This window comes from Pseudomonas sp. HT11 (assembly GCF_044875395.1).
Lineage (GTDB): Bacteria > Pseudomonadota > Gammaproteobacteria > Pseudomonadales > Pseudomonadaceae > Aquipseudomonas.
Genome location: NZ_CP173217.1, coordinates 3,603,549 through 3,658,424, shown reverse-complemented (window position 1 = coordinate 3,658,424; position 54,876 = coordinate 3,603,549). Strand labels below are relative to the sequence as shown.

Below are 54,876 nucleotides of genomic sequence, written 5' to 3'. Positions count from 1 at the left end.
CGCGGCGCAGATCGTCACGCCGGCGTTCGTTTCGCTGCTGTGTATTTGCATCGTATTTGTGCCGATGTTCTTCCTCGACGGCGTGGCGCGCTTCCTGTTTGTACCGATGGCTGAGGCGGTGATTTTCGCCATGATTGCCTCGTTCATCCTGTCACGTACGCTGGTACCGACACTCGCCAACTACCTGCTCAAGCCGCATGTGCACGGTGAGGACGGGCACGCGCCGTCGCGCAATCCGCTGGTGAATTTCCAACGTGGTTTCGAGCGGCGTTTTGAAGGGTTTCGCGAGCGCTACCACAGCGTGTTGGACAGTGCCTTGCACCATCGCCGCACGGTGGTGATCGGCCTGCTGGCGTTTGTTGCGGTGTCGTTTGCGCTGGTGCCGTTCCTGGGCCGCAACTTCTTCCCCGAGGTCGATTCCGGCTTGATCCTGCTGCACGTGCGTGCCCCGGTGGGCACGCGGGTGGAAAGCAACGCGCACTTGATCGCCGACATCGAGAACGCGATCCGGCGCAAAGTCCCGGCCAATGAGCTCAAGGCGTTGGTCGACAACATCGGCCTGTCCATCAGCGGCATCAACGTGGTGTACAACAACACCGGCACCGTGGGCTCCCAGGACAGCGACATTCAGATCAGCCTCAATGAAGGCCACCGCCCGACCGCAGAATACATGCGCATATTGCGCGAAACCCTGCCACGCGAGTTCCCCAGTGCGGTGTTCTCGTTCCCGGCGTCGGACATCGTCGGGCAGATCCTCAACTTCGGCTCGTCGGCGCCGATTGACCTGCAAATCACCGGCAATAACCTGGCGGGCAACTTCACGTACGCCAGCGCGTTGCTGCGTGATATTCGTCGGGTGCCGGGCGTGGTCGATGCGCGCATCCAGCAGTCGCGGCAATTGCCGACGTTCAATATCGACGTGGACCGCACCCGCGCGCAATTGGTCGGCTTGACCGAGCGCGACGTGACCAACAGCCTGGTAGTCAACCTCGCCGGTTCCAGCCAGGTGGCGCCGACCTTTTGGTTGAACCCGGCCAACGGCATTTCCTACCCGATCGTGATGCAAACCCCGCAGTACAGCCTTGAAAGCCTGGCGGCGTTGCACAACCTGCCGTTGAGTGGCGGCAGCGGGGCGGCCACCGACCAGACGTTGGGCGGCCTGGCGAATATCCAGCGCAGCCACAGTAATTCGGTGTTCACCCAATCGGATATCCAGCCGGTGGTCGAAGTGCTGACCGCGATTCAGGACCGCGACCTCGGTGGCGTTGCCGCCGATATCCAGAAGATCATCGCCGCCCACGCCGGTGAAGTACCGACCGGCTCCAAGGTCATCCTGCAAGGCCAGGTACAGACCATGAACGCGGCGTTCAGTGGCTTGCTGTTCGGCCTGCTCGGCGCGGTGGTGCTGATCTACTTGCTGATCGTGGTCAACTTCCAATCCTGGGCCGACCCGTTTGTGATCATCACCGCGTTGCCGGCGGCGCTGGCGGGCATCGTGTGGATGCTGTTTATCACGCACACGCCGCTGTCGGTGCCGGCGCTGACCGGGGCGATCATGTGCATGGGCGTGGCCACTGCCAACGCCATTTTGGTGGTGAGCTTCTGTCGCGAACGCCTGGCGGTGCACGGCGATGCGGTGCAGGCCGCGCTCGAAGCCGGCTTCACCCGGCTGCGGCCGGTGTTGATGACGGCCATTTCGATGATCATCGGCATGGCGCCCATGGCCTTGGGCCTGGGCGAGGGCGGCGAGCAGAACGCGCCACTGGGCCGCGCGGTGATCGGCGGCCTGGCGTTTGCCACCGTCGCCACGTTGATTCTGGTTCCGTTGATTTTCAGTCTTGTCCACGGGCGTCGCCAGCACGCCACGCGTGCGACCACCGTTACCCAAGGGGTTTGACATGTCCGTTTCCGTTTCTAAATCCAAGTCTTCCCGTGGCCTGCTGTGGCTGATCGTGGGTGCGGCAGTGGTGGTTGTCATCGTCGGTGTCGGCATCGGCGTGCGCGCCAGTGAATCGCGCGACCTCAAGACCTGGACCGACGCCCAGTCGTTGCCCAGCGTCAACCTGATCAAGCCGGTGGTGCAAGCCCAGGGCCCGGTGCTCAATCTGCCGGGGCGGATGGAGGCGTATTCACGCGCGTCGATTTTCGCCCGGGTCAACGGCTACCTGAAATCCTGGAATGTCGACATCGGCACCCGCGTCAAAGCCGGGCAAGTGTTGGCTGAAATCGACACCCCGGAACTCGACCAGCAACTGCTGCAGGCCCGTGCCACATTGGCCTCGGCCCAAGCCGATGAGCACCTCGCCGAAACAACCGCCAAACGCTGGCAGGCCATGCTGGCGAACGACTCGGTGTCGCGCCAGGACGTGGATGAACGCACCGGCGACCTGACCGCCAAGCAAGCCAAAGTGGCGGCGGCCAAGGCCAATGTTGACCAGCTGGTCGCAACCAAGGGCTTCCAGCATCTGGTCGCGCCGTTTGCCGGTGTGGTCACCGCGCGCAGCACTGACGTAGGTGCGTTGATCAGCGCGGGCGGGACCGCCGGCAAAGAGCTGTTTGCGGTGGCCGATGTCAGCCGTCTGCGCGTGTATGTGCAGGTGCCGCAAACCTTCTCGCCACAGATTCGCGAAGGCACCACTGCGCGCCTCAGCGTGCCGGAGTACCGCGGCGAAACCTTCACCGGCAAAGTGATTGCCACCGCCGACGCGGTCAACGCCGCCTCCGGCAGCACGCTCGTGCAATTGCTGGTGGACAACCCCGGTGGCCGCTTGCTGCCCGGCGGCTACACCAGCGTGCAGTTTGACCTGCCGGTGCAGGCCGACGTCATCCGCGTGCCGTCCAGCGCCTTGGTGTTCGATGACAAGGGCATGCGCGTCGCGACCCTGGACGCCAACAACCATGTGCACTTCAAGACCGTCAGCATCGCTCGCGACTTTGGTGACAGCGTCGAAATCGCCAGCGGCCTGCAAGCCGCCGACCGCGTGATCGACACGCCGCCCGATGGCCTGGCTGATGATGATTCGGTGCAACTGGCGGTCGCTGCCACTGAGGTCAAACCCCATGGCTAAGCGCAATGTGCTGGGCTTGATCGCCACGCTGAGCCTGGGCGCCTGCTCGTTGGCGCCACCGCTGAACGTGCCGCAAACACCGATGGCCGCGCAGTTTCACACCCAAGGGCCCTGGACGGTCGGCACGCCGAACGATCAGGCCAACCGGGATGGCTGGTGGCGCGTGTACAACGACCCGCAGCTGGATGCGATGCAGCAGCAGTTGTTGAAAAACAACGCCGACCTGAGCGCCGCGCTCGCGCATTACCAGCAGTCTCAAGGGTTCCTGGCCCAGGACCGTTCGGGGCTGTTCCCGAAGATCTCGGCCATTGGCAACGGCCAGCGCATTCGCCAGTCAGACACCAAGCCGTTGCGCTCGGCCACTTCACCGGATGTCTACAACTCCGCGACCCTGGGCCTGGAAGTCGACTATGAAGTCGACCTGTGGGGCCGCGTGCGCGACACCGTGGCCGCCGGCACCAGCGACTCTGATGCGGCCAAGGCAGACCTGGCGTCGGTACGCCTGAGCCTGCAGGCGCAACTGGCCGACAGCTACATCCGCCTGCGCGGTATCGATTGGCAGAACCAGTTGCTGGCGCAGACGCGCGACGCTTACGCCAAGGCCCTTGGCCTGACCGAAGGTTTGCATGGCGGCGGTATCGTCTCCGGCCTGGACGTGGCACGGGCGCGTACGCAGTTGTCGACGGTTAAATCACAGCTCAGCCAGAGCCAGGTGCAACGGGCGCTGCTGGAGCATTCGATAGCGGCGATGCTCGGTGAGTCGGCTTCCACTTATAGCGTCGCCGTGAACGTGGCGCCGATTGCCTTGCCTAATGTGCCGACCGGCGTGCCTTCCAGCCTGTTGCAGCGTCGGCCGGATATTGCGGCTGCCGAGCGTCGTATTGCTGCGGCCAATGCGCGGATTGGCGTCGCCAAGGCGGCGTGGTTCCCGCAGATCACGCTGAGCGCCCAAGGCGGTTATCAGAGTGACGAGTTTGCCCGCTTGCTCAGCGCGCCCAACCTGTTCTGGGCCATCGGCCCATCACTGGTGGGCACCCTGTTTGACGGCGGCGCGCGTCAGGCCCAGGTGGACATCGCCAAGGCCGCCACTGATGAAGCGGCGGCCAAATACCGTGGCGTGGTGTTGGGTGCGTTCGAGCAGGTGGAGGACAACCTGTCGCAAATCGCCGGCCTGGGCGCTGCGCTGGATGATCAGCGCGATGCGGCGGCTGCGGCGCAATACGCTGAAGACCTGTCCACCTCGCGTTATCGCCAGGGCGCCGTGGCATACCTGGATGTGGTGACTGCGCAAGTGGCGGCGCTGGAGGCCAAGCGCAGCGTGTTGCAATTGCAAACTCAGCAATTGAGCGCCAATGTGGGCCTGATCAAGGCGCTGGGCGGCGGATGGAACGTGGCTCAATTGGCTGCGTCGACCCCTGATGAAACCAAGGAGAAGTGAGCATGACCGAGTACGTACCCCCGAAAGTCTGGACCTGGGACACTGAAAGCGGCGGCACCTTTGCCAGTATCAACCGGCCTATCGCCGGTGCGACCCACGAGCAGGAATTGCCGGTTGGCAAGCACCCGTTGCAGCTGTATTCGCTGGCCACGCCCAATGGCCAGAAGGTCACGATCCTGCTGGAAGAGCTGTTGGCCCTGGGGCACGCCGGCGCGGAATACGACGCCTGGCTGATCAAGATCGGTGACGGTGATCAGTTTGGCAGCGGGTTTGTGGCGGTGAACCCGAATTCGAAGATCCCGGCGTTGCTGGACCGCAGTGGGGATACGCCGATTCGGGTGTTCGAATCGGGGGCGATTTTGCAGTACCTGGCGCAGAAGTTCGGGGCGTTCTTTCCCACTGAGCCGGCGGCGCGTGCGGAGTGTTTGTCGTGGTTGTTCTGGCAGATGGGCAGTGCGCCGTACCTGGGCGGCGGGTTTGGGCATTTTTATGCGTACGCGCCGAGCAAGATGGAGTACCCGATCAATCGGTTTGCCATGGAGACCAAACGCCAGCTGGATGTGCTGGATCAGCGGTTGGCGGTGAGTGAGTACATTGCCGGGGATGAGTACACCATTGCGGATATTGCGATCTGGCCTTGGTATGGCGGGTTGGTCAAAGGCCGGTTGTATGGGGCTTCGGCGCAGTTTTTGTCGGTGCATGAGTACAAGCATGTGCTGCGTTGGGCGGACGCGATTGAGGCGCGGCCGGCGGTGCAGCGGGGGCGCAGGGTGAATCGGGTTTCTGGGGAGGTTTCGGAGCAGTTGCGTGAGCGGCATGATGCGAGTGATTTGGACTGACTTTTTTTTGGGTGGGGGAGTACATATCCGTTGCTGCGGTCACGGCCACTTAGGGTTCCGCTCTTACAGCGGGTCACTTTTGGCAAACGCCCTGTACGGACCGGACACATGGTTGACGGGTGTGCGGGGACATGGTGGACACTTTTGGCGAGCCAACTTCGCCGGAAAGCCATCATGCCCTGGGACACGAGAGATACCATGAGCCTGAAAGAAGAGTTCATTGCCTTAGCACGGCAACCCGGCAGCAATAAACGAGAGCTGTGTCGACGGTTCGGCATCAGTCCGCAAACGGCCTATAAGTGGTTGAAACGCTATGAAATGCATGGGCAGTCTGGGCTGCAAGAGAAATCCCGAAAACCTGCGACTAGCCCAAAGCTAACCGCGCCAGCTTTGGAGGCGCAGGTCATAGCGCTTAGGCAAGCACATCCCGCTTGGGGCGGACGCACAATCAGCAGCCTTTTGAAAAAGCAGATTGCTCCTAGCACCGTCACCAATGTTTTGCACCGATGCGGGCTGATTCAGCTTGTTCAGAAGGAACAAGAAGCAAAGCTGAGATTTGAACACGATGCACCTAACGATCTTTGGCAGATGGATTTCAAAGGGCACTTCCCGACACAAGAAGGCCGATGCCATCCCCTGACGTTGTTGGACGATCACTCACGATTCAATTTGGCGATTCAAGCTTGTGATAACGAGCGTGGAATCACGGTGAAGGAAAAGATGATCGAGGTATTTCAGCGCTTTGGGTTACCGGCTCGCATCAACGTTGACAATGGACCACCATGGGGCTCGCCACGCAACCCTGGGGAAATCACAGAACTAAGTATCTGGTTGATTCGCTTGGGGATCAGGATCAGCTTCAGTCGTCCTTACCACCCTCAAACCAATGGAAAGATTGAACGTTTTCATCGTTCACTCAAAGCGGAGGTGCTTGATGGGCGTCAATTCTCTACGATCAAGGATGCTCAAACAGCGTTTGATCAATGGCGTGAGGTCTATAACTTAAAACGCCCTCACCAAGCACTGGATTACAAGGTGCCTATGGACCGGTACCGAGCAAGCCCTTGGGCTTATCCGCAGCAGCTATCGGAATTTGAATATGGGCCGGATGATGTGCTGGCCAAGGTTTATCACAGCCGATTTCGCTTTCAGAAACGTTATTTCAGCATCGCCAAGGGGCTGGTTGGGCAGCACATCGCAGTTCGACCCAACCCTGAAAGTGACGGGCTCTTTGACGTCTACTTCTGCCACCACTTCCTACGAACGATCGACATGAGCAAACCTGACTATGGTTCATAATGTGTCAACCATGTCCCCGCACATGTGTCCACCATGTGTCCGGTCCGTACAGCAAACGCCCCAAAAGTAACCAAAAGGTCTTTGCCCCACCACTCGGCACCTCGCCTGGGCTCGGTGTGCCCTCACTCCGGCTTGAATCCGTGGGCCGCCGCGACGGGCCATCCATGGCCCAACGCGGCTAACCCGGCGTCCTGCCGGGTTACCCACGGATTCAAGCCTGCGTTCGGCCAGCGTGGTTGACGGGGCCTGTCAGATCAAGAGCAAGATCAAAAGCAGAGCACGGCGGCCTAGTAGCCGACCTGAGTGGTAGAAGCAAAAGCACAACCACACACCTCTATCTGATGCACAGAGCTCCAAATGTGGGAGCGGGCTTGCTCGCGAATGCTGTGTGTCTGTGACACATAAGCTGACTGACCCACCGCCTTCGCGAGCAAGCCCGCTCCCACAATTTGACTGAGTTCAGCCTCCACCACCGCACTGCTTTGCTTTTCTGTGGGAGCTGGCTTGCCTGCGATGCAGACACCTCGGTGTATCAGTGACACACAGTTGATGCCATCGCAGGCAAGCCAGCTCCCACATTTGATTGAGTTCAGCTTCCAGAATCAGGTCGGCTGTCAGGCCGCCTCGGTTTTGCTTCTACCACTAAGGTCGGCTACTAGGCCGCCGTGCTTTGCTTTTGATTTTGATCTTAGGCGGCCCACGCTCCAAAGCCTGCGTGAGGGCACACCGAGCCCAAGCGAGGTGCCAAGTGGTGTGGCAAGAGCCTTTTGGTTACTTTTGGGCCGGCCGCCAGCCTGGGGCTTGGCTCCGCACGGTTTAACTCAAAAAGCCGGTGCTCACCGCCACGATCAGGAAAATCCCCAGCAGCGCGCGGTAGATCACGAACGGCCAGGTGGAGAACCGCTCCAGAAACTTCATCAGGCCCCAGATGGCAAAGAACGCCGAGACGCTGGCGACCACCAGCCCGAAGATCAAGTGCGACCAGGCGTGGGCAGGCATGTCGGCGTGCAGCAGCACCCACAGTTCTTTCAAGCCGGCGAGGGCGATGGCCGGCAGGCCCAGCAGGAAGGAAAAGCGCGCAGCTTCTTCACGCTTGAAGTTCAGGAACAGCGCGGCGGTGAGTGTCGAACCGGAGCGCGACACCCCAGGAATCAGCGCGCCAATCTGCGCGATACCGACAATCAGCGCATCGCGCAGGCGCATTTCGCTCATCTCACGGGTGTGGCGCGCGCGCACTTCGGCCACTGCCAGCAATACCGCCATCACCACGCAGGCAATCCCGATCACCATCAGGCCGCGTAACGGCGAGTTGCAGGTATTCAGGGTCGAAGACAGCGCCAGGCCGGCAATCCCAATCGGGATAGTGGCCAACACAATCGCCACGGCCAGTTTGAACCACCGGTCGTTGTAGTCGCCCCGGCGCACCGCACTGAGGCTGCCGGTGGTCACCTGGCGCACGTCACGCCAGAAATAACTGACCACCGCCGCCAGCGCCGCCAACTGCATGGCAGCGGAAAACGCCGAACCCGGGTCTTGCCAGCCGAGCAGGGCGGGCACCACTCGCATGTGGGCTGTGGACGACACCGGCAACAGCTCGGTAATGCCCTGGATGACGCCCAGGATGAAGATCTGCAGGTAGTCCAGAGAGGCAAAGCCCACATCCAGGCCGGCGGAACAGACGTTTGTCACAATACGTGTCCTTGAAAAAAGGGGCTTTAGAAGAAGCAGTAGGCGAAGTTTATTCTAAATGTTTCAGGATATTGGACGCGGAGTAGCAAATCCGCAATCGGTTCAGCAAACAGAAAGGTTATGCAATGTATTGGCGTGTGTATCACTTTTGTGAACAATGGGGTTTTGCGTATTTTCACCGAGAGCCCAATGCCTGAAACCACCGTCGAATTGATCCAGACCGGCCCCGATGCGTCTGAGCTGATCCGTAATCTTTACCAGTACTATGCCTATGAGTCGTCAGACTGGGAGCAGGAAGATGTGGAGTCGGATGGCCGTTTCTATATCCATGACGAGCACCTGACCCGCTACTGGCAAGACCCGCAATGGAGCGCCAACCTGCTGCTGGTGGATGGCTACATCGCCGGCTTCCTGCTGATCGAAGGCAGCGAGCTGCCGGGCATCGACGCACTGGAACTGGCCGACCTGTTCATCCTCAAGCGCTATCGCCGCAAAGGCATTGGCCGCGCTATCGCCACCCAAGTGCTGCGCAGTGGCGAGACCAATTGGCTGGTGCGGTTCTACGATCAGGATGAAGTGTCCCAGGCGTTCTGGCGCGCGGTGCTCGATGACCTGCCGCGCCCGGTGCAGCTGCTTGAGCTGGATGACGATCCGCAGTTGGTCAGTTATTTGATTACGCGGGCCGCGCTGCATTAAACACGATGTTGAACTTAGCCGGGCACGGCCGCACTTGGACTCGTCGGCCGGTTTCGCCCTGAATGGCACAGGCCAAGGCCGTGGCATCTACTCTATTCGCAGCGCGTTTTGCCTGAATATCCGAAGGGCACGGTGACCCGCCGTGGCCTGGGTACGGGTAAAACAACCCAACAGCCAAAACCCTTATCACTGCCGCTAGGCTCCCGCGTTGAACAACACTTGCTGCATCGCCTGCGGCGGTTGCCCGAACGCGCGCAGAAACGCCTGGCGCATGCGCTCGCGGTCACCGAAGCCGGTTTCGCGGGCCACCACTTCGACCGGGTGACGACTGGTTTCCATCATCGCCCGGGCAGCTTCCACCCGCAGCGACTCGATGGCCTTGGCCGGCGTCTGCCCGGTTTCTTCGCGGAACACCCGGCTGAATTGGCGCGGGCTCAGCCGAGCCACCTCGGCCAGGGCTTCCACCGACAGGTCGTGGGTCAGGTTTTCGCGGGCATAGGCCAGGGCCAGTTGCACGCGGTCGGACTTGGGGTCCAGTTCCAGTAACGCCGACAATTGCGATTGCTCACTGCCGCGGCGCTGGGCAATCACCAGCTTGCGGGCGATGCGTCGGGCGAGGTCGCTGCCCAGGTCGGCTTCCACCATGGCCAATGCCAGGTCCACCCCGGCGCTCATGCCGGCGCCGGTCCAGACCTGACCGTCAACCACGAACAGTTTGTCTTCTTCGAGCTGAATATCCGGGTAGCGCTTGCGAAATGCCGGCGCGTGAATCCAGTGGGTGGTGGTGCGCTTGCCTTCAAGCAAACCGGCTTCGGCCAGCACGAAAATGCCCATGCACAGCGAGGCCACGCGACGCGACTGCGCAGAGGCGGCTTTGACCACTTCCAGCAGGTTGGCCTCGGGCAGGCGAAATTCCAGGTAGCCGCTGACGATCAGCGTGTCATAACCCTGTGGCCGAATCGGGCTGGTATTCACCGAAAAACCCTGGGAGGTCATGACGGCGCCGCCGCTCTCCGAGACCAGATGAAACTCATAAGCCGGTTCACCGCGCAGCAGGTTCGCGCACTCGAACACCGAACCCAGGCTGAGGCTCAGGGACTGGAAATTCGGGTAAACCATCAGCGCAACGCTGTGCATCGTCATTCTCCAAGGGGCGTGGGAGAGGGGATTGTCGACGGGTGCCAGGCAAACGGCAACCGACTTTGTGCCATGTCCGAAATCCTTGCGGATATGACATTGTTGAAGTTTTTCTCGACGCCTAACATCCCCTCAACGAACTAGACGACTGGTCTAATCGGGACGGGATGAATGATGACTAACGCGACTAACAGTACAAGGCAGACCATTCTGGATACGGCGCAATTGATTGTGAGCCGCAAAGGATTTTCTGCCGTGGGGTTGAACGAAATACTTCAAGCCGCCGATGTACCCAAGGGGTCGTTTTATCACTACTTCCATTCCAAAGATGCATTCGGCGTGGTCTTGCTCGACACCTATTTCGACCAATACCTCAAAGGCATGGAGCAACTGTTCCAGCAACCCGGACTGTCCTGGGCCGCCAGGTTGATGCGCTATTGGCACACCTGGATCGACAACCAGACCGGCTGCACCGACGCGGGCAAATGCCTTGCCGTCAAACTCGGTGCCGAGGTGTCAGACCTTTCAGAGCCAATGCGTTTGTCCCTGCAGCGCGGCACCACACGCACCATCGCCTTGCTGGCCGAGGCCTTGCAGCACGGCATCCAGGACGGCTCGCTGGCGGTTCAGCAACACCCCGAAAGCCTGGCTCGGCGCTTGTACGCGCTGTGGTTGGGGACCAGCGTCATGAGCAAGATCACCCGAACATCCGCGCCTTTTGACGAGGCGCTGCTGCTGACCCGACAGTTATTGGGTTGCCCTGAACTGCTGATGCATACACCTACTGAAACCATCGATCGAGGCACTGGAAAATGAAAGTATTAATGGTACTGACCTCTCACGACCAGCTTGGCAATACCGGTCGTAAAACCGGCTTCTGGCTCGAAGAATTTGCGGCGCCCTATTACACCTTCAAAGACGCGGGTGCCGAACTGGTGCTGGCATCCCCGGCCGGCGGCCAGCCACCGCTGGACCCGGTCAGCGATCAGCCGGATGCACAGACCGAGCAAACCCGTCGCTTTGCTGGCGACCCGGCGGCCCAACAGGCCCTGGCCAGCACGGTCAAGCTGGACACGGTCAACGCCGACGACTTCGACACCGTGTTCTACCCAGGCGGCCATGGCCCGCTGTGGGACTTGGCCGAATCGCAAACCTCGATCGCATTGATTGAGGCCTTTGAGCGTGCCGGCAAGCCGATTGGTTTTGTCTGCCATGCGCCGGGCGCTCTGCGTCATGTCAAGGCCGTGAATGGCGAGCCGCTGGTCAAGGGCCGTCGTGTTACCGGCTTCTCCAACGCTGAAGAAGCTGCGGTTGGCCTGACCGATGTGGTGCCGTTCCTGATTGAAGATGATTTCAAGGCGCTCGGCGGCCACTATGAAAAGGGCGCTGATTGGCAGTCCTTTGTGCTCGAAGACGGCTTGCTGGTGACCGGGCAGAACCCTGCCAGTTCCAGTGCTGTGGCCAAGGCCCTGCTCACACTCACCGCCTGAATTAACCACACGCGTTATTGATTGGCGGCTCCTTGGAGCCGCCAATGCTTTTGCTCGCCCTGAATTTGGAAATTTCACATGACTCATCATTTAAATACCCCGGTAAAACTGGGCCATCACACACTCAATAACCGTGTTGTCTTGCCGCCTCTGACGCGTCAACGCAGCGCGCAACCCGGCGATATCGCCACCGACCTGATGGCCGAGTATTACCGCCAGCGCGCCACGGCCGGTTTCATGGTCAGCGAAGGCACGCAGATCGAACCGCGCGGCCAGGGTTACGCCTGGACGCCGGGTATCTACAGCCCGGCGCAGATCGACGGCTGGCGCAAAGTCACCGACGCCGTGCATGCCGAAGGCGGCGTGATCTTCGCCCAGCTGTGGCATGTGGGGCGCGTGTCCCATAACGCGCTGCAACCGGAGGGCGCCGCACCGGTCGCGCCGTCGGCCATTGCGGCGGAGCAGGCAAAAGCCTTTATCGAAACCGGGCCTGGTGTCGGCGAGCTGATGCAGCCGCCCGTGCCGCGTGCGTTGAGCAGTCTGGAAATTGAAGAACTGGTAGGGCACTACGCGCAGGCGGCGCGCAATGCGTTGGACGCCGGTTTTGATGGGGTGGAAATCCACGCCGCCAATGGTTACCTGGTCAACCAGTTCATCTCCGCCCACGCCAACCAGCGTGATGACGAATACGGCGGCTCGCTGCACAACCGCCTGCGCTTTCTACGCGAGATCGTCGAGGCCGTGACCGCCGTGGTCGGCCCGCAGCGCCTGGGTGTGCGTTTTTCTCCGCTGTTCAGCGGCACGGATCAGGACCGCGTGTACATCGGCCTGGTCGAGGAAGATCCGCATCACACCTACATTGAGGCGATCAAGGTGCTCGAGGCATCGGGCATTGCCTATGTGTCTATCGCCGAGGCTGACTGGGACAACGCTCCCGACCTGCCCGAAACCTTCCGTCAGGCGGTGCGCAGCACGTTCAGCGGGCGCATCATCTACGCCGGTCGCTATACCGCTGAGCGTGGGGCAAAACTGGTGGAGGCGGGGCTGGCAGACTTGATTGCCTTCGGCCGTCCGTTCATTGCCAACCCGGACCTGCCGCAGCGACTGTTCAACGGCTGGCCGCTGAACCCGTTGCGGGCGCAGGGCATGTACGGCGGCTCGGAACAGGGCTATACCGATTACCCGGCGTTCGCCGAGTAACTAGTCGATGCCCCGGCGCAGATCGGTTGTCGGGGCCGTCGAGCAGTGGCGCGGCGGCGAAGGCGGTGGGGCAGGCAACAACATGGTGACCGTGCCGCCGCCATCGCAGCCTCGCTGGGGCTCTACAGCTGCCAGCGTTGATCTTCAGCGGGGCGGATGAGCGTCATTCCACGCGCAACACAATCTTGCCAATGTGATCGCCGCCTTCCATCCGCGCATGGGCCTGGGCGGCGTCGGTGTATTCGTACACCTTGTCGATCATCGGCAGGCAGCGTCCGGCGGACAGCACCGGCCACACGTATTCGCGCAGTTGTTCGGCAATGGCAGCCTTTTCGTCCTTGGTGCGTGCGCGCAGCAAGGAGCCGGTGATCACGGCGCGCTTGCCGAGGATGGTCAGCAGGTCGACGTCATTGGCCTTGCCGCCGCCGAGGAAGCCGAGCATCACCAGGTGCCCGTCCATGGCCAGGGACTTGAGGTTATTGTTCAGGTACGAGGCGCCCATGATGTCGAGGATCACATTCACGCCCTTGTTGTCGGTCTTCTGCGCGATGACCTCGGCGAAGTCCTGCTCGCGGTAGTTGATCGGCTCGGCACCCAGCTTGGCGATCGCCGCACATTTGTCGGCGCTGCCGGCGGTGGCGAACGCCTGGATACCGTATTCGCGGCACAGCATCAACGCGGTGGTACCGATGCCGCTGGTGCCGCCGTGGATCAGCACGCTCTGGCCGGTATGAGCGTCACCCAGGCCAAACAGGTTGGCCCAGACGGTGAAGAAGGTTTCCGGCACGGCGGCGGCTTGAATCCAGTCCATGCCATCCGGAATCGGCAAGGCCTGGCTGGCAGGCACCGCGCAAAATTGTGCATACCCACCGCCGTTGGTCAGGGCACACACTTTGTCACCCCGCGCGTACTCGCTGACACCTTCGCCCAATGCAACCACTTCACCCGCCACTTCCAAGCCTGGAATGGGGCTCATGCCAGGTTTCATCGGGTACTTGCCGGCGCGCTGCAACGCATCCGGGCGGTTGACGCCGGCCGCGTGCACACGAATCAGGATTTCACCGGGCCCCGCCACCGGCACGTCGGCCCGGCGCGGTTGCAGGACCTCGGGGCCGCCAGGGGCGGTGATTTCGATCAGGGTCATTTCTTTTGGCAGTGACATGTGCGATTACCTGCAACGATGAGCGTATGAGTTGGGACCGCGTCGGGCAGTCGCCGGTTCAGCCGCATCATACTCAGGGTCAGCGCGTGTCGAAAAAAAAGCCGGGCAAGCCCGGCAAAATAAGGAGAGGGTGATTCACTCGCTTCAGCGATTGAGGAACGCCAACAAGTCTTCGTTCAACTGCTGGGTATGGGTGGCGGCAAAACCGTGCGGCGCATCCTTGTACACCTTCAGCTGTGCGCCCTTGATCATCTCGGCCGCGACTTTGCCGGTGGTTTCGAACGGTACGACCTGGTCGCCGTCACCGTGGATCACCAGGGTGGGCACCTCGATCTTGGCCATGTCCGGGCGGAAGTCGGTCTCGGAGAACACGGTGACACAATCCACGGTCGATTTAAGCGACGCCAGCAACGCGACCTGCAAGGTCTGCGTCAGCACGCCCTGGGAGACTTTCTGGCCCTTGTTGATGCCATAGAACGAGGCATTGAAGTCGCTGATAAATTGCGCGCGATCCTTCAGCAGCCCGGCCTTGATGCCATCAAACACCGCGGTAGGCACGCCCTGCGGGTAATCCGGTTTTTGGCCGAAGATCGGCGTGACGGCGCCCAGCAGTACGAGGCCGGCCAAACGCGAGTTGCCGTGGCGCGCGATGTAGCGGGCCACATCGCCGCCGCCCATCGAGAAGCCCACCAGGGTCACCTCCTTGAGGTCCAGGTGTTCGATCAGTTGGGCGATATCGTCGGCGAAGGTGTCGTAGTCGTTACCGGTCCACGGTTGGTCCGAGCGGCCAAAACCCCGGCGGTCGAAGGCGATGGTGCGAAAGCCACGGCTGCTCAGGTATTCCATCTGGTATTCCCACATGTCGGCATCCAGTGGCCAGCCGTGGCTGAACAGCACGGGCTTGCCGCTGCCCCAGTCCTTGAAATAGATCTGGGTACCGTCTTTGGCAACGAATGTGCTCATGAAAACTCCTTGGGGTCAGGGGGCAAAAGCTCAGTCTCACTATCGCGTTAAACCGGCCCAGGGGCTTGTACGGATGTGCTCGGTTGAACGCTTGCGCGTCTGCGTTGGTCCACTGACCTCTACCGTCAGTTCAACAGGTGAACCAAATGGCCAAGACTTACAGCTACGCCGCTCGGGATTCCAAGGATGCACTCAAGCCCTTTACCTTCGAGCGCCGCGCGCCGGGGTCGGACGACGTCCAGATCGATATTCTCTATTGCGGCGTGTGCCACTCCGACCTGCACACCGCGCGTAACGAATGGCACAACACCTTGTACCCGTCGGTGCCCGGCCATGAAATCGTCGGCCGCGTCACGGCCGTCGGTGCCAACGTGAAAAAATTCAAGGTCGGTGACCTGGCCGGTGTCGGTTGTATGGTCGACAGTTGCCAGCACTGCGCATCCTGCGCCGAGGGCGAGGAGCAATATTGCGAGAACGGCTTTACCGGCACCTACAATGGCCCGGTGTTCGGCGGCGAAAATACCTTTGGCGGCTACTCGGACAATATCGTGGTCAAGGAGAAGTTCGTGCTGCGCATCTCCCACGATGATTCGAACCTGGCGGCCGTGGCGCCGCTGCTGTGCGCCGGCATCACCACTTACTCGCCGCTGCACCACTGGAAGGTGGGGCCCGGCAAAAAAGTCGGGGTCGTCGGCCTCGGCGGGCTAGGGCATATGGCAGTGAAGATCGCGCATGCCATGGGCGCGCATGTCACGCTGTTCACCACCTCGCCGAACAAGCGCGAAGACGGCCTGCGCCTGGGGGCCGACCAAGTGGTGGTGTCGAAGAACCCGGACGAGATGGCCAAAGTCGTCAACAGCCTGGACTTCATCCTCAACACCGTTGCCGCGCCGCACGACCTCGATGCGTTCCTCAATCTGCTCAAGCGCGATGGCACCATGACGCTGGTCGGCGCACCCGACAGCCCGCATCCGTCGCCGACGGTGTTCAACCTGATCTTCAAACGCCGCAGCCTGGCCGGCTCGTTGATTGGTGGTATCCAGGAAACCCAGGACATGCTGGACTTCTGCGCCAAGCACAAGATTGTCTCGGACATCGAGATGATCGACATCCAGGGCATCAACGAGGCGTACGAGCGGATGCTCAAGGGCGACGTGAAGTATCGCTTCGTGATTGATATGGAGAGCTTGAAGAAGGAAAGTCACGCGGCTTGAAACACGGCAGGCCTACGGTGGGAGCGGGCTTGCTCGCGAAAGCGCATTGACAGTCAACAAAGTCATCGACTGATCCATCGCCTTCGCGGGCAAGCCCGCTCCCACATTTGTTCAGTGCGGGCCGTTAAGCCGACAAGTGCTCGTAGAGAATCGTCGCACCCACCAGCATCAACACCACGCCGCCGACCATTTCGGCGCGCTTGCCCACCACCGTGCCCAGCACCCGACCGAGCATCATGCCGATGGTTACCATGGTCATGGTCGCCAGGCCGATGGCTGCCGACGCCACCAGAATATTCACATCGATAAAGGCCAGGCCCACGCCGACGGCCATCGCATCAATGCTGGTCGCAAAGGCGGTAATGGCCAGGATCATGAAGGAATGCTGGGTCGGCTTTTCCGCCTCCTCATCGTCCGCCTTGAGCCCGTTGTAGATCATGTGCAAGCCCAGTGCGACCAGCAGGGTAAAAGCGATCCAGTGATCCCAGTCCTCCACCCAACGCGTGGCTGCATGGCCGATGGCCCAGCCGATCATCGGCGTGATGGCTTCGATCACACCAAAAATTAGGCCGGCACGCAGTGCTTCGATCAGACGCGGTTTGTGCAGGCTGGAGCCTTTGCCGATGGCCGCCGCGAAGGCGTCCGTGGACATGGCCAGGGCGAGAAAAATCAGGGAAATGGGGTTCACGGTGAGGCTTCCAGTCGGGCTGTATGAGTCAACGACACAACCACACGCCCGACTTTAGGCATGGATGTGTCGCTGGTCTCACCAACCTCAACGGTGTTCGTACCACGGCAGGTTGCCGAATATGTTGATACGAACGCTTCTGAGCGGGTCAGAAGCCGGTTACTCCCCAACGAAGGGGCGCATCATAGACAGCCAAATATGAAAATTCCGTCAACGCCCTTCAAATACCGGTGGGCGGCGCTCCATACGCTCTGGCCGACGTCGGCGCCGAGGATCACCATGCCGACGCGCTGGGCGGCGAGGGCGACCAGGCTTTCGTCCAGGCTGTCGAGCAGTTGCGCGCTCAGGGCATTGCGCTGGCTGGGGTTACCGGCTCTCCAGCAGCGCTTTCAACGCATCGCGGTGCGTTGAAAGCGCTTCATTGTTGGCAAAGCGCGGGTCGTTCGGCAGCTCGGGCAGGTCCAGCAGCACACACAGCTTGCCCCACATGGCCAAGGTGAACGGCGCCAGGTTCAACGGGCCGTCCAGGGTCTGGAACACGCCGTAAGGCGCGATCACCGCGTGGGATCACTTGGGTTTCTGGGTGTCGAGCGCCGTTGCAATCACGCTGCCCATGGGCGTCGGTTTGGGCGACTGACGGTGCAGCACGGCATTCACGGCCCACTCTTCAAGGCGTACGCGGTCACGCTGGAACACCATCATGTGAGTCGAGCCGCCGAACTCGAAGTGACCGATTTCGGTGCCGCGTGTGATCTTCACCGGCTTGCTGCCTTCGTCGACGATAAACCCCGGTTCGATGATGCAGGTCGACACTTCAACCATGCCAATGCAGATCAGCGCCACGTACCCGCAGGTGGGGTGTTCGAAGATGAAAATGGCGCGCGCGGCCACATGGCCCAGGTAGGGTTGCGACTCGGTGCCTTCCCACGTGCCCGGGCCTTCTTTTTGCGCCGGGCGTTGGGCGAAGTAGGTGCCAGGTTGCACCCACGAACGCAGCAGGGTGCCGTCCAGCGGCGCGTTCCAGCGGTGGTAGTGGGTGGCGGAGAGGAAACCCTGATACAGCTGCCCACCTTCAAAGTGCCTGGCCCAGTCACGTTGGCCGGCGAACAAGTCCAGCAGTGAGTAATTGACGTCCTTGATCCAGAAGTCACTTTCGAAGGCGATGTTGTTCTGGTACGCCCACGGCGTGGTTTCGCAGCCGATATCGACCTGCGTCTGCGCGTCGCCCTGGAATGGCCGGGCACCGGGCACGAACTTGCGGATGAAAAACGCGTTCCAGGAGTCGTAGCCGTAGCCGGGCTTTTTCGGGTCGCATTCCACCTGGTCCCATACACCGGCTGCCCAGGCGGCCTTGGAGATCCACGAGCCGGGCTTTTCCGGGTTGTTGATGTCGAGTTTGTCCAGTGACTGCGGGCTTTTGAGGTAGGCGTTCCAGGTGTTGAGCACGTTCTTGAATTGCTCATTGAAGGTGGCGTCATGGAACAGCGCAACACCGGCTTCGGTGGCCATGGAAATCGCCAGGAAGGCATTCATGGGCGTGCCGACCTGGGCGGTGTCGTTGAACGAGGACGAGGTGGTGACAATTTCGTTGAGGATCTCGAAGAAACTGTCGTAGTCCTTGATCCACACGACGTCGCCGTCCTGGGTCTTGATCTGGTCGCGAGTGTGCGGCGCCAGGGTCAGCACGAACGCATTGGACTGCTCGATCAGCGACATGACCCACATGCGGTACACGCTGTGGGTGGTCACCCAGTTTTTGAATTCCACCAGTTGTGGTTGCATCGGCGCGAGGGTGCCGGCCTTTTTCATGCTGTCGATGTAGTCGCGCAGTGGCACCAGGAAGTCGGCGGTGGCCCACACGCGGTTGGGCACCCAGAAGCCCATTTGCACGGGGCCGGCATTGTCCAGGGTGAGCAGGTTTGAACCGCTGCCCTCGACGGGTGGCGGAGTCTTGCGAGGTTGGGTGGCGGGCGAAGAACGATCGGAGTGCGCCATATCATTAGTCCTTTAAACGTAACTGCGTGGGAAAGCTCCTTTTGAGCACTCTCAGCGTAGCTAGCGTGGGACCGGGGTTTGTAATGGTTGGCTATAACCAGGCGCGCCCGCCGACGAAAATCATTTTTGACACCAGCTCCACGATGTTTTTCACCTCAAGTTTCTTCATCAGCCGTGCCCTGTGCACTTCCACCGTACGGTGAGAGATCGCCAGGCGCTGGGCGATCTCCTTGGATTTAAGACCGTTGACGATGTGCATGGCGATTTCCCGCTCTCGCGGCGTCAAGTCGCCGGTGCCTTGGTGCGTGCGGTCCAGGCGCTCGAAGTGCCAGATCATCAGCTTGAACGGGTCTCTGGGCGTGAGGGTGTAGCCGTGGGACTTGGCCCAGAACACCTCGCCGCTTTTGTGCTGCATGAAGCGTTCATCGGAGTAGAAGCCGTTCTCGCTCTCCAGCAGCCAGTCGTGGCTACGCTTGCCGATGGCGTGATAATCGGCCTGGGACGGGTAGATCAGCAGGGTCAGTTGGTTGACCAATTCGTCGCGCGAATAGCCGAACAACTGCAGGAAGGCCTCATTGCAATCGACCATCACGCGGTTGCGCGTGACCAGTTGCGGGGCGGGGGAGAGCTGGAACGCCAGGCGTTCGATATCTTGAAGTTGCTGGGTAAACGCGTTCATTGGGCATCCTGCCTCGTTGCTTTTCTCACCGGGCTACTTATCCATGTAAGTAGTTACACGAATTGGCGAGCGCTCAGCGGTGCGTCATTGTAGGTAAATGTCCGCATCAAAAATAGAAGAAATTGATTATGCCAGCTGATTGCGTCTCCATTGTTGCCGCCGGTCATTCGCGTTTTGGTCGCCTGGAAGGCACCACCCTTGAAGACCTGATCGTGCAGGTTACCCGCGAAGCCCTGGCCGATGCGGCCATTGATGCGTCGCAAATCGATGCGTTGTTCCTGGGGCACTTCAACTCGGGGTTGGTGCCTGACGGGTTTCCCGCCTCCTTGCTGTTGCAGGCCGACCCGGGCCTGCGCTTCAAACCCGCCACGCGGTGTGAAAACGCCTGTGCGTCCGGCTCGGCGGCGATTCAGGCCGGGGTCAATGCGATCCTCTCCGGCAGTGCCGACCTGGTGCTGGTGGTCGGCGCCGAGAAGATGACCCACACGTCCACCGCCGAGGTCACCCAGGCCCTGGCCGGCGCCGGTTATCAGAACGACCCGGCCGAAGCCGGCTTGAGTTTCCCGCAGCTGTTCGGCCGTGCGGCGCGCCAATACACCGAGCGCTACCACTGCCCGCTGGGCTCGATGGCCGCCATCGCCACCAAGAACCACACCAACGCCATGGCCAACCCGCTGGCGCAAATGCACCGGGTGATGGATTTCGAGCACTGCAACAACGTGTCCAAGAGCAACCCGTTTGTGGCCGAGTCACTGCGCCTGACTGATTGCTCGTTGATCAGCGACGGCGCCGCCGCGATCATCCTGGCCTCACCCAAGCGAGCGCGCGCGTTTCGTCGAGACGTGCAGATTCGCGCGATGACCCAGGTCAACGACTGCTTGCCCATTGCCCAGCGCGACATCCTGGCGTTTGAAGGCCCGCAACGGGCCATCCACTCGGCGCTGCGCGGGGCGAATATCACCCTGGCCGACCTGAGTTTCGCCGAGGTGCACGACTGCTTCACCATCGCCGAACTGCTGATCTACGAAGCCATGGGCCTGGCGCCCAAGGGCGAGGGCCATCGCGTGCTCGACAGTGGCGTGGTGCGCGCCGGCGGGCGGCTGCCGGTGAACCTCTCGGGTGGGCTCAAGGCCAAGGGGCATCCGGTGGGTGCCACCGGCGTGTCGATGCACGCCTTGGCGTTCCGCCAATTGACCGGCGAACCGATTGGCCTGGCGGTGCCCAACGCGGAGTTTGGCCTGGTGTTCAACATGGGCGGCATGGCAGTGGCCAACTACGCCTCGGTCCTGCACGCGCGCCGGTACTGACCCATGAACATTGCCAACTGGTTGCACGACACCCAGCGCCGCGACCCGCAGCGACCGGCATTGTTCGAAGGCACGCGGCAAGTGGCCGACTACGCGACCTTTGCTGCGCATGTTCGCCAGCGCGCCGCGCACTTGGTGGACCAGCACGGCGTGGTCGCCGGTGACGCGGTCGCCGTGCTGATGAAGAACAGCTGCGACTACCTGGAAGTGCTCTACGCCATCTGGTGGCTGGGCGCAGTGGCTGTGCCGATCAACGCCAAATTGCACCCGGCTGAGGCGGCGTGGATCGCCGATAACGCCCAGGCGCGCCTGATCTTTACCGACGGCGGCCGGGTATTTTCGGCGTCGCGCGACTTGCCTCAGCACTGCAAGGAACTGGACGGCCACACGCTGCCGCCGACGCGTGGCTGGCCGACCCTGGCGCAGCCGGAGCCCCGCCAGGACCAGGATCTTGCCTGGCTGTTTTACACCTCCGGCACCACCGGGCGCTCCAAGGGCGTGATGCTGTCCCATGGCAACCTGATGGCGATGTCGTTGTGTTACCCCACAGACGTGGATCCGGTCAGCGCCGATGACGCAGTGCTGTATGCCGCGCCAATGTCCCATGGCGCCGGGCTCTACAACTTCATTCATGTGCGCTGCGGCGCGCGGCATGTGGTGCCGGCTTCCCACGGTTTCGACGCCGCCGAGCTGTTTGGCCTGGCGGCCGAGCTGGGCAACGTTTCACTGTTTGCGGCGCCGACCATGGTCAAGCGCATGGTCGAACAGGCGCGGCGCCAGGATTATCGCGGCGAAGGCATCAAAACCATCGTTTACGGTGGCGGCCCGATGTACCTGGCCGATCTGTGTGAGGCCGTCGACACCTTCGGCCCGCGGCTGGTGCAAATCTACGGCCAGGGCGAGAGCCCGATGACCATCAGCGTGCTGCCTCGCGCGCTGATCGCCGACCGCCAACGCGCAGACTGGGCCACGTTGGCCGCCTCGGTCGGCCATGCGCAATCGTGCGTTGAAATCCGCATTCTCGACGCACAGCACCAGCCGGTGCCGACGGGCGAGCGCGGCGAGATCGCCGTGCGCGGTGCCACGGTGATGCAAGGCTACTGGCGCAACCCCGAGGCATCGCGTCAGACCTTGGTCGAGGGCTGGCTGTTGACCGGTGACGTCGGCTTTCTCGACGCGGCGGGTTACCTCACCCTCACGGACCGTTCCAAGGACGTGATCATCAGCGGCGGCAGCAACGTGTACCCGCGTGAAGTCGAGGAAGTGCTGGCGCAACATCCCGAGGTGTTCGAGGTGTGCGTCGTGGGAGAACCGGATGCGCAATGGGGCGAATCGGTGGTGGCGTTTGTGGTGACGCGCAGCGGGCAACCGCTCGATGAAGCCGAGCTGACGGCCTGGTTTGTGGCGCGTATGGCCTCGTTCAAGAAACCCAAGAAGTACCTGTTTCCCGGCGAATTGCCGAAGAACAGTTACGGCAAAATCCTCAAGACCGACTTGCGGCAGTGGCTGAAAGCAGCGAGTATCGCCGCGCTTCCCTAGACCCGTTTTTCATGGACAGAACATCAGACAAGGAGTCCCTTTGATGGGCAATCAAGCGCAAGACACGGTCCGCAAGCGGCGCCGTGCGTTTCTCGGTGCCACTTCCGGTCACTTGATCGAGTGGTACGACTACGGCGTCTACGGCTTTCTCGCCGTGTACATCGGCCAGGCCTTTTTCGTCTCCGATGACCCCACCACCAGCCTGTTGGCCAGCTTCGCGGCGTTTGCCCTGAGCTTTTTCATCCGGCCCCTGGGCGGGCTGTTCTTCGGTCCGCTGGCGGACAAGATCGGCCGCCGCAAAACCCTGATCATGGCGCTGGTGATGATGACCGGTTCCACCGTCATGCTCGGCCTGTTGCCCACTTATGCAACGCTTGGCATTGCTGCGCCGATGCTGCTGATTCTGGTGCGCTGCGTGCAGGGTTTCTCGGCGGGCGGCGAGATCGGCACAGTGACCAGCTTTATCTCCGAATACGCCGGCCCCGGCCGACGCGGCTTTGCCACGTGCTGGCTGATGGTCACCGCCGTGCTCGGCCTGTTGCTGGGCGGCGCCGTGGCCAATGGCATGACCTGGATCCTGGGCGCCGAGGTGATGCAGGAATGGGCCTGGCGCGTGCCGTTCCTGATCGCCGCACCGTTGGGTTTTATCTCCATGTACATCCGCCTCAAGCTGGAAGACAGCCCGGAATTTCTCGCCTTGCAGCGCGCCGGGCAGACTTCCCGTGCACCCTTGCGCGAAGTCTGGCAGTGGAAGCGCGCGATTGCCCTGGTGTTTTTCATCATCACCTTGCACAGCTCGATCTTTTACCTGGTGCTCACCTTCGCCTCGACCTACATGGCCAAGATCCTCAAGTTCGACAGCGGCACCACGCTACTCTATGTGTTCGTCGCGAGTTTCTCGGCCGCGTTCGTGATGCCGTTTGGCGGCGCGTTCACCGATAAATACGGACGTAAGCCGTTTCTGATGGTGATCGGCACCCTGGCCACGCTGGCGATGTTCTGGCTGTTCAAGTCGGCGCCAACCGCCACTGCCGCGTCGTTCTTCGCGCCATTGATGGCGGTGGCGATCCTGTTCGGGCTGTATGCCTCCTCGACCTATGCGCTGATGAGCGAGCTGCTGCCCACGCGCATCCGCTCCACCGGGATTGCCGTGGCGTACAACGTGCCGGTCGCGGTGTTTGGCGGCAGCGCGCCGCTGATCTCCACCTGGCTGATCAAGGTGACGGGCGACATCACTTCACCCTGGTATTTCTACGTGGCAACCGGTGTGGTGTCGTTGATCGCACTGGTGGTGCTGCGCAAGGAAGATTTCGTCGCCAGTGGCAGCCCGATGGTGGCGCCGGCGGGGGCCGTGTTGGCCCCGGCCGCCTGATCGACTGCGTTACCCCGAAAAGCCTGACTGAATGGCTGCAGGAAGCCGGCTGTCGCGTCAACCAGACCAAACAGAACGGCATCGTGCAATTGCTCAGCGCGAGTCAGGGTACCGGCTTTGCCGTGCGCTTCGGCAACCCGGCGCCTGACATTCAGCGCTGCAGCACGCCACGAAACGTTGCACTCAACGCGCGCAACGTTTCGAGCGAGCGCGCATCACTGATCCGGCTATACAGCAGCACTTCACTGACGGGTAATGCGGGCAGGCCGTATTGCTCGCTCACGTCCACCGCCCCGGCCGGGGCCACGCGGTGGGCGAGGGCGGCGACCCCCAATCCGGCGCTCACTGCCGCGCCTACCGCCATCACGCCACCGCCGACAAACACTTCGGTCCAGTCGATACGCGCGGCCTCCAATGCCCTCACCGCCAGGTGCCGAACGCCACAGGGCGCGGCCATGGTCGCCATGCGCAGCGGTGCGCCGGGGCTGTGTTGCCAGTGTGGCGCCGCGAACCAGCCAAAGCGTTCCACGGCCAGCACTTCGCCGTCCTGGCGATCGCCTTCGTTGCGCACGATCACCGCGTCCAGTTCATGGCGATCAAACGCGGCCACCAGGTCGCGGGACGAGGCGATGCGCACCTCAAGAATCACCAGCGGGTCGTAGGCCGCGAGTCGGCTGAGCCAGGTGGGCAAGTCCGGCCCGGCCACGTGGTCGCTGATACCAATCACCAAACGCCGAGGCGCGTGGGCGCCGAGGTCAGCCAGCGCCCGCTCATGGGCATTGAGCAGGGCACGCGCGGCCACGATGAAGCGCTCGCCCTGGGGCGACAGCTGCACATGGCGAGGCGTGCGTACCAACAGGCGATAACCGAGGCGTTCTTCCAGGCGCTTGAGCTTCAGGCTGATGGCGGCCTGGGACGTGTCGAGCGCCTCGGCGGCGCGGGTGAAGCTGGCGAAATCAGCCACCAGCACAAAGGCGTGTACGGTGTCGATATCGAGGGGTTTGAGCGCGTCAGTCATATCCAATCCTTATCGCACTTATATTGGGCCATATCTTGTTGAAATCATCGCCAGTGCGCAAGCTCTGTCCACATCTTGCACAGGAGCTTTGCCATGTTTGCCAAACAGTATTCACACCGCCTGCCTGCCGACTACGACATGGACGTAATACGCCGGCGCGCCGCGCAATTGGGGCCGTTGTGGGAGGACACGCAAGGGTTGCTGTTCAAGGCGTTTATCGCGCAGACGCGTGGGCAGGCGCCGGGCAATGTGTATGCGTCGGTGTACCTGTGGGCCGACCCGTTGCAGGCCGCCGACTTTCTACTCGGCGAGCGTTTTCAGAAAGTGCTCGACAGCTTTGGCCGTCCGCACATCGAAAGCTGGTTGCCGCTGGATGTGCAGCGTGGGCCCGCGCAGCACGCGTTGAGCCTGTACCGAGAGGAGTGGCCGCTGGTGCCGGGGGCGGATCGGGCGGGGATCGTCGCCGAGGAAAAACGGCGCAATCAGCAGTTGGCTGACAGCGGTGACACGTTTGCGGTATGCCTGGCGCTGGATGTGCAGGCGTGGCGGCTGGTGCGCATCACCTTGTCAAGCAAGGCGCTGGATGCGGCGCATCCCGGAACGGGCTATGAGGTGTTGTACCTGGCCCGCCCCGGGAGTCAGTTCAAGGGTTGAAGCGCGCTTTTGGCTGGCTGAGCTTGCGCTCGGCCACCGCGCCAAACACCAGGCCGAGAGTGGTCCACAGCACCACCTGGATACCCAGCGACGTTACGCGGAATTTCCACAGCAGCACGGCCGAAAACGCCTCCGGCACTTCGTTGATCACCGGGAACAGGCTGCCGGCCACCGACACAATCACGATGTACAACGCCACACCCAGGATCGCCCCAGCCCAGACGCCACGGCGGGCAATCAGCTTGCGCGCGGCGTTGATCGCAATCACCGCGGCCGCCACTGACACCAGCAGCATCAGGAAGAACAGCTTGGTGCGCTGCGCGATGGTTTCGGGGTCGCCCACCGAGGGCGGGTTGGCCGGGTACTTGAGCCCTGGCACCAGCGTAATTGCCACAAATGCCGCCAGTGCCAGCAGCGCCGCCAGGCCACGCGGGCCGACCTTGCCGATGCGGCCCAGAGCGTAAGCGAACACCAGGGCGAAGAGGCCGCCCAGTGACACGCTGTACACCACCACGCCGGTGAACAGGCCGAAGGTGCTTTGCACTTCGCGGCTCACCAGTTCCTCTTCCGGCGCATCGCCGTGCATCTGTGCCATGTGATCTTCAAAGGCGATGGCCTTGTCGATCTGCGGTTCACCAAAGGTCTTGGCGAAGCCGAAAGCCAGCACGCCGGCGAGCAAGCCCACCAGCATCCCGCGCAGGAGTAAATGCCCTGTCATGTCGTGTCTCGCTTATCGATTAATGGCAGGGGAAACCCAGCAGGTGGCGGCCGTCGTGCACAAACTCATGCACATACATGCCTTTGAACACCGCGGTGGCGCCTTGCTCTGCGCCGACAAAATAGAGCGCCAGCAGCAACAACAGGCCGCCGAAGATCGCCCAAGGCAGAATGTCGCCCAAGGGCAGGGTGGGTAAATGCACATCAGGATTCGTTGCAGCAGTGTTAGCCATAAAAACCTCCAGGGATGACGCGTCCCGAAACGGATTGCGATTGGGCTGAAACAGGGTCTGGCTTACGGCTAAAAGGCCGAATACAGTGGCGCGACCGCGCCGGATTCGAACCGGCTTCCTCTTTCATGTTCGTTGTAACATGTTGAAACAACTTTGCCAGTCTACGCCGACTGCGCGTCGAAACAGAGTGAATTGTGATGCAGGCCACCCGGTTGACCTTGATATGCCATGCCGTAACGCCGTTGCAAAAGCAGGGGCGGTTTCCCGATGACGAATCGGTAGCGATGCAGTGGCAACCCGCGGCGTTATCCCTGGCGGATCGTTTCAAGAAAAGCCCGCGACTGGTGTGTGGGCCCGAGGCCAGAACCCGGCAAACCGCCGGCTTGTTCGGCGATAACGCGCAGGTCGAAGACGCATTGCGCGACGGTGATTTCGGCGCCTGGAAAGGCCAGGCCATCGCCCAGCTCGACAGCCATGCATTGAGTGACTGGCTGACCAACAGCGCCAGCGCGCCTCACGGCGGTGAGTCGGTGGAGCAGATTTGCGTGCGCGTCGCTGACTGGATGAAAAGTCTCGAAACCCAACCCGGGCATGTGGTGGCTATCACCCACCCGTTTGTGATTCGCGCCGCGATGCTGTACGTGTTGCAGTTCCCTGTCTCGATGTTCTACCTGATTGATGTCGAGCCGCTGTCCGCCACCGAACTGCGCTTTAACAACGTGTGGCGCCTGCGTCTGGAAACTCACGCCTGAGCGCGTGAACATGGCAAAATCCACGCCCCGCAATGAGAGCAACCCATGAAACGCATCCTGATCATCGGCATTGGCGCCGGCAACCCTGACTACATCACGATGCAGGCCGTCAAAGCGCTGAACCGCACCGACGTGTTTTTCCTGATGGACAAGGGCCAGAGCAAAGACAAGCTGATCGACCTGCGCCGCGAGATTTGCGAAACCTACATCACCGAGCCTGGTTACCGTTTCGTCGAGGCCGACTGCCCCGAGCGCGTGCGCGGCGATATCGACTACACCACCGCCGTGCAGGACCTGAATCGCGACAAGCAGCAGACCTTCGAGCACATGATCAATGAGCAGATGGCTGACGGTGAAGTGGGCGCGTTCCTGGCCTGGGGCGACCCTGCGCTGTACGACAGCACCATCCGCATCCTGCAGGCGATCCTGGCCAGTGGCCGCAGCGTATTCGAGTTCGAAGTGATCCCCGGCATCACCAGCGTGCAAGCCCTGGCCGCCCAGCACAAGGTGCCGCTGAACCGCATCGGTCGCTCCATCGAGATCACCACCGGGCGCCGGTTGGCGGCGGGGCAGGCGAGTGATGCGGACACCTTGGTGGTCATGCTCGACGCCGAAGATTCCTACCGCAGCGTGGCCGATCAGGACATGGACATCTACTGGGGCGCCTACCTGGGCACGCCGGACGAAATCCTCATCAGCGGCAAAGTCAGCGAAGTGGCTGAGCAAATCCAACAGGTGCGCAAGGCGGCGCGTCTGGAAAATGGCTGGATCATGGACACTTACTTGTTGCGCAAACCCTGAGGTCACTTTCCTATGCTCAAACTGTTTGCCCTGGCACTGACCCTGATGGCCAGCGCCGCCCACGCCGACTCCACGCTGCACACTGATTTGCCCCTGTCTTATCTGGAACAGACCCAAAGCGATGCGCGCAATCAGCCGTTGGTGATTTTCCTACACGGTTTTGGCAGCAACGAGGAAGACCTGTTTGGCATCAAGGACGCGCTGCCGTCCACCTGGACCTACCTGTCGGCACGTGCGCCGATGCCCGTGGACCCACAGGGTTATCGCTGGTTTACCAAGACGCCGGGTGACGGCGATTACAATGGCGAAACCGCCGACCTGCAACGCAGCGCCGCGCTGATCGAAGACTTTGTGGGCAAGGCCACTGCCAAATACCACACGCAAAGTGATCGGGTATTTCTGGTGGGGTTCAGCCAGGGCGCGATCATGTCGTACGAGGTGGGCTTGCGAAAGCCCGCGTTGGTACGCGGCATCGCGGCCTTGAGTGGCAGTGTATTGCCGGTGCTCAAGGCTGAACTCAAACCCAGCGAATCATTGGGCAAATTGGCGATCTTTATCGGCCACGGCACTCTCGACCAGGCACTGCCGTATGCCTCGGCGACGCAGGCCAATGAGGTACTGGTGGGCCTTGGGTTGATGCCGGAGTTTCACGGGTATCCGGGCATGCCGCATACCGTCAGTGAGACCGAAGTGCAGGACCTTAAGGCCTGGCTGGAGAAAAGCCTGAAGTGAACCGGCGGGTGAGGGTTGCTGGGATGGTTATTTTTCGTTTGGTAGCTTGAGTGCCTGTCCGTTGCTGCACTAATGGCTTTTCTGTGGGAGCGGGCTTGCCCGCGAAGGCGGTGGTTCAGTCAGCTCATGTGTCACTGACCCGGCGCTTTCGCGAGCAAGCCCGCTCCCACAATTTGACCGAGTTCAACTGCCAGCACCGCATTGCTTTGCTTTTCTGTGGGAGCTGGCTTGCCTGCGATGCAGACACCTCGGTCTATCAGTGACACCCAGTTGATGCTATCGCAGGCAAGCCAGCTCCCACATTTGATTGAGTTCAGCTTCCAGAATCAGGTCGGCTGTCAGGCCGCCTCGCTTCCGCTTTTGATCTAACCACTCAGGTCGGCTATTAGGCCGCCGTGCTTTTGATCTTGATCTTAGGCGCCCCGTTAAACCACGCTGGCCGAACGCAGGTAGTACGGAGCGGGTAAACCGGCAGGACGCCGGTTTAGCCGCGACGGGGCAGGGACGGCCCGTCGCGGCGGCCCGCGGAGTAATGCCTGCGTGAGGGCACACCGAGCCTGGGCGAGGTGCCGAGTGGTGGGGCAAGAGCGTTTTGGTTACTTTTGCGCTTTTCAAAAGTGACCCGCTGTAAGAGCGGAACCGATATCAGCCATCACCCATATAACGGATATGTACCCCGTCCCCCCATCACCCGCAAAACCAGACTACTTACCCCCAGTAATCTGCTTCACCAACTCCGCATGCCCCTTCACATCATCCGCCCGCGAAATCGCCTGAATCACCAGCAAGTGATTGCCCGAACCACCCAGGAATGTCGAGTTCAAAGTCTTGCCGCCACCCTGGGTGGCCGTGCTGTCGACCTGACGCAGGCCAAGACCTTTGAAGGTCAGTTTCTTCTCGTTCTGCTTCTTGAAATCAGGCAGGGCAGCGCTCTGGTCCTTGACGAAATCAGCCACGGCGCCATCCAGAAACTGCGGGTCATTGTCTTTAATTGTGGCCCCATCGTTGCGCACCGTTTCAGCCACGATCACCACACTTTTCGTGGTCGAGTTGGCGTACAGCGTGCCTTGGGTGTCGGCGGTGCCGTCCTCAACCTTGCCGGTCGGCAGCGTGTCGGCGACATAGGCCTTGGGCAAGTTGAAGGTGAACTTGCCACCCAGCGTCGAGATGGTTTGTGTAGCAGTTGGCTTGGTTGCTGCGAACACGCCGCCGGCGGTAAGCGCCAGGGCCAGCAGCACGGCGGTCTTGGTGAAAGTGGCCATGAAGCGCTCCAGTTGATGAACGAAATTGCGGCGTATTCTGTCAGAAAACTCGCCAGATCGTTCATCCCTGTCCTCACACTTTGTCGGACTCTTCCTCAAGCCGGTCCATCTCAAACAGCCGCGCCAGCTCCGTACGCGCTTCCTGGGCGGTTTGCATGACCTTGGCGGCATCGTCATATACCGCGTGTTGCGCAGCGAGCACCTGCAGGTCGTGGTTTTTGAAACGGGTGATGCGCGCATCGGCCTGGGCCTGGCTCAACCCGAGACCCACCAGGGTGCGGCGGCTCATTTCCAGGCTGGAGTAAAACGTCTCGCGCACCGGTGACGCGTCCAGGTCGACCAGGCGGTGGACGTGTTGGCGGTTACGTGCACGGGCGATGATTTTCATGTGCGGGTAGAGGTTGCGCACCAGTTCGGCGGTCTTGATGTTGATCTCCGGGTCGTCCATGGCAATCACGAAGAACTCGGCCTGATCGACCTTGGCCGCGTGCAGGATTTCCGGGCGCTGCGGGTCGCCGTAGAACACCGGCATACCGCCGAAACTGCGGGTCAGTTCGATGGTTTCTACCGAGGTGTCGAGGGCGATAAACGAGATGTTTTGCGCACGCAGAATCCGCGCCACGATCTGGCCCATACGGCCCATGCCGGCAATCACCACACGCGGCGCATCGCTTTCGATGGCGCGGTATTCCTCCGGCACTTCCACCGGCTTGACCTTGGGCTTGAACAGCTTTGGGCACACCAACAGCAGCAGCGGCGTCACGGCCATGGACAGCGTGATGGTCAGCACCAGCACATCGTAGAGGTGAGGTTCGAACAGGCTCTGGTCGCGCCCGATCTTGAACACCACAAAGGCAAACTCACCGCCGGCGGCCAGCACCACGCCCAGGCGCAGCGCGCTCTCGCGATTGAGGTCGCCGACCATCCGGCCCACCGCATACAGCAGCGGCAGCTTCAAGCCGATCAACAGCAGCGTCAGGCCGATCACCACCAGCGGCGAACTGAGCAGCAGGCTGAGGTTGGCGCCCATGCCCACACTGATGAAAAACAGGCCGAGCAACAGGCCTTTGAACGGTTCGATCTGCGCTTCGAGTTCGTGGCGGTATTCGGAGTCCGCCAGCAGCAGCCCGGCGAGGAAGGCGCCGAGGGCCATCGACACGCCCACCAGCTCCATCAACCAGGCCGTGCCGATCACCACCAGCAGCGCGGTGGCGGTGGACACTTCGCGCAGGCCGGTCTTGGCGACAATGCGAAACACCGGACGCAGCAGGTAGCGTCCGCCGATGATCACCACGGCGATGCTGCCGAGTATCTGCAACACGTGTTGCAAGCCCTGGGCTTCAGTGGTCGGGTGATCACTGCCGGCCAGCAGGGGCACCATCGCGATCAGTGGGATCGCGGCGATGTCCTGGAACAACAGAATCGCAAACGCCAGGCGCCCGTGCGGCTGATTCAGCTCTTTGCGTTCGGCCAGGCTTTGCAGCCCAAACGCGGTGGAGGACAGCGCCAGGCCCAGGCCCAGCACAATCGCACTGTTCCAGGCTTGGCCAAATAGCCACAACGCCACCACCGCCATCACCAGCCCGGTCAGCAACACTTGGGCCAGGCCAACGCCGAACACCGCCTTGCGCATCACCCATAAACGCTTGGGCGACAGCTCCAGACCGATGATGAACAGCAGCAACACCACGCCCAATTCAGAGAACTGCGCCACGCTTTGCGGGTTGCCGATCAGGCCCAGCACAGAGGGGCCGATGATCACCCCCGCGAACAGATAACCCAGCACTGCGCCCAGTTGCAGACGCTTGGCCAACGGCACGGTCAGCACGGCGGCGAGCAGGAACACCACGGCTGCTTGTAACAGGTTGCCTTCATGGGGCATTGCGAACTCCAGGATCTTTAAAGCCAATCAACAGGGCGCCATTAGAGCGCCTTTTTACATTTTGAAACTTGTATTTTTGATGCGACAGGCAATGGGTGTTGGCCGTAGTCCCGTTCTTACCGGGCGCTTACGAAAGTATTAATACCATTTAATTCAATGACTTTTCTGTAGGGCTACTGCCGTTTCGACAAACTAAATCAGTTGTCACCACGGTCAGGTATTTCGAATTCGATGCGTGTGGGTCAATAGCGTTGGGCTTTTGCGCATTCATGGATGAAGGCTTGGACCACGAAGGAGTTGGACGTGGACAGAAGACTTGCTGCTGCACGCTCTTTGTGGCGAGCGGGCTTGCCCCGCGCTGGGTTGCGCAGCAGCCCCAAAGCCAGCCGCTGCGGTACGTCTGACACACCGCATTTTCCTTGATGGGGCTGCTTCGCAACCCAACGCGGGGCAAGCCCGCTCGCCACGAGGGGGGGCTATCTGGAAATAAGCGCCTGTTCCGCCAGCATCTGCAACAAATGCCGCTGCACGAGCTGCGCAAGGTTCCCGGATATCAGCATCGCCTTGGGGGCTTGCGGTAAAGCCCGACTGCCAAGCCGGCAATAATCACAGCGATCGCGATCAGGTTGGGTAGGGACACGTGCTCGTCCAGCATCAGCACTGAACTGGCAATTCCAAATACCGGAATCAACAGCGACAGCGGCGCCACGGTCGATACGGGGTAGGCCTTGAGCAGGGAGTTCCAACCCCAGTAGGCAAAGTGTGTCGCCAGGTAAACCTGAAACAGGATCGACAACACGACGGTCAGGTCAAGGCGCTCGGGCAGGTGAGCGAAGGCGGCGTTGCCGTGCAGCCACCACGCCATGAGGAACAGTGGGATCGGCGGAAACAGGCTGGCCCATACCATGAACGAAAAGATTTCCTTCACCCCTGATGCCTTGATGATGACGTTGCCGATACTCCATGCCAGGGCACTGAACACAATGAACAAAACCCCGAGTACCGCGTGCTCGCCGGTCTGGCTGGCGATGATTCCCGCCAGGCCGATCAACGCGAGAAAAGCGCCGACCCACTGTGCAGCACGGATTTTTTCCTTGAACAGCAGGTAGCCCCAGCCGAGCGTGAAAAACACGCTGAGTTGAATGATCAGCGAGGCGATCCCCGGGCTGACGCCGATGTGGATGCCGTAGTTGATCACGCCCCACATGCCCAGCCCGAAGATCACGCCGTAAGCGGCCACGTAACGGAATGGGACGACGGGCCGCTTGATAATGAACACCAGCGGCAGGGCGGCCAGGGCAAAGCGGATGCCGGTGAGCGCAAAAGGGTCGATTGAGCGCAGGCCCAGTTTGGTAATGGGAAAATTCAGCCCCCAGACCAAGGTGACCAACAGGGCAAGCGCGAGGTGTTTCTTCTGCATGGACGTTCCTTTGAACAGATTTCTTCAAAGGCGTGAATGCTAGGGCGCAGGGCGATGGCCCGCTTGCTTTGTCAGGTCATCCTTTGACAATATCGGGCCATGCTGCCGACCTTTGATGACAACGACCCCGAAGCGCTGGTCACCCTGCGTGAATACCCCTCTGGCACCGTGTTCACGCGGCATACACACCCGCGCGGGCAATTTGCCTATGCCTCCACCGGTGCGTTGAGGATGTTCACCGACCTCGGCAATTGGGTGGTGCCGCCGCAGCGGGCGATCTGGGTGCCGGGCGGGGTGCCCCATGAAATGCACATGCGCGGCGATGTGGTGATGCTCAATACCTACCTCGATGATCAGGCGGCCGAACGGGCAGGGCTGCGGGATCGTTGTCAGGTATTCGAGGTGTCGCCGTTGCTCAGGCATCTGTTGGAAGCGGCACTGGCTATCGCACCGTCGGCGGCGACCACGGTCCGTCAGCAGTGCGTATTGACGCTGCTGATCGATGAAATAAGCGCCATGCCCGAAGTGCCCCTCAGCGCGCCGTTGCCTGCCGAGCCACGTCTGGCCCAGGCTTGCCAGCGTTTTCTGCAGGCTCCTGCGCAGACCATCTCCCTCGATCAGATGGCCCATTGGTCGAACATGAGCCGACGCACCTTCACCCGCCATTTTCACGAAGGCACCGGCATGACGTTTGTGGCCTGGCGTCAGCAGGTCTGCCTGCTTGAAGCCACTGCGCGGCTCAGTCATGGCGCCTCCATTACCGAGGTGGCGTTGGGGTTGGGTTTCAGCAGTTCCAGCGCCTTTACCGCGGTGTTCCGCCGAAACCTGGGAGAGGCGCCCGCGCGCTACCTGGCCAAATCCAGGGCGGCGTCAGCGTTCTGAAAACGGCACACGTCGGTCAGGATTCACCTTCCCCAGCGTCATGCTTTGTTACTATCGCCGTCCATCGTCACCAGGAGTCACCGGCCCATGCAACACCAGTGGGATGAAATGCACCGCACCCGCAAGCCCACGTTTGTACTGTGCGGCGAGCCTCAGGGGGATGTGCTCAATCTCTACGTTCACGGTTATTCGGCCTTCTTCAACCGCCAGCAACTGGGCAATTTCAAGCAGCAGCTGGCGAGCATCGAAGGCTCGACCAACCTGATGCTGTTCTGGCCGGCGGGGCATTTTCTCGAAAACCTGTTTGCGCCCTTCAAGGATGTGATCACCTCGATGCTCGGCGGTGGCGGCCTGGGTGCAGCGACGGTGGGCGTGGGCAAGGCGATTGCCTATTTCCTCGACCATTACAAAAGTGTCGAGGCGCGTGTCGATGAAGTGGCCAAGACCCTGTTGCCTGAACTGGCCAGTTACCTGCACGCCGAGTCGCTGGAGGTACGGCGCATCAACCTGATCGGGCATTCGCTGGGCGCGCGCATCCTGGTCAAGAGCGTGCTGGCCAGCCCCGAGGTGGCTCGCGAACTGCCGCTGAACAACTTATTGCTGATGGGCGGGGCGATTTGTACGTCGAGCCCGTGGGATGAAGTATCGGCGCCGCTCAAGGGCCGGGTGATCAATTGCCACTCCAGCAAGGACTGGGCGCTGGCCATGAAACCGGACACCGAACGTTGCATTGGCCGTTATGCCATTGAGGTCACGCCGGCGCTCAAGGCCAAGGTCACCAATGTGCACCTGGCGACGTTCGACCATGCCGCCTACTGGCCGCAGCTGAAAACCGTGGTGCAATACACCGACCTGTTGCAGGAACGGCGCGGCATGATCCGCGCCGATCAGCGCAGCACTGAAGTGCGCTTTGCCGAAGAGGACGGGGAACTGTTCCCCGCGTTGGTGCAGGCGCGGCCGGACGAGTTGAAGTTCCTCGCCGAGTTGATGGCGCAAAAACGCAGTGCGTCGATTGATGCCAGCGTGCGCGAACCGCTGAAGCTGGCCATCGAGTTGCAACGCATGGGCGGTGACAGCTTTATGAACGTTGCCCGTGGCCACGGCGTGAGTTACCGCCAGATCGCCGAAGATGTGGCGCAGCGGTTGGGGATCAAGTTCGATGAACCGGTTGAAACCGTGGCACTGGCGGACATCGAGGCGCTGGTTGCTGAGAGGTTGATCGAGCAATACAAGGACAAACTCAGCCGCGCCGACCGCCAAGCCTTCGACGCCGAGCTCAAGGCCGCCGCGCAAAAAGAGCAGGGCGTGTTCAACCGTATCGATATCAGCCGTTCGGCCACCACCGCCTTGAGCGGCACGGCGTTGGCGGGGTTTACCGGTTTTATCGTGCGCCGTGGCGCCGCCTCGGCGATTCCGGTGGTGGGCCAGGCATTGGCGGCGGCAATGTTGCTCGTCACGGGTGTGCGGGCGTTCTCCGGCCCGGCGTACTCGATTACCACCTTGTCGGTGTTGATGATCGGCATGATTCGCCAGCGCATGGAACGCGAGGCGCTGAACCAGGAGCTGGACCTGGTGGTGCAAGTGGTCGACACCTTTGACCTGCCCCGGGAGACGGTGATGCGCACGGTCGTGTCGGACTGATAAGCTGCGGCTCTGACTTGTGTGTTTGCCTGGGATACCGCGTGAAATTCAGCCTGCCGAAAATCGCTACCGCCCCATTCTGCCCGCCGGAAGTGGCCGGCTCCGTCATCGTTGACCCCAAGGCTTCGTTTTTCAAACGGGCGCTGATGTTCGCCGGCCCCGGTCTGCTGATCTCCATTGGCTACATGGACCCCGGCAACTGGGCCACGGCCATCGAGGCCGGTTCACGCTACGGCTACAGCCTGTTATTCGTGGTGCTGTTGGCCAGCCTGGCCGGCATGGCGGTGCAGTGCCTGTGTTCGCGGTTGGGCATCGCCACCGGCAAGGACTTGGCGCAACTGTGCCGTGAGCGCTACAGCAAACGCTCGGCACGCACCCAGTGGCTGCTGGCGGAAATCTCGATCATCGCCACCGACCTTGCCGAAGTGCTTGGCTGCGCCCTGGCGTTTCACTTGCTGCTGGGTGTGTCGCTGACCACCGGTATTGTCATCACCGCCTTCGACACACTGTTGATCCTTGCCCTGCAAAACCGGGGCTTCCGCCGCCTCGAGGCGATCATGCTGGCGTTGGTTGCAACCATCGGCGTGTGCTTCTTTATCGAACTGGTGCTGATCAAACCCTACTGGCCCGACGTACTGAGCGGTTTTACTCCGTCACTGTCGGCCATCAGCGATGCGGCGCCGTTGTACCTGGCCATCGGCATACTCGGCGCCACGGTCATGCCGCATAACCTCTACCTGCACACCTCGATTGTGCAAACCCGCCTGATCGGCAAAGACCTCGCCAGCAAACAGGACGCGGTGAAACTGGCACGCATCGACACCATCGGCTCCCTGGCCCTGGCCTTGCTGGTAAATGCGGCGATCCTGGTGCTGGCCGCCGCCGCGTTCTACAAGACCGGCCACACCGACGTGGTCGAGATCCAGGATGCTTACCACCTGCTTGACCCACTGGTGGGCGGCGCGTTCGCCAGTATCCTGTTTGGTGTCGCGTTGCTGGCCTCCGGGCAAAGCTCGACGTTTACCGGCACGATCGCTGGGCAAGTGATCATGGAGGGTTATCTCAACCTGCGTATCCCTTGCTGGCAGCGACGCCTGATCACCCGTGGCTTGGCACTGATCCCGGCATTTCTCGGGGTATGGCTGATGGGCGACGATGCTATCGGCAAACTGCTGATTCTGAGCCAGGTGGTGCTCAGCCTGCAGTTGCCGTTCGCGCTTTATCCGCTGATTCGCATGACCGATGACAAGCAATTGATGGGGCCGTTTGTTAACAGGCTGCCCACGCGGCTATTGGCGTGGTTTCTGTTTGCGCTGATCAGTGGGGCGAATGCGTGGTTGATTGGGCAGTGGTTGTTTTGATCAGAGTTCTGTTCATAAGCCTGCCTCAAACGCGTTCAGCAACTCGTCAGGCAGTGGCGCATCCAGGTCGTCCGGAATAACCAGTTTCCTCTCATGGAACCGATTCGCTTCCCGTGAAATTGCCCGGCTGGCGCAGGCCGGGCAAGGGCACATCCATCCTCGGTAATAATGATGGTTTGGCCGGTACTGGCTTGATGAAACCGCTTTGAAAGATCGGCGCTGGCCTGGTCCGACGAGACAGGGATTGCGGTGCGCGGTGACTTCATGGTGTCTCTCCTGTACGGAAGTGACCAGAGTCTGGCGCAACATACTGTGCCGGGGAATGGTGGCCCGCAAAAATCAGAACGAGCCTACTTTTTCGCCGAGGAATTTTTACCTCCTAACCCCGAGCCAGCTCACCGATCCCAATACGGCACCGCGCCAAAACACTCGACAAAATAATCAATCACCGTGCGCACCTTCAGCGACAGCCGGCGGCTGCCGGGCCATAACGCCGCAATCTGCTGCGGCTCCAACGTCGTCGCCACGTCGTACTCGGTCAGCACCGCCTGCAAGGTGCCGGCGCGCAAGCCTTCGCCGATCAGCCAGGACGGAAACACCACCAGCCCCAGGCCTTGTTCGGCGGCGTGGGTGAGGGTGTCGGCGTGGTTGCCGGTGATCGGGCCTTTGACGCTGTAGGACGTCCAGTCGCCCTGGTCGCGGCGGAAAAACCAGCGTTGCTGGCCGGTGATGCCCTTGTAGGCCAGGCACTGGTGGTTGACCAGCTCATCGGGGTGGCGCGGTGTGCCATGCCGGGCCAGGTAGGCGGGGCTGGCGGCGATACGAAAGCGCTGCGGCGCAAAGATGCGTGCCTGCATGCCGGAATCGTTGAGCACGCCGATCCGAAACAGCAGGTCGGTGCCGTCTTGCAGCGGGTCGACGTAGGTGTCGGTTTGCTGGATATCCAGTTGCAATTTGGGATAGCGCCGGCACAGCTCGCCCAGCCACGGCGAAAGATGACGCTGGCCGAACACCATCGGCGCGTTGATGCGTACCAGGCCGCTGGGTTCGCTTTCCTGTTCCTGCAACGCTTGGCCGGCGGTTTCCAGTTGTTCCAGCATCAACCGCGCGTGGTGCCCGAGCAGGCGCCCGGCCTCGGTGGGGCTGACGGCACGGGTGTGGCGGTACAGCAACTGTTGGCCGAGTGCCTGCTCCATCAACTGGATCTGCCGGGAAATAGAGGAGGGCGCCAGGCTTTCGCGGCGCGCTACTTCGGAAAAACTGCCGTGGTCCAGCACCGCAACAAACAGGCGCAATGCCTTGAAACTCAATTCATTCAAGCCCTGCATCATGGCCTCCAGGCTGTGCGTAATACGCAAAGGTGTTATCCGCATGCTCCCATTTATCGCACAGCACGGCCACCGGATAATGCGCGCCATGTTCATTTCTTGAAACGCAGGTGATGTATGCAGGCTCGTTCAATCGAGGGTGTGGCCCAGGCCACGCCGAAGAAAAACCTTCTACGGCTGCTGTTATTGCCGCTGGTGATTTTGGCGGGCATGGGCCTGTCGGTGGAGGCTGGGTTGCTCGGGCCGCTGGGCGTACAGGTGGGCCACTTGTGGGCGACCTTGAGCATCTTCGGCGTGGGCACGGCGATCCTGTTTTTGCTGCTGCTGTTCAGCGGCCCGCAGACAGGCCCGGCGCTGACCGACCTGCCACGCTGGCAGTTGATCGGCGGCTTCCTGGGGCCGATGTACGTGGTGGTGCTGACGTTGGCCACGCCGCATATCGGCATTGCCATGACCATGATCGCGATCCTCTCGGGCCAGGTGGGCAAGAGTGTGTTGATCGACCATTTCGGCTGGTTTGGCACGGCGCGCAAGCGGGTCAACGGTGAGCGCTGGATTGCGTTGGCGCTGATTGTGGCGGCACTTGTTCTGATTGCACGAGGGTAAGGCGATGAATCTGATTCTGTTGTTGGTACTGGTGATTGCCGCCGGTGCGGTACTGAGTGTGCAAGCGGCCATCAACGGCCGCCTGGGCCAGGCGGTGGGCGTATTGCGCAGCAGTCTGCTGACCTTTGCGGTGGGCGCAATCACCACGGCGCTGTTGATCTTCTTTTTTGAGCCGGCCCAGTCCGTCAGCCTGCTCGAGGTGCCCAAGTGGCAACTGACCGGCGCGCTGTTCGGTGTGGTGTACATGATGGTAATGGTCGGCGCGGTGCCCATCGTCGGCACGGCGGTGGCGACGGTGGCGGTGATCGTCGGGCAGTTGGGCATGGGCATGCTGATCGACAACTTCGGCTGGCTGGGTAACCCGGCGATCGAACTGTCGGGCAGCCGTATCGTGGCGATGCTCTGTCTGGCGCTGGCGCTGGTATTCATGTACCGCAGCAATACCCGTCAAGCCGATTAATGGGCTGAACCTTGCTGCGTTGCCGGGAGTCATTGCTTAAGGTGTTGCGTTCGCAGCACTTGGACGACCATGAAAAGGAGTCTGACCATGCCAGATGAAACCTGTGCTTGCCCACACTGCAAATGTGTACTGGGCGCCGACGCGGTAATGAAGGACGGTAAAGGCTATTGCTGCCAAGGCTGTGCCGAGCACCATGCCCATGGTGAGCCGTGTATGGCGCCAACGGGCTGTGAGTGCGCCAAGTCGGCTCACGGCTAAGGGTGTCAGCGAGAGGCCGGTGTTACCGGCCTCTTTTTATTGGGGGTTGAGTTCGAACCTGACGCTGTGGTCGGCCATGCGCTGACGACCTTTGACCACCGCACTGATCCGCCGCCCCTCCAGCGCAAACACCATGGTTTGCGCCGCGTGCAGATCCTCCGGCAGCGGCTGGAACACCCGCAACACGGTGCGTTCCGGTGTGCGCTGAACACTCACTTGGCACTCGGCATGCTTGGCCATCGGGCCGAATAATGTGTCCTGAGTGTAGTCAATGCGCGCCTTGCCATTGACCGGTTCTGATCCGTCCATTGTTAGAGCTCCCTACTCTCAATGTGTAAGCAAGTGATCGTTGCGGGCAGTAAAAATTCACTCGGATTGTGGCGCGGCGGTCATTACCATGGCGGCTCACCCTTGATGATGTGTAGCCCATGGCCCTGGCCGCGCCCCCCGACCTCAGTGATCACGCCGTGCCCGTGCAACCCCTGGCGCGCACCTACCCGCGTGGGTTGTATGTAGAACCGCACAGCCACGACTGGGGCCAGTTGCTCTACGCCATGAGCGGCGTGATGTGGGTCGAAACGCCTCGCGAAGCGCTGGTTGTGCCGCCCCAGCGCGCGGTGTGGCTGCCGCCGGGCGTGGAACATGGCATCCGCGTGGTCTCCGACCTGCAGATGCGCAATATCTACCTGCGCCCGGCCTTGGCGGCGACGCTGGACAGCCAGGTGCAGGTGATTGAAGTCGGCGGGCTGTTGCGCGAGCTGATCGTCACCTTGGTCGACCAGGGCGACAACGGCGATACGGCCTACTACGACGCCGTCGTCGGCCTGGCCCTGCTGGAATTGCAGCGGGCCCGTCGTTCGCAGATCCGCATCGCCATGCCGGTGGGCGCCGACCGTCGCTTGATCAACGCCTGCAAGGCGGTGATGGCGGCGCCGTCGCTGGAGATCCCGTTCGAGCAACACGCCGAGGCGGCCGGGGCCAGTGTGCGCACCCTGGCGCGGCTGTTCCAGAACCACCTGGGCATGGGCTTTGCCGAATGGCGCCGCCAGGTGCAACTGGCCACGGCGGTGGCGGAGTTGATCCAGGGCCAGTCGGTGAGTGGCATTGCGCGGTCTTTGGGCTATTCGCCGAGCAGCTTCAGCGACATGTTCCGCCGTGAACTCGGCGTGGCGCCGTCGCACTACGCAGGTTGAGGGGTTGGCCGAAATCCTGAAGCACTTGGCCGATGCTTCAGGCAGGCGCTCACTACACTGAGCGCATCAACCTACAAGGCGCCGCCCCCATGAACTACCTGATTTCCCTCGCCATCGGCCTGTTTGTCGGCGTGATCTACGGCGCCCTGGACTTCCGCTCACCCGCGCCGCCTGCCATTGCCCTGGTGGGCCTGATGGGCATGTTGCTCGGCGAGAAACTCTGGCCCATGGGGCGCGAGTGGGTCAGCGGTTGGTTGTCCTGATTTCCTTTTTCCCTTCGATGGATATTGGCCATGAAAGCACTGCAATTTTCCGCCACCGGCGACCTCGCCGCCCTGGGTTTCGTTGACGTCGCCAAGCCGGTGCCGGCCGCCGGTGAAGTACTGGTCCAGATCAAGGCTGCCGGCCTGAACCCCAGCGATGTTAAAAACGTGCTCGGCCGTTTTCCCTACACCACGGTGCCGCGGATTCCCGGCCGGGATTTTGCCGGAGTTGTGGTCGAGGGGCCGCAGGCACTGGTCGGCCAAGAGGTCTGGGGCACCGGGCGCGACCTGGGCTTTTTCGCCGATGGCTCTCACGCTCAATACCTCACCGTGTCGGCCAAGGGCGTGGCGCATAAGCCGAGCCACTTGAGTTTTGCCCAAGCCGCCAGCCTGGGCGTGCCGTACACCACCGCATGGGATGCGCTGGAGCGTAGCGGTGTGGCCAAAGGCTCGCGGTTGTTGGTGATTGGTGCCAATGGCGCCGTGGGCAGCGCGGCGTTGGCGTTGGCGAAGATCCGGGGGGCGCAGGTACTGGGGGCGGTGCGCAAGGCAGATCAGGTTGAGGTGCTGCAGGCTCAAGGGTTTGACGCGATTACGCTGGGCCAGCCGGAAGAGTTGGGCGCGCAGGTCAACACGGTGTTCAAGAGCGGCGCGGATGTGATCTTCGACACCACCGGTTTCTGGTTGCCGGCGGCTGTCGCTGGTTTGGCGCCGTTCGGCCGTATCGCAATCATCGCCGCGCCGGTGGATGGGCATGTGCAACTGCCGGCCCTGGCGTTGTATCGCAAAGGCGGTTCGGTGGTGGGAATCAACTCATTGCTCTACAACTGCGAGCAGTGCGCGGTGATGCTGGAGCAGTTCGGGCGCTTCTTTGATGAAGGGTCGTTGCCGCTGCCTACCGGCTTGCGCGAAGTGGCGTTGGCGGATGGCGTGCAGTGCTACGAAGAAGTGAACACGGGCAGTGCGGACAAGATCATCTTCCTGCCTTAATGCGCTGATAAAAGGTGGGAGCTGGCTTGCCTGCGATGGCATCAACTGGTTATGGCTGATGTACCGAGTTGTCTGCATCGCAGGCAAGCCAGCTCCCACATTTGACCGAGTACACACATTTACCTGATGTGCTGAGCTCCAAATGTGGGAGCGGGCTTGCTCGCGAATGCGGTGGGCCAGTGACAAATAAGCTGACTGACACACCGCCATCGCGGGCAAGCCCGCTCCCACAGTTTGATCTTCATCAGGCTTTGGGAACGGGTTTGGTTCGGACGTTTCCCACAAGGGTTTCAGGTTGTCGCTCGGAAGGGCGCTGACTAACCTCACTGCCGTCGCTGACCATTCAGCGACCGGATTTGACCGTCCGACTAAACCAGTGCGCTACAGCACCCAAGACCTATATCAGGCGTTTTTTCTACGCTTGATGTATCGTGTCGCGGCAGTTGTGCGCGGGATACCTTCGGGTATGCCGGATCCCTGGTTCCGGTCGGTCAACCCGCGTTCAGCTGCCACCCCACTTCGTTTGACCGCGAGTGATGGCAGCTCCACTACCAGGAGTTCCACCATGATCAAAGACAGCCCAAATCCACCCGGCCAACCCGACTTCGATACCAGCACCCTGCACGAAGTGGCCTACCGCGCGATCAACCACTACCTCAACCCCGCAAAACCCATCCCCGAACCCACCGACGGGCTTTTCACCGTGCGCGCCGACCTGGGCACGGAAACCTTGCTGGTCAATGCTTCCCAGGATTTGGCGTCCATCAGCCAGATTGCCAACCATATGGCGTTTGAAATCGAAGGGTCGCAACGTAATGTCGCGCTGGGCATCTGCCGAATGCTGGAAGGGGTGCAGTTGTTGGTGGATAAGGCGCTGAATGTGGCCCATCCGGCGAGTTAACGATCGCGAGCCTTAACGCAGTCAAAAATGTGGGAGCGGGCTTGCTCGCGAATGCGGTGGGTCAGTCACAGAAAGGTTGACTGGAACACCGCTTTCGCGGGCAAGCCCGCTCCCACAGTTTGATTTGTATCAGGCTTCGGGGACGCCTTTTTCCCAGGCGGACCAGTTTTTCAGGATCGCTTGAACCAGCGGATTGCCGGTGCGATACAGGTTCTCCAACGCCGGCACGAACCCGCCTTGATCGGCGTATTTCAGCAAATTGTCCACTTCGCTGTAGCCAGGGTACGGCCGGTCGAAATCGGACCCGGCACGCACCACCGCCAGGCGCTGGATATCCACCAACCCTTCGCGACTGGCGCGCAGCAGGGCTTCATAGGTGGAGTTGTCTTCCTGCTGGGTGGTGCAGTACTCGCCTTTGTTGTCGGTGAGCAGCTTGGTCCAGACTTCGGCACGCTCGCTCAGGCGGGTGCCGGAGAACCAGGTGTTGCCCGCCAGGGTGTCACACTGGGTGACTTGCGGCGGCTGGTTGGCCGGGGCGGCCGGGTAGTGTTTGCGCCAGGCGCTGGATTCCTTGCTTTCGCTCAGCTCAACCTTGTGCGACAGGGCAAATGCCTTGGCTTGCAGCTTGGGGTTGAGCTCGAACACTTCGGTCTTGTAGTCCAGCGGCGGTTTCTCGTTGGGGCCTTTGGTGTTGATGCCGATGTAACCGGTCGGCCAGTCTTTAGGCGCATCGCGCGAATCGATTTCCCACTGGGTGCCGAACTCCACCAGGTAATGCGCCCAGGCGGCGGTGCCGATGGTGCCGTGCTTGGGGCTGATGCCGGCAATCCCGGCAATCAGGAAATAGCTCTGGCGCAGGTCGAACTTGGGTGACAGGGCCAGGGCAAGGGTCGAGGCGGCAGCGTTGGTCTGGCCCATGCCAGTCACCAACAGGCACACGTCCTGAGTGTTGCAGCGGATCACCGGGTATTCGGCCGAGAGGCCGGGCACGCGCACTTCCTGCTTGAGTTCCAGGCGATCGATCCAGGTTTGCGCCTCGGGGGCGAACATGGTGATCAGCATCACTTTGGGCTTGATCGGCGCGGTGTCCGCGAGCACCACGTGGGGCAACACAGCCAGGCCGACGGCCAGCGAAAGACGGGTTAATGCGTTCATCTAATACTCCTTGATCAGAATTGGTAGCCGACACCGGCGTAGTAGCCCCAGCCATCCGAGCGGGCGCGGAAGTTGCCTTCGCCGAAGTTCAGCTCGCTGCCGTCCTCCCAGTTGCCGCCGTTGTGAAAGTAACGGCCGACCAGGGTGAAACGCAGGTGGGTGAACGAGTACAGCAGCACGTTGGTGGCCACCACGGAATTGGCGGTGCGTGCCGGGTTGTCCTTGTGCAGGTCCGAGCCGAAGTCGTAGTTGGTAAAGCCGATGTAGGTCAGCGACGCGCCGTTGTCGAACTTGCTGATGGGCACGATGTACTTCATTTGCGCGCGGTAGCCGTCCCACTGGTATTCATTGCTCGCCCCATAGTTTTCCCACTGGTAACGCCCATAGAAGTTGGCCGACAGGTTGACCCGCGAGTGCGTGTCGATGTCGGTGCCCAAGCCGCTGTAGAGGGTGTTGGCGCGGTTCGCTTTGTTACTGCCATGGTCGTAGATCCAGTCAAACGCCACGTACCATTCCTTGAACGGCCCGATGGCCAGGCTGCGCCCCGCCAGGTAGTCGATGGAGATGCGCGGCTCGTGCTCCATGAACACCGGCGAGCCATGGTCCCACGCGCCTTTGTCATTACTGTTACCGATACCGAGAATTTTCGGCACGTCGATATAGCCGTACAACTCGAACGGGCCTTTACGACCGAAGTACTCGTATTCCAGGTACACGTCATCTTGCGGCTTGGGGCCGAAGCTGATGTCTTTGCTGCCGATCAGCGTCAGGTCCTGGTTGAACCATTCCGACAGGTACGCGCCTTTTTTCGTTGGGCTGGCTTCCGGAGCCAGGGTTTCGCCCTGTGCTGAATCATCGGCGGGTTTTTCCTGCGCCAAAATGGGTGCGCTGAGTACTCCCGTAACGGCGGCCAGTAGCAAGGAAACACCAAAGGAAGCAGGACGCCTTGAGGTGGGGTGCATTGAAAATCCCTATTCGTACGCGGTTAGACCCGATTCCTCGGGTTAAGGAGAACTTGCCTACCAAGTTCGTTCCGCAAACGTTTGCACAGGCTGTACCAACTTTGCTCAATGGCTTGAATAAAAGGGAAAAAACCGGAATTAATCGACGGTTTGATCAAAAATGACTGGGTGTCATTTTCTCGATGCGGTTAAACAAATGCATCGCCGCCTCCCGCCGATACTCACTCGGCGTCTGGTGCATCTCGATCCGAAAATGCCGGTTGAAGTTGGACAGGTTGGCGTAGCCCACTTCAAAACAGATATCCGCCACCGACATGTCGCTTTGCAGCAACAGCCGGCAGGCGCGCTGCACGCGGAATTTGCGCATCAGGTCGATAAACCCGTGACCGGTGTTGCGCTTGAAGAAGCGCGAGAAGCCCGGCTCGCTCATGTCCAGGCGTTGCGCGATGACGGACAGGCGCAGGTCGCCGGTCAGTTCCGTCATCAGGTAATCGAAGGCTTTGTTGATGCGCTCGGCACTGCGCGCATCCAGGGTGGGAGCGTAGCAGGGGCTGGCCAGCACCTGCACGTTTGGCGTCGGGGCGTTTTTCAGGGTGTCGAGCAGTTGCAGGAACAGGATCAGCCGTTGCAGGCCGTGGGCCTTGCCGATGTCTTCGAGCAAGCGCGCGGCGTGCACGGCGGTGTCGCCGCTGAATTGCAGGCCGCGGCGGGCGTGTTCGAACAGCGGCTGCAAGTCGCCAAGTTCCGGCAGGGTTTTGCGCAGGGCGAGGAGGGCGGCGCCGTCGAACTGCAGCACCACGTCGCGCCCGGTCAGGTATTCGCCGGGGGCCAGCTCGCCGATCCAGTCGTGGGGCAAGTCCGGACCGATCAGCGCGACATGCCCGGCACTGAACGCGCCGATATAGTCGCCGGCCACCAACTTGCCGCTGCCCTGGCGGATCAGGTGAATTTCGAACTCGGGGTGGTGGTTCCAGCGCGCCAGGTCATACGGGTAATCGTGTTCGAACCAGCGGAAGCAGTGGTCCGGCTCAGGCAGGATGACTTCCAGTTCGGCAGGGCGATGCTCGAACAGCTTGGCGCGGTTGATGGGCATGCTGATGCCTCTTTTACATATGGAATCTCTGCAAAATACGCCGGTTGATAACAGGCACGCTACCCCCGGTTTCGCTTGGCACTGATACTTTTTTGATCCGCGAGCCCAGGTTAAAAAAGTATCAGCCGAGCATTCGCCATGCGTTTGTGAGGGCCTGGCCAAGCTGCTGTAATCGGCGCTCTACAAAAAAAACAACAGGTGGAAACCGCCATGTTCAAGCTTCCGCAAGCGCTTTTCCTGCTGTCCGGCCTGGCCTTGGCCCTGCCCAGCTACGCCGCCGACACCGTCACCATCGCTACCGTCAACAACAGCGACATGATCCGCATGCAACGCCTGTCCAAGGTCTTCGAGGCCCAGCACCCGGACATCAAGCTCAACTGGGTGGTACTGGAAGAAAACGTGCTGCGCCAGCGCCTCACCACCGATATCGCCACCCAGGGCGGTCAGTTCGACGTGCTGACCATCGGCACCTACGAGACGCCGTTATGGGGCGCCAAGCACTGGCTGGAACCCCTGACCCAACTGCCGGCTGACTACGACGCCGAGGATATTTTCCCGTCGGTGCGCCAGGGCCTGTCGGTCAATAACACCCTGTACGCCTTGCCGTTCTACGGCGAAAGCACCGTGACCTACTACCGCACCGACCTGTTCAAGCAAGCCGGGCTGAGCATGCCCGCGCATCCCACCTGGACCCAGCTGGGTGAGTTCGCCGCCCAACTCACGGCCAAAGACAAAGGCCAATACGGCATGTGCCTGCGCGGCAAGGCCGGCTGGGGCGAGAACATCGCGCTGCTGAGCACCATGGCCAACGCCTTCGGCGCGCGCTGGTTCGACGAACAGTGGAAGCCGGAACTGACCAGCCCCGAGTGGACCGCCGCCGCCAACTATTACGTCAACACCCTGAAAAATTACGGCCCGCCCGGTGTTTCCAGCAATGGCTTCAATGAAACCCTGGCGTTGTTCAACAGCGGCAAGTGCGCGATCTGGGTGGACGCCAGCGTCGCCGGCTCCTTCACCACCGACAAAAGCCAAAGCAAAGTCGCCGACGACGTAGGTTTTGCTGCGGCACCCACCGAGGTCACCGACAAAGGCTCTTCCTGGCTGTACGCCTGGTCCCTGGCGATCCCGGCGACCTCCAAGCACAAAGACGCTGCCAAGGCCTTCATCACCTGGGCAACGTCCAAGGACTACATCCAACTGGTCGCCGACAAAGAAGGCATCACCAACGTGCCGCCGGGTACCCGCCAGTCCACCTACAGCGAGGCTTACCTGAAGGCCGCGCCGTTTGCCCAGGTGACCCTGGAAATGATGAAGCACGCCGACCCCGCGCACCCCTCGGCCAAGCCGGTGCCGTACGTGGGCATTCAGTACGTGACCATTCCTGAGTTCCAGGCCATTGGCACCTCCGTCGGCAAGTTGTTTTCGGCGGCGCTTACCGGCGGCATGACGGTTGATCAGGCGCTGCTCGACGCTCAGTCCACCACCGAGCGCGAGATGAAACGCGCCGGCTACCCGAAATAATTTCTACAGGACAGCCCCATGAAACGACTCGAAGGTAAGAGCGCGCTGATCACCGGATCGGCGCGTGGCATCGGTCGCGCCTTTGCCCAGGCGTATATCGCCGAAGGCGCAACGGTTGCCATCGCCGACATCAACCTGCAACGCGCCCAGGCCACCGCGGCTGAGCTGGGCCCACAGGCGTATGCCGTCGCGATGGACGTCACCGACCAAGCCTCCATCGACGCCGCGCTTGCCGCCGTGGTGGCCCATGCCGGCAAGCTCGATATCCTGATCAATAACGCTGCACTGTTCGACCTGGCGCCCATCGTCGACATTACCCGCGACAGCTATGAGCGGCTGTTCTCGATCAACGTCGCCGGCACGCTGTTCACCCTGCAGGCCGCCGCCCGGCAGATGATCAGCCAGGGCCACGGCGGCAAGATCATCAACATGGCCAGCCAGGCCGGGCGGCGAGGCGAGCCATTGGTGGCGATCTATTGTGCGACCAAGGCGGCGGTGATCAGCCTCACGCAATCGGCGGGGCTGAACCTGATCAAGCAGGGCATCAATGTCAACGCCATCGCCCCCGGCGTGGTGGACGGCGAGCACTGGGATGGGGTGGACGCGCTGTTCGCCAAGCATGAGGGCTTGCCGCCGGGCGAGAAGAAGAAGCGGGTGGGGGCCGAAGTGCCGTTTGGGCGCATGGGCACGGCGGAGGATTTGACCGGGATGGCTATCTTTCTGGCTTCCAAAGAGGCCGACTATGTGGTCGCCCAGACCTATAACGTCGATGGCGGTAATTGGATGAACTAAAGCCGAGCATCGATTAAGAATGTGGGAGCTGGCTTGCCTGCGATAGCGGTGGGCCAGTCAGCAATGCTGTAACTGACAGACCGCCATCGCAGGCAAGCCAGCTCCCACATTTTGATATTTGTTGTATAGGCAATAGCGGTCAGTCAGCAAAACTGCGATCAAAGAAATACACTTCCCCAGGCTTCAGGTTCTCCACCGTCGCCTGGGGCCTGCCGCCTTCGCCATTCTTCTTGCGCCCCGTCTCACGCAAATACCCCGCCTCAGTCAGCTTCAACAAACGCTGGCGGATACTGGTCTTCAACACCGGCCGCGCCAGCACCAGCGAGAAGATCGTGGTCGCTTGCGGCGCGCTGAATTCGTTGCCCAAAAACATCAACGGCAAGTTGCTGTACAGCGACTTGGAAAACAGCCGCTCCTGCACGGCGGCGACGATCAGGTTGTGATCGAAGGGCAGTTTGATGCTGCCATCGGCCACTGCATTCAGCGCAAACCAGCCTTGATGCTCACCCAGCGTTGGCTCTTGGGCCACAATCGCCAGGTAGTAGGTGGACGACGACCAGCAGCGCGGGTCGCGAAACGCATCGCCCACCGTGCCGACTTGCTCACTCCAGGCCAAATCAAAACCGACCTTGTCGCTCGCCCGCAAGCGCTCCACGGCATCCTTGAGGCTCAGATCTTGCACGCCGCCATTAACCACCACGCCCGGTAACGCCCAATGGCCGGCAAAGGGCTCGGCTTCGCGCTTGTTCAGCAGCAGCTTCAATTCTCCGGCGGCACGGCAATAGAACAACACGCACAGGTCGACGGTGTGGAGGTAGGCACTGAGTGGCATGGGAAATCCTTCTGAACAGCGGTGGGGCACAGTCTAACGGATCGAACAGCTATGTCATGTACTTGCTCCAGCATAGATAACTAAATGTTTCTTGCAATGAAAGTACATGACGTGTACTTTTGTTTCCAGGCCACCGGAGAATCACCATGACCCTCGTGAAAACTGCCATTGCTTCATTCGACGTCGACGCCCAGAAGAGCTTCACGCCGCTGTGCCCCAACGAATTGCCGGTGGTTGGCGGTGACCAGATCGGTGCCGAACTCAACTACATGGCCAGCCTCGCCGGCCATCGTGTCGGCAGCAAAGACGCGCACACCCCGCACGCCCCGTGGGTGGTCACGCAGCACAGTGAGATGCTGCAACCCACCGGCCTGGCCCACGCCGATGTCACCTGGGTCAGCCACTGCGTGCCGGGCACCGAGGGTTTTACGCTGCTGGACGAACTGCCCACGCCGTATGACTACGACTACTTCATCTGGAAAGGCGTCGAACCCGACCTGCACCCCTACGGTGCCTGCTACCACGACCTGCACGACAAACTGTCCACTGGCGTCATCGAGTATTTGAACGCCCAAGGCGTGCGCCGCGTGATCGTCGGTGGCCTGGCCCTGGACTACTGCGTCAAGACCACCGCGCTGCAACTGCTCAAGGCCGGGCTGGAGGTGGTCCTGCACTTGCCGGCCTGCCGAGGTATCAGCGAGGAGGGCGGCGTGCAGGCGGTGAATGAGTTGCTCAAGGCCGGTGCTGTCATCAGCAGCACCCGCGAAGAACTGGCCGCGATGGCCACGCGCTAAGGAGAAACACCATGGAAAGTGCCTACGACTACGAATCCCCGGTCATCCAGGGCTTGCTCGACACCGACTACTACACCTTCACCATGATGCAGGCCGTGTTGCACCAGCACCCGAATGTCGACGTGGAATACAACTTCATCGTCCGTTCCAAAGAAAAACTCGGCCACCTGATCCCGCAATTGCGCGACGAGCTGGAGAAACTCGCCGGCCTGCAGATGCGCGAAGGCGAACTGCGCTTTCTGTTCAACCCGCGCTTTCGCGAATACCTGACCCCGGACTACGAGCGCTTCCTGGGCCTGTTTCGCTTCAACCTGCGCTACATCCACGTCAGCGAGGTCGATGGCCAACTGAACATCCGCGTGGTCGGGCCGATGCTGCACTGCATCATGTTTGAACAGCCGGTGCTGGCGTTGGTCAGTGAGCTGCGCAACCGCGACAAATACCCCGACGTGAGCCTGGAAGACGTCACACGCAAGCTCTACCAGAAGTTCGACTGGCTGGAGAAAAACCTCAGCCGTGAAGAGCTGGCCGACCTGCGCGTCTCGGACTTTTCCACACGCCGGCGCCTGTCGTTCAAGGCCCAGCGCGAAGTGGTGGACATCATGCGCCGCGACTTCCCCGGGCAGTTCATCGGCACCAGCAACGCGCACTTGGCCTACGAATTCGACCTGCCGCTGATCGGCACCATGGCCCACCAATGGCTGATGGTGCACCAGCAACTGGGGCGCCTGCGCGAGAGCCAGAACGCTGCATTGGAAAACTGGGTGCGCGAATACCGCGGCCGCCTCGGCATCGCCTTGACCGACTGCATCAGCACCGATTTTTTCCTCAAGGATTTCGACCTGTACTTCGCCAAGCTTTACGACGGCCTGCGCCAGGACTCGGGTGACCCTATCGCCTGGGCCGACAAAGTCCTGGCGCGCTACAAGCAGCTGGGGATCGACCCGATGACCAAGGACCTGATGTTCTCCGACGGTCTGAATTTCGAAAAATGCCTGCCGATCCTGCGGCACATCCGTGGCAAGGCCAAGTTCGGTTTCGGCATGGGCACCAGCCTGGCCTGCGACGTGGAGGGTGTGGAACCGCTGAGCATCGTGATGAAACTGGTGCGCGTACACGGCGAGCCGGTGGTGAAGTTTTCCGATGACCCGATCAAGAACGTCTGTGAAGACGCCTCGTTTTTGCAGTACGCGGCAAAAGTGTTTTCGGTGGGAGGGGGCTTGCTTCCGAAAGCGGTGGATCAGCACTGACGGTGTTGACTGACACGCCGTCTTCGCGGGCAAGCCCGCTCCCACAGGTCAATCCAAGTCATAGAGAGAGGTGTGATATGCAAACCCAGGCACGTATCGCCCAGGAACTGAACATCAACCGCGCGCTGGTCAAGGGCGGCGAACCGCAGGAGATTCAGCGGCGCATCAATTTCATCAAAAGCACCTTGCGTAGCTCCGGCTGCAAGGCGCTGGTGTTGGGCATCAGCGGCGGTGTCGATTCCCTGACGGCGGGGCGCTTGTGCCAATTGGCGGTGGAGCAGTTACGCAGCGAAGACTACGCTGCGCGCTTTATCGCCATGCGCCTGCCGTACAAAACCCAGGCCGATGAAAGTGATGCTCAGGCCTCCCTGGATTTCATCAAGCCGGACCACATCGACACCTTGAATATCGCCGCCAGCGTCGACGGCCTGATGGCCAGCCTGACGGCCACTGAAGCCAGCGCGGCGCATGTCGACTTCATCAAGGGCAACGTCAAGGCCCGCACGCGGATGATCGCGCAGTACGCCGTGGCCAACCTGCACAACGCCCTGGTGGTCGGTACCGACCATGGCGCCGAAGCGTTGATGGGGTTCTTCACCAAATTCGGCGACGGCGCCTGCGACCTCGCGCCGCTGTCTGGCCTGACCAAGACCCAGGTGCGCCTGCTGGCCAACGCCCTCGGTGCGCCGGGCAACCTGGTGCACAAGTTACCGACCGTCGACCTCGAAGAATTGGCGCCGGGCAAGGCGGATGAGCAGGCCTACGGCTGCACTTATGCAGAAATCGACGCCTACCTGATGGGCGAGCCGGTGAGTGAGCGGGTGCGCGCGATTGTTGAAGGGGCCTACCGCAAGACAGCGCACAAACGTGCGCTGCCCGTGATCCCCGACTAAGTCGGGGATCACTCGTTATCTAGATTTTGATATTTTCGCGAATGTTCCACCCGAACCGGACAGGTCCACCCTCCTTGCCGCCATCGGCGTTCTGCGGCTGGTAACTGACTTCAACCTTGGCAAAGTTAAGGCTGATTTCCTCTGTCAGTACATCATTGGTTGCTGCTGCGCGCGTCTCATAGGAGGCCACCATGACGTCCCTCAAGGTGATCACCAGATACTCCACATTGCTGGCGCCTCCCGCTTTGCGCACCACAATTCGGGCTCCCGGATAGTGCTTGCCGGTTGCGCAGGCCATCATCAGATTCGGCGTGGACTTATCCAGGGGCTTTTCGATAGCGATATTGCCCATATCGACCTTGCCGGCTCCGCTGCCAGTTCCGCTGTGCATCGACCCTGCTTGCGTGATCCTCCAACCCCAGCGCGATATATCGATTTCATCACGATGCGCCTGGTCGTTGGACTCGCCCTTGATATCGCCAAGCTTTAAAAACATATCCGTTGCCATGCTCGCCCCATGTCTGATCGTTCGCCGGAACTGGCGCGGGCGTACTTTTCCGATTCCTACGATTGTCCACAAGGCTCCAAGGTGACAACAGGAAGCGGCCTTCTGGAAAAAGGAAACTTTCCGACATTCTTGGCAGATACGCTCTGCGCTCTTGTGAAATCAGGAGCAAAAATGGAATGGCTTCCAGCGTATTCAAGGACGGTTTCCCCAGCGCCCACCGCACCACCCGTGAACGGGTAGAACGCAGCATGGATCTGCGTCGGCTGTTCGCCGCCATTGATGCCGACCCGACGATTGCCGGGGCAGGGGTGGTGTATCTCGATTCGCAGTTGTGGCCGGTGACGTTGCGCGAGTTTCAGCCGATTTGCAGCGTGTTGCCCAAGCGCGTGATTTTGCGCGAGATGCCAGCGTCGATGGCACGGTTGGATTTTATGCGGCGGTTGGAGCATGAGCCGCGGGAGTCGCAGCTTGCATTTGAAGCGATCAATGCATCCTTGTCTTGCGGTGCTGCAGTGTTGGGCTGGCTTGTTGTACTGAGTGGCTCAGTGGGCAGTGCGTTGGGCTGATTGGGAGCTATCGAAATGGCCATGTTGGCAGCACGACGACCATTGCTGTGGGCTTATACGAAGAAGTTGCAGAATGAGTGAGTCAGTTGCCGGTTTTCTCATCCGTTACTTTCCAGTGTTCATGGGCACAATATTCATGGGCCTCTTCGCAGGCGCCATGGTCACTGTCCTGGTGGACACAACCTATTTGCGTAGCCTGGAGCCATCGCTGCAAGCTGAAGTGTCTGGTTGGAGTCTACTGTCGATGACTGCTTTTTTAGTGTTTGACAACTTCATGATTGCGAGAGGTCGCAAATGGGCCGCTAGCGTGTTGATGGGCTATTTCGCGTTCTCCCTGATGCTGGTGCTACCAATGATTCAATACCGTCCGCATACCGTGGCGTTTTCTCTGGGGGTCGCGTTTCCGCTTTTCGGGTTGCTGCTGCTCAATACGCACCGCCATCGAGAGATGCGGCAAAAGCTTTTTGAAATCCACATCCAACGGAATGCGGCGAGAGCGATCTACGAAACATACTCAAATCAGCTCAAGGCCAAGGCACGCAGGGCCAGGGCTAAGTGACGTTAGCTCCCACACAAATGCGTGGGAGCAATCCGCTATTTCAGGTTAGCGCTCAATCGAGCGACTCCACCGCGCATTCCACTCCGGCCGCGCCTGGTTCACTTGGTCCCAATCAATCGAAATCGCCATCTGCAGGTAACCTTGCATGGCCTCCACCCGCGCGCGGGTTTTATCGGTGGTCGGCGTGGTTGGGTTGGAAGGGATCTGATCGCCTTCTTCAAGCGCCGGTGCCTGGGCTTGCGCGGTCAGCAAGAAGGCTGCGAGTTTCTGCGCCAGCTCCGGCTGGTCGTTACGCGCGATCACGCACTCGGCCACGTTCAACACCACCGCGCCTTCCTTGGGTTGCGCGTATTCCATCGGGATGCCGAGCAATTTCTGCGTGGTGACCTGGGTTGGGGTCAAGGGGAAAATCGCAGCCTCGTCGGTTTGCACCATCTCGGAGATCTTCGCCGAGCTGGCGATGTATTCCAGCACGTTGGGGCCGATGGTTTTCGGCCAGGCCTTGAAGCCCGGTTCCACGTCTGTTTCGGAGCCGCCCTGGATACGGTTGAACATCAGGAAACCGTGCAGGCCGAAGGTGGAGGAGGCCAGAGACTGGAACACCACCTTGTCTTTGAAGCGCGGGTCGGCCAGGTCCATCCACGAGGTGGGCGCGGCCCAGCCTTTTTCCTTGAACATCTTGGCGTTATAGCCAAGGCCCGTCACGCCCAGGGTCACGGCCACGGCTTCGTCCTTGATTTTGGCCTTGGCCGGGATCTGGTCCAGGGGCGCGCTCGGTGCAAGTTTGTCGCACAGGCCCATGGAGATGGCGCGGTACATGAT

At 61.1% G+C, this 54,876-nt stretch carries 55 protein-coding genes, 2 pseudogenes and 1 riboswitch (2 of these 58 running past the window's edge); of the genes and pseudogenes, 35 read left to right on the top strand and 22 right to left on the bottom strand.

The window, feature by feature from the left end; all coding sequences use genetic code 11:
• The 5 genes from ABWL43_RS16780 to ABWL43_RS16760 form a co-directional block, all read left to right on the top strand.
• Positions 1-1,897, top strand: the 3' portion of a protein-coding gene (locus tag ABWL43_RS16780) for an efflux RND transporter permease subunit (RefSeq protein WP_404483185.1). Its footprint begins 1,283 nt before the window's first position; the window shows 1,897 of its 3,180 coding nt (coding positions 1,284-3,180); its start codon lies beyond the left edge, outside the window; it ends in the stop codon at positions 1,895-1,897.
• Position 1,898: 1 nt separating this feature from the next.
• Positions 1,899-3,068 carry an efflux RND transporter periplasmic adaptor subunit gene (locus ABWL43_RS16775; RefSeq protein WP_404483183.1) on the top strand — a complete coding sequence of 390 codons (1,170 nt, stop codon included), beginning with the start codon at positions 1,899-1,901 and terminating at the stop codon, positions 3,066-3,068.
• Entirely contained in the window at positions 3,061-4,506 is a 1,446-nt protein-coding gene (locus ABWL43_RS16770; protein WP_404483181.1) for an efflux transporter outer membrane subunit, read from the top strand. The genes ABWL43_RS16775 and ABWL43_RS16770 overlap by 8 nt, the downstream gene beginning before the upstream one ends.
• A 2-nt stretch (positions 4,507-4,508) precedes the next feature.
• Positions 4,509-5,345, top strand: coding sequence for a glutathione-dependent disulfide-bond oxidoreductase (gene yghU, locus ABWL43_RS16765; RefSeq protein ID WP_404483179.1), 837 nt, complete (start codon positions 4,509-4,511; stop codon positions 5,343-5,345).
• 174 nt (positions 5,346-5,519) lie between these two features.
• A complete protein-coding gene (locus tag ABWL43_RS16760; RefSeq protein WP_262207404.1) occupies positions 5,520-6,644 on the top strand; it encodes an IS481 family transposase in 1,125 nt (374 codons plus the stop codon).
• 816 nt (positions 6,645-7,460) lie between these two features.
• Here the strand turns inward: ABWL43_RS16760 and ABWL43_RS16755 are convergent.
• Entirely contained in the window at positions 7,461-8,333 is an 873-nt protein-coding gene (locus ABWL43_RS16755) for an undecaprenyl-diphosphate phosphatase (RefSeq protein WP_404483177.1), read from the bottom strand.
• A gap of 189 nt (positions 8,334-8,522) precedes the next feature.
• Here ABWL43_RS16755 and ABWL43_RS16750 point away from each other — a divergent pair, with 189 nt between their 5' ends.
• Complete coding sequence (locus tag ABWL43_RS16750) at positions 8,523-9,029, top strand: GNAT family N-acetyltransferase (protein ID WP_145164879.1); 507 nt, start codon at positions 8,523-8,525, stop codon at positions 9,027-9,029.
• 195 nt (positions 9,030-9,224) lie between these two features.
• Here ABWL43_RS16750 and ABWL43_RS16745 read toward each other — a convergent pair whose 3' ends face one another.
• Entirely contained in the window at positions 9,225-10,166 is a 942-nt protein-coding gene (locus tag ABWL43_RS16745) for a GlxA family transcriptional regulator (protein WP_145164881.1), read from the bottom strand.
• 174 nt (positions 10,167-10,340) lie between these two features.
• Between ABWL43_RS16745 and ABWL43_RS16740 the strand changes: the two genes are divergently transcribed.
• The 3 genes from ABWL43_RS16740 (at position 10,341) to ABWL43_RS16730 (ending at position 12,856) form a co-directional block, all read left to right on the top strand.
• Entirely contained in the window at positions 10,341-10,982 is a 642-nt protein-coding gene (locus tag ABWL43_RS16740; RefSeq protein ID WP_404483175.1) for a TetR/AcrR family transcriptional regulator, read from the top strand.
• Positions 10,979-11,656, top strand: a complete 678-nt coding sequence (locus ABWL43_RS16735) for a type 1 glutamine amidotransferase domain-containing protein (protein ID WP_145164885.1) — start codon at positions 10,979-10,981, stop codon at positions 11,654-11,656. The genes ABWL43_RS16740 and ABWL43_RS16735 overlap by 4 nt, the downstream gene beginning before the upstream one ends.
• 78 nt (positions 11,657-11,734) lie before the next feature.
• Positions 11,735-12,856 carry an alkene reductase gene (locus ABWL43_RS16730; RefSeq protein ID WP_262206588.1) on the top strand — a complete coding sequence of 374 codons (1,122 nt, stop codon included), beginning with the start codon at positions 11,735-11,737 and terminating at the stop codon, positions 12,854-12,856.
• Between the two features lie 163 nt (positions 12,857-13,019).
• Here ABWL43_RS16730 and ABWL43_RS16725 read toward each other — a convergent pair whose 3' ends face one another.
• The gene (locus ABWL43_RS16725) at positions 13,020-14,018 is read right to left on the bottom strand and encodes an NAD(P)H-quinone oxidoreductase (RefSeq protein ID WP_404483172.1); all 999 of its coding nucleotides are present in this window, start codon (positions 14,016-14,018) and stop codon (positions 13,020-13,022) included.
• Positions 14,019-14,162: 144 nt separating this feature from the next.
• Positions 14,163-14,981 (bottom strand): alpha/beta fold hydrolase, encoded by an 819-nt coding sequence (locus ABWL43_RS16720; protein ID WP_145164891.1) that lies wholly within the window; start codon positions 14,979-14,981, stop codon positions 14,163-14,165.
• 146 nt (positions 14,982-15,127) lie between these two features.
• Here ABWL43_RS16720 and ABWL43_RS16715 point away from each other — a divergent pair, with 146 nt between their 5' ends.
• Positions 15,128-16,195 (top strand): NAD(P)-dependent alcohol dehydrogenase, encoded by a 1,068-nt coding sequence (locus tag ABWL43_RS16715; RefSeq protein WP_145164893.1) that lies wholly within the window; start codon positions 15,128-15,130, stop codon positions 16,193-16,195.
• Positions 16,196-16,319: 124 nt separating this feature from the next.
• Here ABWL43_RS16715 and mntP read toward each other — a convergent pair whose 3' ends face one another.
• The 4 genes from mntP to ABWL43_RS16695 all read right to left on the bottom strand — a co-directional run bounded on the left by mntP (position 16,320) and on the right by ABWL43_RS16695 (position 19,557).
• Positions 16,320-16,883, bottom strand: coding sequence for a manganese efflux pump MntP (gene mntP, locus ABWL43_RS16710; protein WP_145164895.1), 564 nt, complete (start codon positions 16,881-16,883; stop codon positions 16,320-16,322).
• Positions 16,884-17,249: 366 nt separating this feature from the next.
• On the bottom strand, positions 17,250-17,441 hold the full coding sequence (locus ABWL43_RS16705) for a CoA transferase (RefSeq protein WP_404483170.1): 192 nt from the start codon (positions 17,439-17,441) through the stop codon (positions 17,250-17,252).
• A gap of 9 nt (positions 17,442-17,450) precedes the next feature.
• Positions 17,451-18,878: a phophatidylserine decarboxylase associated domain-containing protein gene (locus ABWL43_RS16700; protein WP_404483169.1), complete on the bottom strand. Its 1,428-nt coding sequence runs from the start codon at positions 18,876-18,878 to the stop codon at positions 17,451-17,453.
• Positions 18,879-18,969: 91 nt separating this feature from the next.
• Positions 18,970-19,557 carry a LuxR C-terminal-related transcriptional regulator gene (locus ABWL43_RS16695; protein WP_119736077.1) on the bottom strand — a complete coding sequence of 196 codons (588 nt, stop codon included), beginning with the start codon at positions 19,555-19,557 and terminating at the stop codon, positions 18,970-18,972.
• A 128-nt stretch (positions 19,558-19,685) separates the two neighbouring features.
• Between ABWL43_RS16695 and ABWL43_RS16690 the strand changes: the two genes are divergently transcribed.
• The 4 genes and pseudogenes from ABWL43_RS16690 to ABWL43_RS16675 all read left to right on the top strand — a co-directional run.
• Positions 19,686-20,864 carry an acetyl-CoA acetyltransferase gene (locus tag ABWL43_RS16690; protein WP_404483168.1) on the top strand — a complete coding sequence of 393 codons (1,179 nt, stop codon included), beginning with the start codon at positions 19,686-19,688 and terminating at the stop codon, positions 20,862-20,864.
• A gap of 3 nt (positions 20,865-20,867) precedes the next feature.
• A complete protein-coding gene (locus ABWL43_RS16685; RefSeq protein ID WP_404483167.1) occupies positions 20,868-22,403 on the top strand; it encodes a class I adenylate-forming enzyme family protein in 1,536 nt (511 codons plus the stop codon).
• A 43-nt stretch (positions 22,404-22,446) separates the two neighbouring features.
• Positions 22,447-23,775, top strand: a complete 1,329-nt coding sequence (locus ABWL43_RS16680; protein ID WP_404483166.1) for an MFS transporter — start codon at positions 22,447-22,449, stop codon at positions 23,773-23,775.
• Positions 23,772-23,918, top strand: a pseudogene (locus ABWL43_RS16675) (YbjN domain-containing protein); the annotation flags it as partial. The gene ABWL43_RS16680 and the pseudogene ABWL43_RS16675, both read left to right, overlap by 4 nt.
• Positions 23,919-23,926: 8 nt before the next feature.
• Here ABWL43_RS16675 and ABWL43_RS16670 read toward each other — a convergent pair.
• The gene (locus ABWL43_RS16670) at positions 23,927-24,793 is read right to left on the bottom strand and encodes a LysR family transcriptional regulator (protein ID WP_404483165.1); all 867 of its coding nucleotides are present in this window, start codon (positions 24,791-24,793) and stop codon (positions 23,927-23,929) included.
• A 93-nt stretch (positions 24,794-24,886) separates the two neighbouring features.
• On the opposite strand from ABWL43_RS16670, the gene ABWL43_RS16665 reads away from it, so the two are divergent.
• Positions 24,887-25,447, top strand: coding sequence for a DUF4865 family protein (locus ABWL43_RS16665; RefSeq protein ID WP_404483164.1), 561 nt, complete (start codon positions 24,887-24,889; stop codon positions 25,445-25,447).
• On the opposite strand, the gene ABWL43_RS16660 is transcribed toward ABWL43_RS16665, so the two are convergent.
• Together ABWL43_RS16660 and ABWL43_RS16655 are read right to left on the bottom strand one after the other, a co-directional pair.
• On the bottom strand, positions 25,437-26,165 hold the full coding sequence (locus ABWL43_RS16660; RefSeq protein WP_404483163.1) for a CbtA family protein: 729 nt from the start codon (positions 26,163-26,165) through the stop codon (positions 25,437-25,439). The two genes, ABWL43_RS16665 and ABWL43_RS16660, sit on opposite strands and share 11 nt — an antisense overlap.
• A 19-nt stretch (positions 26,166-26,184) precedes the next feature.
• Complete coding sequence (locus tag ABWL43_RS16655; RefSeq protein WP_145164912.1) at positions 26,185-26,397, bottom strand: CbtB-domain containing protein; 213 nt, start codon at positions 26,395-26,397, stop codon at positions 26,185-26,187.
• Positions 26,398-26,431: 34 nt separating this feature from the next.
• Positions 26,432-26,556: riboswitch (cobalamin riboswitch) on the bottom strand.
• 38 nt (positions 26,557-26,594) lie between these two features.
• Between ABWL43_RS16655 and ABWL43_RS16650 the strand changes: the two genes are divergently transcribed.
• From ABWL43_RS16650 to ABWL43_RS16640, 3 genes are read left to right on the top strand one after another with little or no spacing between them, the layout of a single operon-like run.
• Complete coding sequence (locus tag ABWL43_RS16650) at positions 26,595-27,149, top strand: histidine phosphatase family protein (protein ID WP_404488437.1); 555 nt, start codon at positions 26,595-26,597, stop codon at positions 27,147-27,149.
• Positions 27,150-27,194: 45 nt separating this feature from the next.
• Positions 27,195-27,950, top strand: a complete 756-nt coding sequence (cobF, locus tag ABWL43_RS16645; protein WP_242198489.1) for a precorrin-6A synthase (deacetylating) — start codon at positions 27,195-27,197, stop codon at positions 27,948-27,950.
• 12 nt (positions 27,951-27,962) lie between these two features.
• Entirely contained in the window at positions 27,963-28,682 is a 720-nt protein-coding gene (locus ABWL43_RS16640) for an alpha/beta hydrolase (RefSeq protein ID WP_404483162.1), read from the top strand.
• 704 nt (positions 28,683-29,386) lie between these two features.
• Here the strand turns inward: ABWL43_RS16640 and ABWL43_RS16635 are convergent.
• The 3 genes from ABWL43_RS16635 to ABWL43_RS16625 form a co-directional block, all read right to left on the bottom strand.
• Positions 29,387-29,944, bottom strand: coding sequence for a hypothetical protein (locus tag ABWL43_RS16635; RefSeq protein WP_124417768.1), 558 nt, complete (start codon positions 29,942-29,944; stop codon positions 29,387-29,389).
• Between the two features lie 73 nt (positions 29,945-30,017).
• Positions 30,018-31,826 (bottom strand): monovalent cation:proton antiporter-2 (CPA2) family protein, encoded by a 1,809-nt coding sequence (locus ABWL43_RS16630; protein ID WP_404483161.1) that lies wholly within the window; start codon positions 31,824-31,826, stop codon positions 30,018-30,020.
• Between the two features lie 553 nt (positions 31,827-32,379).
• On the bottom strand, positions 32,380-33,246 hold the full coding sequence (locus ABWL43_RS16625) for an EamA family transporter (RefSeq protein WP_404483160.1): 867 nt from the start codon (positions 33,244-33,246) through the stop codon (positions 32,380-32,382).
• Positions 33,247-33,345: 99 nt separating this feature from the next.
• Here ABWL43_RS16625 and ABWL43_RS16620 point away from each other — a divergent pair, with 99 nt between their 5' ends.
• From ABWL43_RS16620 to ABWL43_RS16610, 3 genes are all read left to right on the top strand, one after another.
• Complete coding sequence (locus ABWL43_RS16620) at positions 33,346-34,128, top strand: helix-turn-helix domain-containing protein (protein WP_404483159.1); 783 nt, start codon at positions 33,346-33,348, stop codon at positions 34,126-34,128.
• 87 nt (positions 34,129-34,215) lie between these two features.
• Positions 34,216-35,769, top strand: a complete 1,554-nt coding sequence (locus tag ABWL43_RS16615) for a DUF726 domain-containing protein (RefSeq protein ID WP_404483158.1) — start codon at positions 34,216-34,218, stop codon at positions 35,767-35,769.
• 41 nt (positions 35,770-35,810) lie between these two features.
• Positions 35,811-37,130 (top strand): Nramp family divalent metal transporter, encoded by a 1,320-nt coding sequence (locus tag ABWL43_RS16610; protein WP_177018251.1) that lies wholly within the window; start codon positions 35,811-35,813, stop codon positions 37,128-37,130.
• Positions 37,131-37,525: 395 nt separating this feature from the next.
• Here ABWL43_RS16610 and ABWL43_RS16605 read toward each other — a convergent pair whose 3' ends face one another.
• The gene (locus tag ABWL43_RS16605; protein ID WP_106579626.1) at positions 37,526-38,458 is read right to left on the bottom strand and encodes a LysR family transcriptional regulator; all 933 of its coding nucleotides are present in this window, start codon (positions 38,456-38,458) and stop codon (positions 37,526-37,528) included.
• A gap of 117 nt (positions 38,459-38,575) precedes the next feature.
• Between ABWL43_RS16605 and ABWL43_RS16600 the strand changes: the two genes are divergently transcribed.
• From ABWL43_RS16600 to ABWL43_RS16590, 3 genes are all read left to right on the top strand, one after another.
• A complete protein-coding gene (locus ABWL43_RS16600; RefSeq protein ID WP_145166090.1) occupies positions 38,576-39,064 on the top strand; it encodes a DMT family transporter in 489 nt (162 codons plus the stop codon).
• Positions 39,065-39,068: 4 nt separating this feature from the next.
• Positions 39,069-39,524, top strand: a complete 456-nt coding sequence (locus tag ABWL43_RS16595; RefSeq protein ID WP_145166091.1) for a DMT family transporter — start codon at positions 39,069-39,071, stop codon at positions 39,522-39,524.
• A gap of 87 nt (positions 39,525-39,611) precedes the next feature.
• On the top strand, positions 39,612-39,782 hold the full coding sequence (locus ABWL43_RS16590) for a metallothionein (RefSeq protein ID WP_145166092.1): 171 nt from the start codon (positions 39,612-39,614) through the stop codon (positions 39,780-39,782).
• 36 nt (positions 39,783-39,818) lie between these two features.
• Here ABWL43_RS16590 and ABWL43_RS16585 read toward each other — a convergent pair whose 3' ends face one another.
• The gene (locus ABWL43_RS16585) at positions 39,819-40,091 is read right to left on the bottom strand and encodes a hypothetical protein (protein WP_404483156.1); all 273 of its coding nucleotides are present in this window, start codon (positions 40,089-40,091) and stop codon (positions 39,819-39,821) included.
• A gap of 119 nt (positions 40,092-40,210) precedes the next feature.
• On the opposite strand from ABWL43_RS16585, the pseudogene ABWL43_RS16580 reads away from it, so the two are divergent.
• The 4 genes and pseudogenes from ABWL43_RS16580 to ABWL43_RS16565 all read left to right on the top strand — a co-directional run bounded on the left by ABWL43_RS16580 (position 40,211) and on the right by ABWL43_RS16565 (position 43,129).
• Positions 40,211-40,995 (top strand): annotated as a pseudogene (locus ABWL43_RS16580) (AraC family transcriptional regulator).
• Positions 40,996-41,064: 69 nt separating this feature from the next.
• A complete protein-coding gene (locus ABWL43_RS16575; protein WP_145166095.1) occupies positions 41,065-41,238 on the top strand; it encodes a DUF1427 family protein in 174 nt (57 codons plus the stop codon).
• Positions 41,239-41,268: 30 nt separating this feature from the next.
• Positions 41,269-42,228: a zinc-binding alcohol dehydrogenase family protein gene (locus ABWL43_RS16570; RefSeq protein ID WP_404483154.1), complete on the top strand. Its 960-nt coding sequence runs from the start codon at positions 41,269-41,271 to the stop codon at positions 42,226-42,228.
• Positions 42,229-42,793: 565 nt separating this feature from the next.
• Complete coding sequence (locus ABWL43_RS16565; RefSeq protein ID WP_404483152.1) at positions 42,794-43,129, top strand: DUF6124 family protein; 336 nt, start codon at positions 42,794-42,796, stop codon at positions 43,127-43,129.
• Positions 43,130-43,258: 129 nt separating this feature from the next.
• On the opposite strand, the gene ABWL43_RS16560 is transcribed toward ABWL43_RS16565, so the two are convergent.
• From ABWL43_RS16560 to ABWL43_RS16550, 3 genes are all read right to left on the bottom strand, one after another.
• Entirely contained in the window at positions 43,259-44,284 is a 1,026-nt protein-coding gene (locus ABWL43_RS16560; protein ID WP_404483151.1) for a purine-nucleoside phosphorylase, read from the bottom strand.
• Positions 44,285-44,298: 14 nt separating this feature from the next.
• Positions 44,299-45,246, bottom strand: a complete 948-nt coding sequence (locus ABWL43_RS16555; protein WP_145166099.1) for a nucleoside-specific channel-forming protein Tsx — start codon at positions 45,244-45,246, stop codon at positions 44,299-44,301.
• Positions 45,247-45,400: 154 nt separating this feature from the next.
• A complete protein-coding gene (locus ABWL43_RS16550) occupies positions 45,401-46,339 on the bottom strand; it encodes a helix-turn-helix domain-containing protein (protein ID WP_404483150.1) in 939 nt (312 codons plus the stop codon).
• A 210-nt stretch (positions 46,340-46,549) separates the two neighbouring features.
• On the opposite strand from ABWL43_RS16550, the gene ABWL43_RS16545 reads away from it, so the two are divergent.
• Positions 46,550-47,860 (top strand): sugar ABC transporter substrate-binding protein, encoded by a 1,311-nt coding sequence (locus ABWL43_RS16545; RefSeq protein WP_369302057.1) that lies wholly within the window; start codon positions 46,550-46,552, stop codon positions 47,858-47,860.
• 18 nt (positions 47,861-47,878) lie between these two features.
• Positions 47,879-48,652: an L-iditol 2-dehydrogenase gene (locus ABWL43_RS16540; RefSeq protein WP_404483149.1), complete on the top strand. Its 774-nt coding sequence runs from the start codon at positions 47,879-47,881 to the stop codon at positions 48,650-48,652.
• A gap of 139 nt (positions 48,653-48,791) precedes the next feature.
• Here ABWL43_RS16540 and ABWL43_RS16535 read toward each other — a convergent pair whose 3' ends face one another.
• On the bottom strand, positions 48,792-49,484 hold the full coding sequence (locus ABWL43_RS16535) for an NUDIX hydrolase (protein ID WP_404483148.1): 693 nt from the start codon (positions 49,482-49,484) through the stop codon (positions 48,792-48,794).
• Positions 49,485-49,630: 146 nt separating this feature from the next.
• Between ABWL43_RS16535 and ABWL43_RS16530 the strand changes: the two genes are divergently transcribed.
• The 3 genes from ABWL43_RS16530 (at position 49,631) to nadE (ending at position 52,421) form a co-directional block, all read left to right on the top strand.
• Positions 49,631-50,278 carry a nicotinamidase gene (locus ABWL43_RS16530; RefSeq protein WP_145166104.1) on the top strand — a complete coding sequence of 216 codons (648 nt, stop codon included), beginning with the start codon at positions 49,631-49,633 and terminating at the stop codon, positions 50,276-50,278.
• An 11-nt stretch (positions 50,279-50,289) separates the two neighbouring features.
• Positions 50,290-51,528 (top strand): nicotinate phosphoribosyltransferase, encoded by a 1,239-nt coding sequence (gene pncB / locus ABWL43_RS16525; RefSeq protein ID WP_145166105.1) that lies wholly within the window; start codon positions 50,290-50,292, stop codon positions 51,526-51,528.
• A gap of 77 nt (positions 51,529-51,605) precedes the next feature.
• Entirely contained in the window at positions 51,606-52,421 is an 816-nt protein-coding gene (gene nadE / locus ABWL43_RS16520) for an ammonia-dependent NAD(+) synthetase (RefSeq protein WP_404483145.1), read from the top strand.
• A 19-nt stretch (positions 52,422-52,440) separates the two neighbouring features.
• Here the strand turns inward: nadE and ABWL43_RS16515 are convergent, their stop codons facing one another.
• Entirely contained in the window at positions 52,441-52,929 is a 489-nt protein-coding gene (locus ABWL43_RS16515; protein ID WP_404483143.1) for an Hcp family type VI secretion system effector, read from the bottom strand.
• A 176-nt stretch (positions 52,930-53,105) separates the two neighbouring features.
• Here ABWL43_RS16515 and ABWL43_RS16510 point away from each other — a divergent pair, with 176 nt between their 5' ends.
• Both ABWL43_RS16510 and ABWL43_RS16505 read left to right on the top strand, forming a co-directional pair.
• On the top strand, positions 53,106-53,495 hold the full coding sequence (locus tag ABWL43_RS16510; protein WP_404483141.1) for a hypothetical protein: 390 nt from the start codon (positions 53,106-53,108) through the stop codon (positions 53,493-53,495).
• 73 nt (positions 53,496-53,568) lie between these two features.
• The gene (locus tag ABWL43_RS16505) at positions 53,569-54,054 is read left to right on the top strand and encodes a hypothetical protein (protein ID WP_404483140.1); all 486 of its coding nucleotides are present in this window, start codon (positions 53,569-53,571) and stop codon (positions 54,052-54,054) included.
• Positions 54,055-54,099: 45 nt separating this feature from the next.
• On the opposite strand, the gene ABWL43_RS16500 is transcribed toward ABWL43_RS16505, so the two are convergent.
• A protein-coding gene (locus tag ABWL43_RS16500; protein ID WP_404483138.1) for an ABC transporter substrate-binding protein crosses the window boundary here: on the bottom strand, positions 54,100-54,876 show its 3' portion. It continues 255 nt past the right edge of the window; the window shows 777 of its 1,032 coding nt (coding positions 256-1,032); the start codon falls outside the window, past its right edge; the stop codon is at positions 54,100-54,102.

Excerpts from the sequence above, each read along its gene's own strand:
- ABWL43_RS16750 (WP_145164879.1), top strand. The coding sequence starts at position 8,523 with ATGCCTGAAACCACCGTCGAATTGATCCAGACCGGCCCCGATGCGTCT.
- yghU (WP_404483179.1), top strand. The coding sequence starts at position 4,509 with ATGACCGAGTACGTACCCCCGAAAGTCTGGACCTGGGACACTGAAAGC.
- ABWL43_RS16530 (WP_145166104.1), top strand. The coding sequence starts at position 49,631 with ATGACCCTCGTGAAAACTGCCATTGCTTCATTCGACGTCGACGCCCAG.
- ABWL43_RS16640 (WP_404483162.1), top strand. The coding sequence starts at position 27,963 with ATGCTCAAACTGTTTGCCCTGGCACTGACCCTGATGGCCAGCGCCGCC.
- ABWL43_RS16690 (WP_404483168.1), top strand. The coding sequence starts at position 19,686 with ATGCCAGCTGATTGCGTCTCCATTGTTGCCGCCGGTCATTCGCGTTTT.
- ABWL43_RS16540 (WP_404483149.1), top strand. The coding sequence starts at position 47,879 with ATGAAACGACTCGAAGGTAAGAGCGCGCTGATCACCGGATCGGCGCGT.
- ABWL43_RS16775 (WP_404483183.1), top strand. The coding sequence starts at position 1,899 with ATGTCCGTTTCCGTTTCTAAATCCAAGTCTTCCCGTGGCCTGCTGTGG.
- ABWL43_RS16660 (WP_404483163.1), bottom strand. The coding sequence starts at position 26,165 with ATGACAGGGCATTTACTCCTGCGCGGGATGCTGGTGGGCTTGCTCGCC.
- ABWL43_RS16720 (WP_145164891.1), bottom strand. The coding sequence starts at position 14,981 with ATGAGCACATTCGTTGCCAAAGACGGTACCCAGATCTATTTCAAGGAC.
- ABWL43_RS16545 (WP_369302057.1), top strand. The coding sequence starts at position 46,550 with ATGTTCAAGCTTCCGCAAGCGCTTTTCCTGCTGTCCGGCCTGGCCTTG.
- ABWL43_RS16590 (WP_145166092.1), top strand. The coding sequence starts at position 39,612 with ATGCCAGATGAAACCTGTGCTTGCCCACACTGCAAATGTGTACTGGGC.
- ABWL43_RS16505 (WP_404483140.1), top strand. The coding sequence starts at position 53,569 with ATGAGTGAGTCAGTTGCCGGTTTTCTCATCCGTTACTTTCCAGTGTTC.
- ABWL43_RS16745 (WP_145164881.1), bottom strand. The coding sequence starts at position 10,166 with ATGCACAGCGTTGCGCTGATGGTTTACCCGAATTTCCAGTCCCTGAGC.
- ABWL43_RS16605 (WP_106579626.1), bottom strand. The coding sequence starts at position 38,458 with ATGCAGGGCTTGAATGAATTGAGTTTCAAGGCATTGCGCCTGTTTGTT.
- ABWL43_RS16735 (WP_145164885.1), top strand. The coding sequence starts at position 10,979 with ATGAAAGTATTAATGGTACTGACCTCTCACGACCAGCTTGGCAATACC.
- ABWL43_RS16650 (WP_404488437.1), top strand. The coding sequence starts at position 26,595 with ATGCAGGCCACCCGGTTGACCTTGATATGCCATGCCGTAACGCCGTTG.
- cobF (WP_242198489.1), top strand. The coding sequence starts at position 27,195 with ATGAAACGCATCCTGATCATCGGCATTGGCGCCGGCAACCCTGACTAC.
- ABWL43_RS16600 (WP_145166090.1), top strand. The coding sequence starts at position 38,576 with ATGCAGGCTCGTTCAATCGAGGGTGTGGCCCAGGCCACGCCGAAGAAA.
- ABWL43_RS16560 (WP_404483151.1), bottom strand. The coding sequence starts at position 44,284 with ATGAACGCATTAACCCGTCTTTCGCTGGCCGTCGGCCTGGCTGTGTTG.
- nadE (WP_404483145.1), top strand. The coding sequence starts at position 51,606 with ATGCAAACCCAGGCACGTATCGCCCAGGAACTGAACATCAACCGCGCG.
- ABWL43_RS16655 (WP_145164912.1), bottom strand. The coding sequence starts at position 26,397 with ATGGCTAACACTGCTGCAACGAATCCTGATGTGCATTTACCCACCCTG.
- ABWL43_RS16625 (WP_404483160.1), bottom strand. The coding sequence starts at position 33,246 with ATGCAGAAGAAACACCTCGCGCTTGCCCTGTTGGTCACCTTGGTCTGG.
- ABWL43_RS16665 (WP_404483164.1), top strand. The coding sequence starts at position 24,887 with ATGTTTGCCAAACAGTATTCACACCGCCTGCCTGCCGACTACGACATG.
- ABWL43_RS16770 (WP_404483181.1), top strand. The coding sequence starts at position 3,061 with ATGGCTAAGCGCAATGTGCTGGGCTTGATCGCCACGCTGAGCCTGGGC.
- ABWL43_RS16685 (WP_404483167.1), top strand. The coding sequence starts at position 20,868 with ATGAACATTGCCAACTGGTTGCACGACACCCAGCGCCGCGACCCGCAG.
- ABWL43_RS16575 (WP_145166095.1), top strand. The coding sequence starts at position 41,065 with ATGAACTACCTGATTTCCCTCGCCATCGGCCTGTTTGTCGGCGTGATC.
- ABWL43_RS16535 (WP_404483148.1), bottom strand. The coding sequence starts at position 49,484 with ATGCCACTCAGTGCCTACCTCCACACCGTCGACCTGTGCGTGTTGTTC.
- ABWL43_RS16740 (WP_404483175.1), top strand. The coding sequence starts at position 10,341 with ATGACTAACGCGACTAACAGTACAAGGCAGACCATTCTGGATACGGCG.
- ABWL43_RS16715 (WP_145164893.1), top strand. The coding sequence starts at position 15,128 with ATGGCCAAGACTTACAGCTACGCCGCTCGGGATTCCAAGGATGCACTC.
- ABWL43_RS16555 (WP_145166099.1), bottom strand. The coding sequence starts at position 45,246 with ATGCACCCCACCTCAAGGCGTCCTGCTTCCTTTGGTGTTTCCTTGCTA.
- ABWL43_RS16515 (WP_404483143.1), bottom strand. The coding sequence starts at position 52,929 with ATGGCAACGGATATGTTTTTAAAGCTTGGCGATATCAAGGGCGAGTCC.
- ABWL43_RS16695 (WP_119736077.1), bottom strand. The coding sequence starts at position 19,557 with ATGAACGCGTTTACCCAGCAACTTCAAGATATCGAACGCCTGGCGTTC.
- pncB (WP_145166105.1), top strand. The coding sequence starts at position 50,290 with ATGGAAAGTGCCTACGACTACGAATCCCCGGTCATCCAGGGCTTGCTC.
- ABWL43_RS16510 (WP_404483141.1), top strand. The coding sequence starts at position 53,106 with ATGGCTTCCAGCGTATTCAAGGACGGTTTCCCCAGCGCCCACCGCACC.
- ABWL43_RS16630 (WP_404483161.1), bottom strand. The coding sequence starts at position 31,826 with ATGCCCCATGAAGGCAACCTGTTACAAGCAGCCGTGGTGTTCCTGCTC.
- ABWL43_RS16595 (WP_145166091.1), top strand. The coding sequence starts at position 39,069 with ATGAATCTGATTCTGTTGTTGGTACTGGTGATTGCCGCCGGTGCGGTA.
- ABWL43_RS16585 (WP_404483156.1), bottom strand. The coding sequence starts at position 40,091 with ATGGACGGATCAGAACCGGTCAATGGCAAGGCGCGCATTGACTACACT.
- ABWL43_RS16725 (WP_404483172.1), bottom strand. The coding sequence starts at position 14,018 with ATGTCACTGCCAAAAGAAATGACCCTGATCGAAATCACCGCCCCTGGC.
- ABWL43_RS16565 (WP_404483152.1), top strand. The coding sequence starts at position 42,794 with ATGATCAAAGACAGCCCAAATCCACCCGGCCAACCCGACTTCGATACC.
- ABWL43_RS16730 (WP_262206588.1), top strand. The coding sequence starts at position 11,735 with ATGACTCATCATTTAAATACCCCGGTAAAACTGGGCCATCACACACTC.
- ABWL43_RS16550 (WP_404483150.1), bottom strand. The coding sequence starts at position 46,339 with ATGCCCATCAACCGCGCCAAGCTGTTCGAGCATCGCCCTGCCGAACTG.
- ABWL43_RS16570 (WP_404483154.1), top strand. The coding sequence starts at position 41,269 with ATGAAAGCACTGCAATTTTCCGCCACCGGCGACCTCGCCGCCCTGGGT.
- ABWL43_RS16670 (WP_404483165.1), bottom strand. The coding sequence starts at position 24,793 with ATGACTGACGCGCTCAAACCCCTCGATATCGACACCGTACACGCCTTT.
- ABWL43_RS16620 (WP_404483159.1), top strand. The coding sequence starts at position 33,346 with ATGCTGCCGACCTTTGATGACAACGACCCCGAAGCGCTGGTCACCCTG.
- ABWL43_RS16680 (WP_404483166.1), top strand. The coding sequence starts at position 22,447 with ATGGGCAATCAAGCGCAAGACACGGTCCGCAAGCGGCGCCGTGCGTTT.
- ABWL43_RS16615 (WP_404483158.1), top strand. The coding sequence starts at position 34,216 with ATGCAACACCAGTGGGATGAAATGCACCGCACCCGCAAGCCCACGTTT.
- ABWL43_RS16635 (WP_124417768.1), bottom strand. The coding sequence starts at position 29,944 with ATGGCCACTTTCACCAAGACCGCCGTGCTGCTGGCCCTGGCGCTTACC.
- ABWL43_RS16700 (WP_404483169.1), bottom strand. The coding sequence starts at position 18,878 with ATGGCGCACTCCGATCGTTCTTCGCCCGCCACCCAACCTCGCAAGACT.
- ABWL43_RS16760 (WP_262207404.1), top strand. The coding sequence starts at position 5,520 with ATGCCCTGGGACACGAGAGATACCATGAGCCTGAAAGAAGAGTTCATT.